Source organism: Brevundimonas sp. AVps5 (assembly GCF_058681515.1).
Map to the genome: position 1 here is coordinate 1292467 of NZ_CM178740.1, position 53791 is coordinate 1346257.

Annotated in this window: 58 protein-coding genes, 2 tRNA genes and 1 other RNA gene (2 of these 61 running past the window's edge); 23 read left to right on the top strand and 38 right to left on the bottom strand. The window is 67.1% G+C overall.

The genetic code is table 11. The features are described 5' to 3' along the window. On the bottom strand, nt 1-256 hold the beginning of the coding sequence (locus ACW18A_RS06590) for a GGDEF domain-containing protein (protein WP_492023991.1). It extends 800 nt beyond the left edge of the window; only the first 256 of its 1056 coding nucleotides appear in the window; it begins with the start codon at nt 254-256; the stop codon falls past the left edge of the window. Nucleotides 257-370: 114 nt separating this feature from the next. Next, nucleotides 371-1963: a DEAD/DEAH box helicase gene (locus tag ACW18A_RS06595; protein ID WP_492023992.1), complete on the bottom strand. Its 1593-nt coding sequence runs from the start codon at nt 1961-1963 to the stop codon at nt 371-373. A 297-nt stretch (nt 1964-2260) separates the two neighbouring features. Here ACW18A_RS06595 and ACW18A_RS06600 point away from each other — a divergent pair, with 297 nt between their 5' ends. Both ACW18A_RS06600 and ACW18A_RS06605 read left to right on the top strand, forming a co-directional pair. Next, nucleotides 2261-2620, top strand: a complete 360-nt coding sequence (locus ACW18A_RS06600; protein WP_492023993.1) for a hypothetical protein — start codon at nt 2261-2263, stop codon at nt 2618-2620. Between the two features lie 89 nt (nt 2621-2709). Beyond that, the gene (locus ACW18A_RS06605; RefSeq protein ID WP_492023994.1) at nt 2710-4077 is read left to right on the top strand and encodes an MATE family efflux transporter; all 1368 of its coding nucleotides are present in this window, start codon (nt 2710-2712) and stop codon (nt 4075-4077) included. On the opposite strand, the gene parE is transcribed toward ACW18A_RS06605, so the two are convergent. The 6 genes from parE to ACW18A_RS06635 form a co-directional block, all read right to left on the bottom strand. Next, the gene (gene parE / locus ACW18A_RS06610; protein ID WP_492023995.1) at nt 4074-6152 is read right to left on the bottom strand and encodes a DNA topoisomerase IV subunit B; all 2079 of its coding nucleotides are present in this window, start codon (nt 6150-6152) and stop codon (nt 4074-4076) included. The two genes, ACW18A_RS06605 and parE, sit on opposite strands and share 4 nt — an antisense overlap. Beyond that, complete coding sequence (locus ACW18A_RS06615) at nt 6118-7464, bottom strand: O-antigen ligase family protein (RefSeq protein ID WP_492023996.1); 1347 nt, start codon at nt 7462-7464, stop codon at nt 6118-6120. The genes parE and ACW18A_RS06615 overlap by 35 nt, the downstream gene beginning before the upstream one ends. A 40-nt stretch (nt 7465-7504) precedes the next feature. Further along, nucleotides 7505-7792: a type II toxin-antitoxin system RelE/ParE family toxin gene (locus tag ACW18A_RS06620; RefSeq protein ID WP_492023997.1), complete on the bottom strand. Its 288-nt coding sequence runs from the start codon at nt 7790-7792 to the stop codon at nt 7505-7507. Continuing rightward, nucleotides 7789-8040, bottom strand: a complete 252-nt coding sequence (locus tag ACW18A_RS06625; protein WP_492023998.1) for a hypothetical protein — start codon at nt 8038-8040, stop codon at nt 7789-7791. The genes ACW18A_RS06620 and ACW18A_RS06625 overlap by 4 nt, the downstream gene beginning before the upstream one ends. A 265-nt stretch (nt 8041-8305) precedes the next feature. Continuing rightward, nucleotides 8306-8479, bottom strand: coding sequence for a hypothetical protein (locus ACW18A_RS06630; RefSeq protein WP_492023999.1), 174 nt, complete (start codon nt 8477-8479; stop codon nt 8306-8308). A gap of 62 nt (nt 8480-8541) precedes the next feature. Further along, on the bottom strand, nt 8542-10875 hold the full coding sequence (locus ACW18A_RS06635) for a UvrD-helicase domain-containing protein (RefSeq protein ID WP_492024000.1): 2334 nt from the start codon (nt 10873-10875) through the stop codon (nt 8542-8544). A gap of 145 nt (nt 10876-11020) precedes the next feature. Between ACW18A_RS06635 and ACW18A_RS06640 the strand changes: the two genes are divergently transcribed. Continuing rightward, nucleotides 11021-11260: a hypothetical protein gene (locus tag ACW18A_RS06640; RefSeq protein WP_492024001.1), complete on the top strand. Its 240-nt coding sequence runs from the start codon at nt 11021-11023 to the stop codon at nt 11258-11260. Between the two features lie 55 nt (nt 11261-11315). Here ACW18A_RS06640 and ACW18A_RS06645 read toward each other — a convergent pair whose 3' ends face one another. Both ACW18A_RS06645 and ACW18A_RS06650 read right to left on the bottom strand, forming a co-directional pair. After that, nucleotides 11316-12032, bottom strand: a complete 717-nt coding sequence (locus ACW18A_RS06645) for an SIMPL domain-containing protein (protein ID WP_492024002.1) — start codon at nt 12030-12032, stop codon at nt 11316-11318. A gap of 42 nt (nt 12033-12074) precedes the next feature. Then, the gene (locus ACW18A_RS06650) at nt 12075-12299 is read right to left on the bottom strand and encodes a ribbon-helix-helix domain-containing protein (protein WP_492024003.1); all 225 of its coding nucleotides are present in this window, start codon (nt 12297-12299) and stop codon (nt 12075-12077) included. A gap of 75 nt (nt 12300-12374) precedes the next feature. On the opposite strand from ACW18A_RS06650, the gene ACW18A_RS06655 reads away from it, so the two are divergent. Continuing rightward, nucleotides 12375-13136, top strand: a complete 762-nt coding sequence (locus ACW18A_RS06655; RefSeq protein WP_492024004.1) for a Coq4 family protein — start codon at nt 12375-12377, stop codon at nt 13134-13136. Between the two features lie 101 nt (nt 13137-13237). Continuing rightward, nucleotides 13238-14152, top strand: a complete 915-nt coding sequence (locus tag ACW18A_RS06660; RefSeq protein WP_492024005.1) for a DMT family transporter — start codon at nt 13238-13240, stop codon at nt 14150-14152. Here the strand turns inward: ACW18A_RS06660 and ACW18A_RS06665 are convergent. Both ACW18A_RS06665 and ACW18A_RS06670 read right to left on the bottom strand, forming a co-directional pair. Next, entirely contained in the window at nt 14149-14328 is a 180-nt protein-coding gene (locus ACW18A_RS06665) for a hypothetical protein (RefSeq protein WP_492024006.1), read from the bottom strand. The two genes, ACW18A_RS06660 and ACW18A_RS06665, sit on opposite strands and share 4 nt — an antisense overlap. 3 nt (nt 14329-14331) lie before the next feature. Then, nucleotides 14332-14508, bottom strand: a complete 177-nt coding sequence (locus ACW18A_RS06670; protein ID WP_492024007.1) for a DUF4169 family protein — start codon at nt 14506-14508, stop codon at nt 14332-14334. Nucleotides 14509-14574: 66 nt separating this feature from the next. On the opposite strand from ACW18A_RS06670, the gene ACW18A_RS06675 reads away from it, so the two are divergent. Both ACW18A_RS06675 and ACW18A_RS06680 read left to right on the top strand, forming a co-directional pair. Then, nucleotides 14575-14814, top strand: a complete 240-nt coding sequence (locus ACW18A_RS06675; protein ID WP_492024008.1) for a DUF2171 domain-containing protein — start codon at nt 14575-14577, stop codon at nt 14812-14814. 108 nt (nt 14815-14922) lie between these two features. Further along, entirely contained in the window at nt 14923-15315 is a 393-nt protein-coding gene (locus ACW18A_RS06680) for a YccF domain-containing protein (RefSeq protein ID WP_492024009.1), read from the top strand. 57 nt (nt 15316-15372) lie between these two features. On the opposite strand, the gene fumC is transcribed toward ACW18A_RS06680, so the two are convergent. Continuing rightward, entirely contained in the window at nt 15373-16767 is a 1395-nt protein-coding gene (fumC, locus tag ACW18A_RS06685) for a class II fumarate hydratase (protein WP_492024352.1), read from the bottom strand. Between the two features lie 94 nt (nt 16768-16861). On the opposite strand from fumC, the gene ACW18A_RS06690 reads away from it, so the two are divergent. Continuing rightward, nucleotides 16862-17479 (top strand): peptidylprolyl isomerase, encoded by a 618-nt coding sequence (locus tag ACW18A_RS06690; protein ID WP_492024010.1) that lies wholly within the window; start codon nt 16862-16864, stop codon nt 17477-17479. Between the two features lie 62 nt (nt 17480-17541). Continuing rightward, on the top strand, nt 17542-17853 hold the full coding sequence (locus ACW18A_RS06695; RefSeq protein ID WP_492024353.1) for a RusA family crossover junction endodeoxyribonuclease: 312 nt from the start codon (nt 17542-17544) through the stop codon (nt 17851-17853). On the opposite strand, the gene ACW18A_RS06700 is transcribed toward ACW18A_RS06695, so the two are convergent. The 4 genes from ACW18A_RS06700 to ssrA all read right to left on the bottom strand — a co-directional run bounded on the left by ACW18A_RS06700 (nt 17826) and on the right by ssrA (nt 20094). After that, nucleotides 17826-18233 carry a GFA family protein gene (locus ACW18A_RS06700; protein WP_492024011.1) on the bottom strand — a complete coding sequence of 136 codons (408 nt, stop codon included), beginning with the start codon at nt 18231-18233 and terminating at the stop codon, nt 17826-17828. The genes ACW18A_RS06695 and ACW18A_RS06700 overlap by 28 nt on opposite strands. Nucleotides 18234-18293: 60 nt before the next feature. Beyond that, complete coding sequence (locus ACW18A_RS06705; RefSeq protein WP_492024012.1) at nt 18294-19046, bottom strand: C13 family peptidase; 753 nt, start codon at nt 19044-19046, stop codon at nt 18294-18296. A gap of 54 nt (nt 19047-19100) precedes the next feature. After that, nucleotides 19101-19586, bottom strand: coding sequence for an SspB family protein (locus ACW18A_RS06710; protein ID WP_492024013.1), 486 nt, complete (start codon nt 19584-19586; stop codon nt 19101-19103). 143 nt (nt 19587-19729) lie between these two features. Continuing rightward, nucleotides 19730-20094, bottom strand: a transfer-messenger RNA (tmRNA) gene (gene ssrA, locus ACW18A_RS06715). A gap of 36 nt (nt 20095-20130) precedes the next feature. On the opposite strand from ssrA, the gene ACW18A_RS06720 reads away from it, so the two are divergent. After that, nucleotides 20131-21825, top strand: a complete 1695-nt coding sequence (locus tag ACW18A_RS06720) for a bifunctional protein-serine/threonine kinase/phosphatase (protein WP_492024354.1) — start codon at nt 20131-20133, stop codon at nt 21823-21825. Nucleotides 21826-21946: 121 nt separating this feature from the next. On the opposite strand, the gene ACW18A_RS06725 is transcribed toward ACW18A_RS06720, so the two are convergent. From ACW18A_RS06725 to ACW18A_RS06740, 4 genes are all read right to left on the bottom strand, one after another. Continuing rightward, nucleotides 21947-22690: a CPBP family glutamic-type intramembrane protease gene (locus tag ACW18A_RS06725; protein WP_492024014.1), complete on the bottom strand. Its 744-nt coding sequence runs from the start codon at nt 22688-22690 to the stop codon at nt 21947-21949. Nucleotides 22691-23150: 460 nt separating this feature from the next. Next, complete coding sequence (locus tag ACW18A_RS06730) at nt 23151-23786, bottom strand: hypothetical protein (RefSeq protein ID WP_492024015.1); 636 nt, start codon at nt 23784-23786, stop codon at nt 23151-23153. A gap of 228 nt (nt 23787-24014) precedes the next feature. After that, complete coding sequence (locus ACW18A_RS06735) at nt 24015-25112, bottom strand: NADH:flavin oxidoreductase (protein ID WP_492024016.1); 1098 nt, start codon at nt 25110-25112, stop codon at nt 24015-24017. A 65-nt stretch (nt 25113-25177) separates the two neighbouring features. Next, nucleotides 25178-26227, bottom strand: a complete 1050-nt coding sequence (locus tag ACW18A_RS06740; protein WP_492024017.1) for an Mrp/NBP35 family ATP-binding protein — start codon at nt 26225-26227, stop codon at nt 25178-25180. A gap of 69 nt (nt 26228-26296) precedes the next feature. On the opposite strand from ACW18A_RS06740, the gene miaA reads away from it, so the two are divergent. Then, the gene (miaA, locus tag ACW18A_RS06745) at nt 26297-27166 is read left to right on the top strand and encodes a tRNA (adenosine(37)-N6)-dimethylallyltransferase MiaA (RefSeq protein ID WP_492024018.1); all 870 of its coding nucleotides are present in this window, start codon (nt 26297-26299) and stop codon (nt 27164-27166) included. Nucleotides 27167-27186: 20 nt separating this feature from the next. On the opposite strand, the gene ACW18A_RS06750 is transcribed toward miaA, so the two are convergent. From ACW18A_RS06750 to ACW18A_RS06760, 3 genes are all read right to left on the bottom strand, one after another. After that, the gene (locus ACW18A_RS06750) at nt 27187-30072 is read right to left on the bottom strand and encodes a M16 family metallopeptidase (RefSeq protein ID WP_492024019.1); all 2886 of its coding nucleotides are present in this window, start codon (nt 30070-30072) and stop codon (nt 27187-27189) included. 201 nt (nt 30073-30273) lie between these two features. Next, a complete protein-coding gene (locus tag ACW18A_RS06755) occupies nt 30274-31701 on the bottom strand; it encodes a M56 family metallopeptidase (protein ID WP_492024020.1) in 1428 nt (475 codons plus the stop codon). Continuing rightward, nucleotides 31688-32086 carry a BlaI/MecI/CopY family transcriptional regulator gene (locus ACW18A_RS06760; RefSeq protein WP_492024021.1) on the bottom strand — a complete coding sequence of 133 codons (399 nt, stop codon included), beginning with the start codon at nt 32084-32086 and terminating at the stop codon, nt 31688-31690. Before ACW18A_RS06760 ends, ACW18A_RS06755 begins: the two co-directional genes overlap by 14 nt. Before the next feature lie 308 nt (nt 32087-32394). Here ACW18A_RS06760 and ACW18A_RS06765 point away from each other — a divergent pair, with 308 nt between their 5' ends. Together ACW18A_RS06765 and ACW18A_RS06770 are read left to right on the top strand one after the other, a co-directional pair. Beyond that, complete coding sequence (locus tag ACW18A_RS06765) at nt 32395-32868, top strand: hypothetical protein (protein WP_492024022.1); 474 nt, start codon at nt 32395-32397, stop codon at nt 32866-32868. 20 nt (nt 32869-32888) lie between these two features. Then, nucleotides 32889-33623: a sterol desaturase family protein gene (locus ACW18A_RS06770; RefSeq protein ID WP_492024023.1), complete on the top strand. Its 735-nt coding sequence runs from the start codon at nt 32889-32891 to the stop codon at nt 33621-33623. Between the two features lie 91 nt (nt 33624-33714). Here the strand turns inward: ACW18A_RS06770 and ACW18A_RS06775 are convergent, their stop codons facing one another. From ACW18A_RS06775 to ACW18A_RS06805, 7 genes are all read right to left on the bottom strand, one after another. Further along, nucleotides 33715-34038 (bottom strand): YbjQ family protein, encoded by a 324-nt coding sequence (locus tag ACW18A_RS06775; RefSeq protein ID WP_492024024.1) that lies wholly within the window; start codon nt 34036-34038, stop codon nt 33715-33717. Nucleotides 34039-34055: 17 nt separating this feature from the next. After that, on the bottom strand, nt 34056-34583 hold the full coding sequence (locus ACW18A_RS06780) for a dihydrofolate reductase (RefSeq protein ID WP_492024025.1): 528 nt from the start codon (nt 34581-34583) through the stop codon (nt 34056-34058). A gap of 39 nt (nt 34584-34622) precedes the next feature. After that, nucleotides 34623-35291 carry an aquaporin gene (locus tag ACW18A_RS06785; protein ID WP_492024026.1) on the bottom strand — a complete coding sequence of 223 codons (669 nt, stop codon included), beginning with the start codon at nt 35289-35291 and terminating at the stop codon, nt 34623-34625. 75 nt (nt 35292-35366) lie between these two features. Further along, nucleotides 35367-35681, bottom strand: a complete 315-nt coding sequence (locus ACW18A_RS06790) for a phosphoribosyl-ATP pyrophosphohydrolase (protein WP_492024027.1) — start codon at nt 35679-35681, stop codon at nt 35367-35369. Continuing rightward, complete coding sequence (locus ACW18A_RS06795) at nt 35681-36469, bottom strand: TIR domain-containing protein (RefSeq protein WP_492024028.1); 789 nt, start codon at nt 36467-36469, stop codon at nt 35681-35683. The genes ACW18A_RS06790 and ACW18A_RS06795 overlap by 1 nt, the downstream gene beginning before the upstream one ends. Nucleotides 36470-36528: 59 nt before the next feature. Then, nucleotides 36529-37386 carry a thymidylate synthase gene (locus ACW18A_RS06800; RefSeq protein ID WP_492024355.1) on the bottom strand — a complete coding sequence of 286 codons (858 nt, stop codon included), beginning with the start codon at nt 37384-37386 and terminating at the stop codon, nt 36529-36531. A gap of 317 nt (nt 37387-37703) precedes the next feature. Further along, nucleotides 37704-38246, bottom strand: coding sequence for a DUF924 family protein (locus tag ACW18A_RS06805; protein ID WP_492024029.1), 543 nt, complete (start codon nt 38244-38246; stop codon nt 37704-37706). On the opposite strand from ACW18A_RS06805, the gene ilvC reads away from it, so the two are divergent. Further along, nucleotides 38245-39261 carry a ketol-acid reductoisomerase gene (gene ilvC, locus ACW18A_RS06810; protein WP_492024030.1) on the top strand — a complete coding sequence of 339 codons (1017 nt, stop codon included), beginning with the start codon at nt 38245-38247 and terminating at the stop codon, nt 39259-39261. The two genes, ACW18A_RS06805 and ilvC, sit on opposite strands and share 2 nt — an antisense overlap. A gap of 68 nt (nt 39262-39329) precedes the next feature. On the opposite strand, the gene ACW18A_RS06815 is transcribed toward ilvC, so the two are convergent. Next, nucleotides 39330-39406 (bottom strand) — tRNA-Pro (locus tag ACW18A_RS06815). A 155-nt stretch (nt 39407-39561) separates the two neighbouring features. Here ACW18A_RS06815 and ACW18A_RS06820 point away from each other — a divergent pair. Then, nucleotides 39562-39635, top strand: a tRNA-Gln gene (locus tag ACW18A_RS06820). A gap of 116 nt (nt 39636-39751) precedes the next feature. On the opposite strand, the gene ACW18A_RS06825 is transcribed toward ACW18A_RS06820, so the two are convergent. Both ACW18A_RS06825 and ACW18A_RS06830 read right to left on the bottom strand, forming a co-directional pair. Next, on the bottom strand, nt 39752-40300 hold the full coding sequence (locus ACW18A_RS06825) for a GNAT family N-acetyltransferase (RefSeq protein WP_492024031.1): 549 nt from the start codon (nt 40298-40300) through the stop codon (nt 39752-39754). Beyond that, on the bottom strand, nt 40297-42516 hold the full coding sequence (locus tag ACW18A_RS06830) for a S9 family peptidase (protein ID WP_492024032.1): 2220 nt from the start codon (nt 42514-42516) through the stop codon (nt 40297-40299). Before ACW18A_RS06830 ends, ACW18A_RS06825 begins: the two co-directional genes overlap by 4 nt. An 88-nt stretch (nt 42517-42604) precedes the next feature. Here ACW18A_RS06830 and ACW18A_RS06835 point away from each other — a divergent pair, with 88 nt between their 5' ends. After that, complete coding sequence (locus ACW18A_RS06835; protein WP_492024033.1) at nt 42605-43450, top strand: trypsin-like serine peptidase; 846 nt, start codon at nt 42605-42607, stop codon at nt 43448-43450. On the opposite strand, the gene ACW18A_RS06840 is transcribed toward ACW18A_RS06835, so the two are convergent. After that, on the bottom strand, nt 43418-45202 hold the full coding sequence (locus ACW18A_RS06840) for an acyl-CoA dehydrogenase (protein WP_492024356.1): 1785 nt from the start codon (nt 45200-45202) through the stop codon (nt 43418-43420). The genes ACW18A_RS06835 and ACW18A_RS06840 overlap by 33 nt on opposite strands. A 143-nt stretch (nt 45203-45345) precedes the next feature. Between ACW18A_RS06840 and ACW18A_RS06845 the strand changes: the two genes are divergently transcribed. From ACW18A_RS06845 to ACW18A_RS06855, 3 genes are read left to right on the top strand one after another with little or no spacing between them, the layout of a single operon-like run. Further along, nucleotides 45346-45897, top strand: a complete 552-nt coding sequence (locus tag ACW18A_RS06845; protein WP_492024034.1) for a cytochrome b — start codon at nt 45346-45348, stop codon at nt 45895-45897. 1 nt (nt 45898) lies between these two features. Next, nucleotides 45899-46465 (top strand): YceI family protein, encoded by a 567-nt coding sequence (locus ACW18A_RS06850; RefSeq protein WP_492024035.1) that lies wholly within the window; start codon nt 45899-45901, stop codon nt 46463-46465. Nucleotides 46466-46470: 5 nt separating this feature from the next. Then, nucleotides 46471-47376 carry an L-threonylcarbamoyladenylate synthase gene (locus tag ACW18A_RS06855; RefSeq protein ID WP_492024036.1) on the top strand — a complete coding sequence of 302 codons (906 nt, stop codon included), beginning with the start codon at nt 46471-46473 and terminating at the stop codon, nt 47374-47376. Between the two features lie 175 nt (nt 47377-47551). On the opposite strand, the gene ACW18A_RS06860 is transcribed toward ACW18A_RS06855, so the two are convergent. Beyond that, nucleotides 47552-48400 (bottom strand): 3-hydroxybutyrate dehydrogenase, encoded by an 849-nt coding sequence (locus ACW18A_RS06860; RefSeq protein WP_492024357.1) that lies wholly within the window; start codon nt 48398-48400, stop codon nt 47552-47554. Between the two features lie 109 nt (nt 48401-48509). Beyond that, nucleotides 48510-49283, bottom strand: a complete 774-nt coding sequence (gene yaaA, locus ACW18A_RS06865; protein WP_492024037.1) for a peroxide stress protein YaaA — start codon at nt 49281-49283, stop codon at nt 48510-48512. Nucleotides 49284-49387: 104 nt separating this feature from the next. Between yaaA and ACW18A_RS06870 the strand changes: the two genes are divergently transcribed. After that, nucleotides 49388-50191: a helix-turn-helix transcriptional regulator gene (locus tag ACW18A_RS06870; protein WP_492024038.1), complete on the top strand. Its 804-nt coding sequence runs from the start codon at nt 49388-49390 to the stop codon at nt 50189-50191. A gap of 70 nt (nt 50192-50261) precedes the next feature. After that, the gene (locus ACW18A_RS06875; RefSeq protein WP_492024039.1) at nt 50262-51368 is read left to right on the top strand and encodes a serine hydrolase domain-containing protein; all 1107 of its coding nucleotides are present in this window, start codon (nt 50262-50264) and stop codon (nt 51366-51368) included. Here the strand turns inward: ACW18A_RS06875 and ACW18A_RS06880 are convergent. Next, nucleotides 51365-52771 (bottom strand): FAD-binding oxidoreductase, encoded by a 1407-nt coding sequence (locus tag ACW18A_RS06880; protein ID WP_492024040.1) that lies wholly within the window; start codon nt 52769-52771, stop codon nt 51365-51367. The genes ACW18A_RS06875 and ACW18A_RS06880 overlap by 4 nt on opposite strands. Nucleotides 52772-52851: 80 nt before the next feature. On the opposite strand from ACW18A_RS06880, the gene ACW18A_RS06885 reads away from it, so the two are divergent. Next, nucleotides 52852-53268 (top strand): NUDIX hydrolase, encoded by a 417-nt coding sequence (locus ACW18A_RS06885; protein ID WP_492024041.1) that lies wholly within the window; start codon nt 52852-52854, stop codon nt 53266-53268. Between the two features lie 138 nt (nt 53269-53406). Beyond that, nucleotides 53407-53791, top strand: the 5' portion of a protein-coding gene (locus tag ACW18A_RS06890) for a hypothetical protein (protein WP_492024042.1). The gene runs 155 nt beyond the window's last position; the window shows 385 of its 540 coding nt (coding positions 1-385); its start codon is at nt 53407-53409; its stop codon lies off the right edge, out of view.

A 53791-nucleotide genomic window follows, 5' to 3' on the forward strand; every position in this document is an offset into this window, starting at 1 on the left:
CCTCGGAGAGACGGCCGCGGGGCAGGTATTCGGCGGCCAGCATCTCGGCCGTGCCCTCGGTGAAGGCATCGCCGACCGCCAGGAGCCGCATCATTTCCTGACCGAGCGCGCCTTCGGGGTCGCCCAGACAATGGATCCAGAGCTCGAAGTTGAGTGGGGTCGGCCACACGCCGGCACGCTCCATTTCCTCGACCGCCTTGCGGGCGAGGCCGAAGGCTTCAGGCCCCCGGAGCGTGGTCTGGATCTGTGTGGACATTCTGTTTTCCCGACCGGCGTTTTCTAGGTGGCGCTCTACAGGGGGCGATCCTAGTCGAGCGTTCCGTAACACCGGGTTAAGCGGCACCGTGAAACCGGCAAACAGACTTCCAAATCAGCCTTTGCGAGTGGTTGGCCGACGCAGAAACGCGGGAATGTCTCCCCCAAAGCCGGCACCTTCGCGCGCAGGCGGCGCATCGCGTTCGGTGCGGCCGCCGGGACGGCGATCCGCCTGGCGCAGGCGGGGTTCGGCAGCGGCGACGGGCTTGGGGGCCTCTTCCGTCACGACGGGCGTGGCGATTCCGGCGGGCGTGACTTCGGCCTGAACGGCGTCGGCAGGCTTGCTGGAGCGGCGGCTGCGCGTGCGACGGGCGGGCGGCGCGGAGTCGGCTTCGGGCGCAACAGCAGCGACGGGCGCGGGAGCGGCGGCCGCTTCCGCAATCTCGGCCACGGGCTCAGGCGTCGGACGCTCGCCACGCGTGCGGCCCTGGGCGGGACGGCCTTCGGTGCGCTCCGCCGGACGGGCCGCCGACGGGCGACCTTCCGCACGGCGGGCGCCGCCGCCCAGGTTCGACCAGTCGATGTCCAGCACCAGTTCTTCGGGCTGCATCTTGATCAGCTTCATGACCTTATCGAGCGATTTGTCGTCGGCCGGGGTCACGATCATGAAGGCCTGACCCGTCTTGCCCGCGCGCCCGGTGCGGCCGATGCGGTGGACGTAGTCGTCGGCATGGTGAGAGACGTCGTAGTTGAAGACGTGGCTGACGTCAGGGATGTCCAGACCGCGTGCGGCGACGTCGGAGGCCACGAGGATCTTCAGAGCGCCCGAGCGGAAGTCGGCCAGGGTCCTGGTGCGCAGCGACTGATCGAGGTCTCCGTGGATCGGCGCGGCGTCGAAGCCGTGCTGTTTCAGCGACTTGGCGACCACATCGACTTCGGACTTGCGATTGCAGAAGACGATGCCGTTCTTGACGTCGGCCCGCTCCATCAAGGCGCGCAGGGCGGCTCGCTTGGCCTTGGGATCCGACGACGGGATGCGGACCAGATACTGGGTGATGGTCTCGGCCGTCATGGCGGGGCGCGAGGCCTCGATCCGGGTCGGGTCCTTGAGGAAGGCCTGGGTCAGACGGGTGATCTCGGGCGGCATGGTGGCCGAGAAGAACAGGGTCTGGCGCTTGGGTGGCGTCAGTTTGAAGATGCGTTCAATGTCGGGGATGAAGCCCATGTCGAGCATGCGGTCGGCTTCGTCGACGACCATCAACTCTACGCCGTTCAGCATCATCTTGCCGCGTTCGAACAGGTCGAGCAGGCGGCCGGGCGTGGCGATCAGAACGTCGACGCCCTTGTTCAGGGCCGCGACCTGGTCGCCCATGGAGACGCCACCGATCAGCAGCACCCAGCTGAGCTTGGTGCCCTTGGCGTATTTCTCGAAGCTCATCGCGACCTGATCGGCCAGTTCGCGGGTCGGGGCCAGGACCAGGGCGCGGGGCATCCGGGCCCGGGCGCGCCCCTTGGACAGGCGCTCGATGAGGGGGAGGGTGAAGGCGGCGGTCTTGCCGGTGCCGGTCTGGGCGATGCCGAGCACGTCACGGCCGGCGAGGGCCACGGGAATGGCCTGGGCCTGGATCGGGGTGGCGGTCGTGTAGCCGGTGTCGATGACGGCTTGCAGGGTCGTGGGCGAGAGGCCCAGCTGGGAGAATTCGGTCATGCGTCCTTGGGACAATGGCCCGGTCGCCAGGGGCGCCGGGTTGGGACTGTTCGACCGATGCGAGACGGATCGATCGAGGAGGGCCGCGCCATCGGTGGCGAGGCGGAGAATACGCGGAACCACCCTGTCTCTTGGGCGAGCGGGTGGCGCGGTAAGCCAGTCCTGTCCCGAACGTGGGCCGGATATAGAAGCCCCCTCGCCAGAGTCAAGTATTCGCCAGCCACGGCAGCGCTTGGCAATTCGTGAACGAACGTTAATATTAGGCTTGGGGATTGGGATGCCGCGTGAGGTTAGGGCATGAGGAAATGGATCGGCGCGCTGGCGCTGGCGGCGGCCGTGGCGGCCCCGATGGCGGCCTCGGCCGAAATTGACGAGACCTTCGGAAACACCGTGCTGTCCCGTTATCCGGACGGCGGCTGGGTCAAGCACTGGTTCGATCAGGACGGCTCCTATTCGGCTGAATTCTCCGACGGGCGCCGGCTGGCGGCGCGCTGGCGCGTCGAGGGCGAACGGGTCTGCCTGAACGGCATCCGCCCGGCCTTCATGATGATCTCGCGCTTCTGCTCGCCGATGATCCAGGCCGGTGTCGGCGAGAGCTGGGTGTCGCGCGATCCGCTGGGGCGCCGCGTGACCAACGTCCTTCAGCGCGGACGCTAGATATATTGCCCGGGCAATATTGACGCAGAAATAACGCCCGGGTAAATCCCCCTCGAAGCCGTGCCAGAGGCGGTCGGGGAAGACTGACGATGCAACAGGATCTGACGCAGGGCTCAATCACCGGGAAACTGGTGGGGATGGCGGGGTTCATCGGCATCGGCCTGGTCTTCCAGACCCTGTATTTCATCATCGACCTGTATTTCGTCGCGGGCCTCGGGGCGGCGGCGATCGCTGGGGTGGGACTGGCGGGGAACGCCTTCTTCCTCAGCCTCGCCCTGGCGCAGATGGTAGGGGTCGGTGCCCTGTCGTTGATTGCCCGGTCGATCGGGGCGAAAGCGTTCGGGGCGGCCGAAGGTGTCTATCGCCAGGCGATGATCCTGTCGCTCGGGCTTGGCGCGATGACCCTGATCGTCGGTTATCTGGCGGCCGAGCCGGCGCTGTCGTCGATTGCGGCGGACGCAGAGACGACGGCCATGGGCAAGGCCTATCTGTTCGGTTTCCTGCCGGCCCTGGCTCTGGGCTTCCCGACCAATGCCATGGGTTCGGCCTTGCGGGCGGCGGGCGTGGCGCGACCGACCATGTTGCTGCAGTCGGGGACGGTCGTGCTGAACGCCGTCCTGGCCCCGGTGCTGATCGCGGGCTGGGGAACCGGGATGCCGCTGGGCGTGTTCGGCGCCGGGTTGGCCAGTTCGATCGCGGCGGGCGTCGGTTTCCTCGGCATGCTGTTCGTGTTCGGCCGGTCCCAGACCCTGATCGCCCATCCGCTGAAACTCCCGAAGCCGGACTGGAGCGTGTGCCGCCGGATCGTGGGCATCGGCCTGCCGACCGCCGGCGAGTTCCTTCTGATGTTCGTCATCACGGCCGTCGTCTATGGCGTCATCCGCCAGTTCGGCAGCGAGGCCCAGGCGGGCTACGGCGTCGGCGCGCGAGTGATGCAGTCGATCTTCCTGCCGGCCATGGCGGTATCCTTCGCTGTCGCCCCGGTGGCGGGCCAGAACTTCGGTGCCGGCCGGGCGGATCGGGTCAGGCGCACGGTGCGGGATGCGGCGGTGCTGTCGTCGGGGCTGATGCTGGTGCTGACCCTGCTGTGTCAGGTCTGGCCGCACGCGATGATTGCCGCGTTCGCCCATGATCCGGCGGTGATCGATGTCGGGGCGATGTTCCTGAGGATCGCCTCGATCAACTTCCTGGCGACGGGCCTGATCTTCGTGGCATCCGGGACCTTCCAGGCCCTGGGCGACACACGGCCGGCCCTGTGGGGCAGTGTCTCGCGGCTGTTGACGTTCGCGGTCCCGGCGATCTGGCTGTCCAGCCAGCCGTGGACGCGGCTCGAGCATATCTGGTGGTTGTCGGCGACCTCGGTGGCGATCCACTGTCTGGTGGCGCTGTGGTTCCTGCGTCAGCAGCTCAAGCTCAAGCTCGCAGGAATGACGGTGCCGGCTCCCGTCGCCACCTAGACATCCAGATCCGCCTGCGCGAACTGCGCATTGTCCTGGATGAAACGGAAGCGGGCGTCTGCCTTCTTGCCCATCAGCCGTTCGACCAGGTCCTCGATGTCGTCTTCGGACTCGGGGACGGTGACGCGGGCCAGGGTCCGTTTCTTCGGGTCCATGGTGGTCTCCTTGAGCTGTGAGGCCATCATCTCGCCGAGACCCTTGAACCGGCCGATCTCGGTCTTCTTGCCCTTGAACACGGTGGCGATCAGTTCGTCGCGGTGGGCGTCGTCGCGGGCGTATTCGGACAGGGGGCCGGCGCTGATCCGGTAGAGCGGGGGCAGGGCCATGAAGAGCCGACCCTGACGGATCACCTCGGGCATCGAGCGATAGAAGAAGGTGATCAGCAGGGCCGCGATATGGGCCCCGTCGACGTCGGCGTCGGTCATGATGACCACCCGCTCGTAGCGCAGCGCATCGATGTCGAAGCGCGGACCGGGGGTGACGCCGAGCGCGAGGGTCAGGTCCGAGAGCTCGATGTTCTGGCGCAGCTTGTCGGCGGTGGCCGAGGCGACATTCAGGATCTTGCCGCGCAGGGGCAGGATGGCCTGGGTCTGGCGGTCGCGCGCCTGTTTGGCCGAGCCGCCGGCCGAGTCGCCCTCGACGATGAACAGTTCGGTGCCGTTGGCGGACTGGCGCGAGCAGTCCGAGAGCTTGCCGGGCAGGCGCAGCTTGCGGGTGGCCTGGGCGCGCTGGACCTCCTTGTCCTTGCGACGGCGCAGTCGGTCTTCGGCGCGCTCGATGATGAAGCCGAGCAGGGTGTTGGCCTGCCGCGGATTTTCCGTCAGCCAGTGATCCAGCGGGTCGCGCAGCAGGGCCTCGACCAGGCGCTGGCCATCGGCGGACGACAGCCGGTCCTTGGTCTGGCCCTGGAATTCGGGATTGCGGATGAAGACACTGATCATGGCACCGGCGTTGGCGGTGACGTCTTCAGCCGTGATCTGGACCGCGCGCTTCTCGCTGGTCAGTTCGCCATAGGATTTCAGGCCGCGCACCAGGGCGGCGCGGAAGCCGGCCTCATGGGTGCCGCCGTCAGGCGTTGAGACCGTGTTGCAGTAGGACTGGACGAAGCCGTCGGCCTCTCCGAAGCCGATGGGCGACCAGGTTACGGCCCATTCGACGGCACCGGTCTCGCCCTTGCGTTCGACCCGGCCCGAGAAGGCCGGGGTGACGGTCTCCAGCTCGCCGATCCGTTCGGACAGGGCGTCAGCCAGGCCGTTGGGGAAGTGGAAGGTGGCCGTCTCCGGCGTGGCGTCGGTGATCCGCTCGGGCGAGCAGGTCCATTTGATCTCCACGCCGCGGAACAGATAGGCCTTGGATCGGGCCATGCGGAACAGGCGGGCGGGCTTGAAGGTTGCGCCGACGCCGAAGATTTCCGGGTCCGGATGGAAGCGGATCAGGGTGCCCTTCTTCTTCGACGGCTGGAGCTGCTGGATGGGGCCGAGCGGGATGCCGCGCGAGAAGGACTGTTTCCACTCGAAGCCGTCGCGCCAGACGGTGACGTCCAGGACGTCCGACAGGGCGTTGACGACCGAGACGCCGACGCCGTGCAAACCGCCTGAGGTTTCATAGGCTTTGCCGGAGAACTTGCCGCCCGAGTGGAGGACGGTCATGACCACCTCCAGCGCCGACTTGCCCGGATGTTTGGGGTGCGGATCGACCGGGATGCCCCGGCCGTCGTCGCGAACCGACAGGACGCCGTCGGCGTCGAGGTCGACCGTGATCAGCTTCGCATGCTTGGCGACCGCCTCGTCCATCGCATTGTCGAGGACTTCGGCGAACAGATGGTGCAGGGCGCGCTCGTCGGTGCCGCCGATATACATGCCCGGGCGTTTGCGAACGGGCTCAAGCCCCTCCAGCACCTCGATCGAGGAGGCGGAATAGCTGCCGGGAACGTGAGGCTGGACAGGCTGCACCGGGGCTGCGGCTTGCGGCTTCAGGGCCGGTTCAGGCGCTGGCGCAGGTGCGGGTCCCTTGGCCGCCGGCTTCGGCGCCTCGGGCATGTCATCGAACAGGGACGGGACGGTGGACGCGGGCATGGGCGGAGTGTGCGGCGATTCGGGGAGCCGTCTGGTAGGCCCGTGACCGGTCTGTAGCAAGCGGCGCGCGGACCGGATCGGGCTCGAACGCCAGGGCGCGCGCCAGGATGGCCAGCAGCAGGGTCCAGGGCAGGTTGGCGTGGCTGAGCAGCACGCTTTCCGACAGGCTCAGCAGCAGGAAGACCAGCAGGTAGCCGACGGCCCAGTAGCCCTCCCGCGCGCCGGAGCCCGGGATGCGGAAGACGGTGACGACGGTGGCCACGGCGACCGTCAGGCCCACGGTGATGGCACCGGGCCAGCCGAGCTGGATCAGCAGGTCGATCCAGCCATTGTGTGCCGACGGCACCGGCCACTGGGTCTCGGCACGGATGAAGGCGGCGGGGACGGAATCCTTGCCCCAGAAGGCCTGGTAGCCGAAGCCGGTCCACGGCCGTTCAGCGACCTCGCGCATCAGGGCCTCCCAGATGTCGGTCCGTCCGGTCAGGGACGGGTCCTTGCCGAGGGCCTTCAGCACTGTGGCCGGGTCCGTGATGAAGACATAGGCCGCGCCCGCCGTCAGGACGACGCCGAACCACAGGGCGACGATGGAGAAGGCCGCGCCGCCGCGCTTCATGGCCCACAGCCCCCCGACGGCACCGACGCCGAGCATCAGGCAGAGGAGGGAGGTCTTGGACTGGGTGGCGAGTACCAGCACGGTGCAGACCCCGAGTGTGATGGCGGGCAGCAGTCGACGCCGGTCATCCGAGGCCAGACAGGCGGCGGCGGCCACGGCACCGGCCGACATGACCAGTCCCATCTGGTTCTTCTCGTACCAGAGCCCCCGCCACAGGCCGGCGTTCTCCATCTGGTGTACGCCGATGGTCGGGTTGACGAAGACCATGACGAGACTGCCCAGTCCCATGATCAATGAGGCCAGCATCAACATCCGCGGCAGGTGGCGGCCGGTGAAGGCGACGCCGAGGTAGATGGCGAAGGCGCTGGAGATGGCCATGGCGATGACCCGCCTCTGGGTCACGCCCGGATCGATCGACCACCATTTGGAGGCGAAGGCCTGGAGCACCAGCAGGGCCAGGATCAGCCACGCCGGCCAGGCGCGAACCAGAACCGCCGGACGCAGGGCGATCAGGCCGGCGATGATGGCATAGACCGGTAGCCAGACCAGACGCAGGATCGGCGTCTCTTCCTGGCTAGGAGCGAACACCGGACCGATGAAGGCCTGGGTCAGCATCATGATGACGACGATGGCCGCCGCCTGCTCCCACAGGGGCGGACCGGGGTCTGCGAATGAAGAGCTGTCAGGGGCGTTGGCCACGGCGCAACCGTGGCTGTCGTCGCTTAAGGAAGCGTTAGGTTCATGGCTCGGATCGCCGATCCTGACGGCTGTCGAAGATGCGGCCGATGACGGCACGATCCGGCTCGATCCGATAGACGACGATCAGGGCATTCCGGCCGATCCTGATGGGCCATTCCCGCTCGCCGGTGTCCGTCGCTCGACCGGCGAACGGAAACTGCGCCAGATTTCGAAGACTGGCCTTGATCGTCTGCTCCGCCTTCCTCGCTGCGCGTGGAGAACGTTCCAGAAGCCAGTCAATCTGGTCGGCCAGATCGAGGTTCGCCCTGCGGCTGAGGATGACCCTCATGCCACCTTGGCAGCGAGACGGCGATCAAGTTCGGTGCTGAACGCGGCCAGCGCGTCCTCCAGTTCGACGTAGGGGCCTTCATAGTCCTCGGGATGGGTGGCGGGTCGGTCCACGGGCGCATCATCGACGAGATGGTCGAGCATCTGGACCGCGAGATCCTCAGGCGATACGCCCAATGCCTTCGCCTTCTCCGCCAGTCTGGCCGAGGTGTGGTCGCCGAGGGTGAGGTTCAGAGCGCCGTCTGGCATGGTGTAAGGTTACTCTATTCGGGCCAACTGATCCAACCGCGCGCATTTAGCTGGGGCTTGATGGCCAGCTCGGACAATTTGGACATCAAGCGCAGCTGGCTGCTTGGCACCAAACCGTCCCAGTTTGCGTGGTAGCACTGATTGCAAACAACGATTTTCCACACGCCGATACCCCGACCCTCATATTTGTGAGGGCCGAACCGGAAGTCGCGCTGGCAGATAAAGCACTCATAAAGCAGAGCGCTTAGCTGGTCAGTCGAGCATCTCACTTCTCGCGGCGAACGCCCTTGAATGGCGTTCCGTCCTTCTTGCCATCCATGAAACGGCCGGTATCCGTGTCCCGTTTGGTCCACGTCTCCGTAACCGGATTGTAAACTTGAGACCGATCACGAACTGCGCCATTGCGATGGCCGTCGCCGGAAGGAGGGTTGGTCGCCATAGCTCTTCTCCAAAAGAACGCATTGGCAACATAGTTGATTCGCACTGTCGGCGAAACAACAGTCAAGCCTTCTCCACGAAGGTGTCGATGACCTTCTTCTCGCCGGCCTTTTCGAACTCGACGGTCAGCTTGTTGCCTTCGATGACGCGGACGGAGCCGTAGCCGAATTTCTGGTGGAAGACGCGCTGCCCCTTGGCGAAGCCGGAGCCGGATTTCGGGTCGGCGGTCGCCACCAGCCGGCCTTCGCCCTCGATGATCGTGTTGCGGGCGGGCCGGGCACCGGGGGCTCTGGATGCCGTCACTGCCTGGGCGCGCTGCCAGCCCGGGGAGGTGTAGCCGGCCCCGAACGTAGGGGCGTCGTCCCAGCGGGACTTGGCCTCCTTCATACCGGCGGAAGCGCCGTAGTAGCCGGTGTCGCTCTCGGCCTCGACGTGGGCGATGGGCAGTTCATCGACGAAGCGGCTGGGCAGTTGCGAGGTCCAGCGGCCGTAGACCAGCCGGTTGGCGGCGAACGAAATCCGCGCGTCCTGTTTGGCGCGGGTGACGCCGACGTAGGCGAGGCGGCGTTCCTCCTCGAGACCCTTCTCGCCCTTCTCGTCGATGCTGCGCTGACTGGGGAAGACGCCTTCCTCCCAGCCCGGCAGGAAGACCAGCGGGAACTCCAGCCCCTTGGCCCCGTGCAGGGTCATGATCTGGACGGCATCGGACGAGGGGCCGCGATCCAGGTCCATCACGAGCGAGACGTGCTCGAGATAGGCCCCCAGGGTCTCGAACGACTGCATCGCCTGGGTCAGTTCCTTGAGGTTGTCGAGCCGGGTCGGGCCGGTGACGCGGTCGGCCTTCTGCATGTCCGTGTAGCCGCTCTCCTCCAGCACGGTTTCGGTCAGCAGCCAGTGGCGGGTGTCCGACCCCAGCGCACGCCAGCGGTCCAGGTCGCGGACGAAGGTGGACAGGGCCGTCCGGGTGCGGGCCTGAAGCTCGTCCGAGGTGATCAGGTCACGCACGGCGGCCATGGCCGAGACATTGCGATGTCGTGCGATCTGCAGGATCTTCTGCACGCTGGTCTCGCCGATGCCGCGCTTGGGCACATTGACGATCCGCTCGAAAGCCAGGTCGTCGTCCTCGGACTGGATCAGACGCAGATAGGCGTGGGCGTCGCGGATCTCCGCCCGTTCGAAGAAGCGCGGCCCGCCGACGACCGTGTAGGGGATGGCGAGGAGAACAAACCGTTCCTCGAAGGCGCGCATCTGAAACGACGCGCGAACAAGGACGGCCATGTCCTTGTATCTCATGCCGTCACGTTTCGCCGTCTCGATCTCGTCGGCGATCAGCCGGCTCTCGGCCTCGCCGTCCCAGACGCCGCGGACCCGGACCTTGTCGCCGGTCTGGTCCTCGGTCCACAGGGTCTTGCCGAGCCGGTCGCGGTTGGCGGCGATCAGGCCGGACGCGGCCCCGAGGATGTGGCTGGTCGAACGGTAATTGCGTTCCAGCTTGACGATCTTTGCGCCCGGAAAATCCTTTTCAAACCGCAGGATATTGTCGACTTCTGCACCGCGCCAGCCGTAGATCGACTGGTCGTCGTCGCCGACACAGCAGACGTTGCCTGTCGAGGACGTCAGCAGCCGCAGCCACAGATACTGGGCGACGTTGGTGTCCTGATACTCATCGACCAGGATATAGCGGAAACGTTTGCGATATTCCTCAGCGATGTCTGCGTGTTTCGACAGAATTGTTAGGTTGTGCAGCAGCAGGTCGCCGAAGTCGCAGGCGTTCAGCGTGGCGAGGCGCGACTGGTAGGCGGCGTACAGGGCCTGGCCCTTGCCGTTGGCGAAGTCCTCGCCGGGCGGCAGCTGATCGGGCCTCCAACCGCGGTTCTTCCAGTGGTCGACCAGGCCGGCCAGCGACTTGGGCGTCCAGCGCCTGGTGTCGATGTTGGCGGCCTCGAGCAACTGTTTCAGCAGCCGCTCCTGATCGTCGGTGTCGAGGATGGTGAAGGTCGACTTGAGCCCGACCAGTTCGGCGTGGCGCCGCAGGATCTGGGCCGCGACAGAGTGGAAGGTGCCGAGCCAGCGCAACCCCTCGGCCGAGGGACCGATCAGATGGGTGATCCGCTCTCGCATCTCGCGCGCGGCCTTGTTGGTGAAGGTGACGACCAGCAGTTCCCACGGCCGGGCGCGGCCGGTAGCGAGGATATGGGCGAGGCGGGTGGTCAGGACGCGGGTCTTGCCCGTGCCGGCACCGGCGAGGACGAGGACCGGTCCCTCCGTAGTTTCGACGGCCTCGCGCTGTTCGGGGTTCAGGCCGGCCAGATAGTCGGGCACCTCATGCGCCACGCCACCGGGACCGCGCGAACGGGCCAGGTCGGAGATGCGGGGGGCGGGCACAGAGTCGGTCAAGCGAAAGCACTCGGAAGCGAAGCGGAATTCGAGAACATAACGAGCACATGAGGCAAAGTCAGGCCCCTGTCAGCCCCTCCGCCGGAACCGGCAAGCGTGGCCGGAGTTTTGTCGGTTCAGGGAAAGCTTCCCGGAGGGAACAACAATGGGTGAGACTACAAACAGCGGCGGCGGCAACATGGGCCTCGCCTTCATCGTCGGTGCCGTCGTGGTCGTTCTGGCGATCGTGGCCTGGTTCGTCTTCGCCGGAGGCGGCGTCGGGACGGATGCGAAGGACGTGAATGTCGACGTCAACTTGCCGTCGGTCGAGGCTCCCAGGATGCCCGATCTGCCGAACGTCGAGCCGCCGATCCTTCCGCCGCCGGGTCCGGCCCCTTCGAACTGAACATGAAAACGCCCGCCGGATCGCTCCGGCGGGCGTTCTTTTCTTCCGGAACGGTCTACCTCAGTTGGTAGGTCACCGTGGCGACGACACGGACGCGCTTGTCCAGCGAGGTCGATTCCGAGTCGACGTCCTCGCGGGCGAGGATTTCGAACGAGCCCTGGGTCGCCTGTTTGATCGGGCCCAGCGGCGCGCCGGAGTCCTTGGCGAACTGTTCGGCGCCTGAACGGGCCGAGGCCGTGGCCTCCGCGATCATTTCCGGCCGCACGTCGTTGAGCTTGGTGAAGACATAGGTCGGGGCCGTGAAGTCCAGCAGCACCCCCTGGCGGACCAGGTCGTTCAGTGCGCGTTCGGTCTGGGCGACGCGGGCGACGTCCGTGGTGCGGACCGTCACGCTCTGGGCCACGATATAGTGGGGCGTGCCGTCGGACGGGGCATAGCTCTGCGACTGGGTGTCGGTGACCTCCAGGCGGCCGATGGTGATGATGTCGTCGCCATAGCCCTGGGCCCGCAGGAAGGTGCGGACCTTGGTCAGGTCGCCGTCGATCTGGGCCTGGACCGCGGGCAGTTCCTCGCCGGCCACGGTGAAGCGCAGCGACAGGATGGCCAGATCGGCGGTGACGTTGCGTTCGGCGACGCCACGCACCGTGACCTGGCGATTGCCGGTGTTGGCATTGACCACGCCCCCGCCGACGGCGATCCCGGCTCCGATCAGGCCTATGGCGATGAGGCCGCCGATGATGGCGGGTGGAATGAGACTGCGATCGATCTGCACGGCGGTTACCCCTTGATGAGGAGGCAATCCTGCACCTCAATATCAGGGTTCGACAATGATCGTTTCTGACGCCGCGTAAGCCAGGGCCAGAAGGCGGCAGGCGGAGGCGAGCGGGCGGCGACCGCGCGTCTCGTCGACCCAGGTCAGAAAGCCGGCGTGGCTGAGCCCGCGCGCTTCGGCCATCCGGTCCAGCACGGCCCAGAATTCAGGCTCCAGCGCCACGGAGGTGGCGTGGCCGGCGAGGACGACGGAGCGTTTCCTGAGCACTTCATCTCCTGCGGAACGGCTTTGAGAGGACGGTCGGTTGCGATAGGATACCCAGGTTAGAGCAGGATGTTTTCGATGACGATGGACGCCGCCGTCTACCCTGACGAATTCGTGGTGCTGAAGCCGCAGCGGATTCGGCCGGTCACTGCGTTTCGCGCCTTCCGCAAGCTGATCCGGAACAAGGAGGACACCGCCCAGGTGTTCGAGATTATGCGGGCCCTCGCCGGCCGGTCGGGTGCCCGGGGCTACAGCCGCCTTCTGAAGACGGTCGAGGGCGGGCGTCAGGCCTTCCTGCGAGACGAACTGGCGCTGAAGCTGGACGATCCGGTCTGGCTGGCGCGGTTCGGGCCGGGCACGGTCGGGGCGGAATACAGGGCGTTCCGTGAAGCGCGAGGCTTCACCGCCGACGGCCTGGCCGAGACCGCGCGCGAAGTGGCGCCCGAGATCGACACGCCGCATCCGGTCGTCTGGTACTCGCGCCGGCTGCGGGATGTGCACGATATCTGGCATGTGCTGACGGGCTACGGCACCGACGCCCTGGGCGAGGCCTGCGTGGTCAGCTTCTCCTATGCCCAGACGCACAATCTCGGCTTCGGTTTCATCGGCTATGGCGCGGCGCGCGAAATCCAGCGCGAGAGGCGGTCAATCCCGGCGCGGCGGGCCGTCTTGCAGGCCTGGTCGAACGGACGCCGGGCGCAATGGCTGCCGGGGCTGGACTACGAAGCCCTGTTCGCCGAGCCGCTGGCGACGGCGAGAGCACGGCTGGGCATTCGACCGGCGACTGTCTACGCCGCCGTGCCCGAGGCGAATCGGGCGGCGCTGAAGCTTCGCGGCTGACATAAGGGGCGCTTGTCAGCCGTCTTCGGGATCGGTGTTGCACCGTCCCTGCCCGGAGCGCATCCAGCGCCATCCTGTCCCCCGCCTTCCGTGAGTCCGCCTTGACCTATTCCGAGCTGCGCCGGCCCTCCGCCGGCGTTCTGGCCATCGCAGGCGTGGCGCTCTGCGCGATCATCTGGGGCACGACCTGGTACGCCATCACCTGGCAGCTGGGCACGGTCGATCCGGTCGCGTCCCTGACCTGGCGGTTCGGACTGGCGGCGCTGGTCCTGTTCGTCGGCTGTGCTGCGACCCGGCGGTCGCTGAAGCTCAATCGCGGCCAGCATCTGGCGGCCCTGGGGCAGGGCGCGTTCGTTTTCGCGATCAGCTACACCTTCACCTATGCCGCCGAGGGCCATGTGACCTCCGCGATCGTCGCCGTGGTGTTCGCCGGCCTGGCCTTCCTGAACCTTGTGCTGTTCCGCGTCGTGGTGGGGCAAAAGGCGTCGCGTGAGGCGTGGATCGGCGCGACGCTCGGCATCGTCGGGGTCGCCGTGCTCTCGGGTGGCGAGGCGATGCGGGCAGGGTTCGATGCGCGCGCCCTGACCGGCATCGGCCTTGCGGTTTTGGCGGTCACCAGTTCGGCCGTCGGCAACTATTTCTCGTGGAAGGGTCAGGAACTCGGAACGGCCATCCTGCCACAGACGGCCTGGGCCATGGGCTACGGTACGGCGATGCTGGTCCTGCACGGCCTGGTCACCGGCGCCGAGTTCACCATCGATCCGTCGCCAGGGTACCTGATCTCATTGGTCTATCTGGCGGTTCTGGGGTCGGTCGTGGCCTTCGTCGTCTATTTCGCCGTGGCGCGAGCGCGGGGCTATGCCCTGGCCAGCTATATCTCCGCCCTGACGCCGCCGATCGCCATGCTGGTCTCGGTCCTGTTCGAGGATGCGCGCTTCGGCTGGACGGCGCTGGCGGGCCTGCTGCTCGTGCTGGCGGGGCAGGCGTTGCTGATCCGGGCCCCGAAGGTCAGCTAACGAAACCAGCCTCGCCTGTTCGGCTTCGCTTCAGCCTTTGCCGCCGTTTTCCTCTCGCTTTCGGCCTGTTCCTTCTCGCGGCGTTCGCGCATAGCCTTGGCCTGCCGGATCGCGACCAGGGCGATGAGGCCGTAGCGGGTCCGGGACGATGTCGTCGGCGTGTCGGTCGCGCCCATGGGTCAGTCCTCAAGCTTGCTCTGGTCCAGAAGCCGCGAGGCGCGGTCACGTTCCGCTTTGGCCGTATCGCGCTGCGCCCTGGTCAGGCCGTGGGTCACCCGATTGGCCGCGGCGTCGGCCTTCGCTGCGGCCTTGTCGCGAGCCTTTCGCGCGCGGTTCAGATTGACGATCTCGGCCATCGGTCCTCGCAACCGGCTACGACAAGCGGCGTTTCCAGTGTCTCACCATTCGACAGGAGACACCCGATGGTAGACCTCACGCTCATCAAGGAACACCTCGAAGTCGTCGGCTCCGACGGCAGCCACGTGGGCCGCGTCGACCACGTCCTCGGCGACCGGATCGAACTGGCCAAACTCGACCTCGCCGGGGGCTTCAAACACCATCTGATCCCCGTCAGCTGGGTCGACGACGTCGATGACGACAAGGTCCGTCTGACCCTCACCCAGGACCAGGCCAGGGCACAGTGGACCGAGAAGCCCCACTAGATTCCGCCCGGGAACTTACGACGAATTCACGAGGCCCCGCTGATATCGGCGGGGCCTTTCGTTTAACTGGAAGCCGTCGGCGAATCCGTCGGCGGGGAGAGAGACGCCATGATCCGACTGATCCTGAACATCCTGTGGTTCATCCTCGGCGGCTGGATCTCCGGCCTGCTGTGGCTGATCGGGGGCGCGGTGCTGGCCCTGACGGTCGTCGGTCTGCCGTGGAGCTTCGCAGCCTGGCGGATCGCCAGCTATTCGTTCTGGCCGTTCGGGCGGGAGGTCGTCTGGGGTGGAGAGGCGGACGGCAAGGACATCGGTTGTTTCGGCGTCGGCCTGAACATCATCTGGTTTGTGTTCGCGGGCTGGTACATCGCCCTGTCGCACCTGCTGATCGCGGTGGTCGAGTTCATCTCCATCATCGGCATTCCCTTCGCCCTGAAGGATCTGGAACTGGCCAAACTGGCCCTGGCCCCGGTCGGAGCGACAATCCGCGACAAGCCCTGAGTTGAAAGCGGCGGCAGGCTCCACCTGCCGCCGCATCACCCTCGAACGTCGAGCGCCTCACCCCGGCGAGATCATCTTCTCGGGCCGCACGGCCTCGTCAAACTCGGCGTCGGTCAGATAGCCGCCCCCGACCGCCTCTTCCCGCAGCGTCGTCCCGTTCTTGTGGGCCGTCTTCGCGATCTTGGCGCACAGATCGTAGCCCAGCTTCCCGTTCAGGGCCGTGACCAGCATCAGCGAATTGTTCAGGCCGCGCGCGATGTTGTCCTCACGCGCCTCGATGCCGACGACGCAGTTGTCGGTGAAGCTGATGGCCGCGTCGGCCACCAGGCGGACCGACTGCAGGAAGTTGTAGGCCATGACCGGGTTGTAGACGTTCAGCTCGAAATGGCCCTGCGAGCCCGCGAAGGTGATGGCCGCGTTGTTGCCGAACACCTGGACGCAGACCTGGGTCAGGGCCTCGCACTGGGTCGGATTGACCTTGCCCGGCATGATCGAGGAGCCGGGCTCGTTTTCCGGCAGGGCCAGTTCGCCCAGGCCCGACCGCGGGCCGGAGCCCAGGAAGCGGATGTCGTTGGCGATCTTGAACAGCGACGCGGCGACCGTGTTGATCGCCCCGTGCGAGAAGACCATGGCGTCGTGGGCGGCCAGTGCCTCGAACTTGTTCGGGGCGGTCGTGAAGGGCAGGCCGGTGATGCCGGCGATCTGTTCGGCGACCTTCTCGGCGAAACCGATGGGGGCGTTCAGACCGGTGCCGACGGCGGTGCCGCCCTGGGCCAGTTCCATCAGGGCCGGCAGGGTCTGTTCGATGCGGGCGATGCCGTTGGCGACCTGCTGCGTGTAGCCGCCGAACTCCTGACCGAGGGTCAGGGGGGTGGCGTCCTGGGTGTGAGTGCGGCCGATCTTGATGATGTGGGCCCAGGCGTCCGACTTGGCCTTCAGCGCGGCGTGCAGATGCTTCAGCGCCGGCAACAGGTCGTTGACCACCTGCTCGGCGCAGGCGACGTGCATGGCTGTGGGATAGGTGTCGTTGGACGACTGGCTCATGTTGACGTGGTCGTTGGGGTGGACCGGCTTTTTGGAGCCCATCTCGCCGCCCAGCATCTCGATGGCGCGGTTCGAGATCACCTCATTGGCGTTCATGTTCGACTGGGTGCCCGATCCCGTCTGCCAGACCACCAGGGGGAAGTGGTCGTTGAGCTTGCCTTCGATGACTTCGTTCGCGGCGGCGATGATGGCGTTCGCGATGGTCGGGTCCAGCCTGCCCAGCGCCATATTGGTCTCGGCGGCGGCGCGCTTGACGATGCCCAGGGCACGGACGACCGGCAGGGGCTGTTTCTCCCAGCCGATCCTGAAGTTGCCGAGCGAACGCTGGGCCTGGGCACCCCAGTATTTCGCGTTGTCGACCTCGATCGGGCCAAAGGTGTCGGTCTCGGTGCGGTAGGTTTCGGTCATGGTCGTGCTGTCTTCGGCTTGGCGGGAGATTGCGGCGGGGTGTAGCACGGGGCGGTGGCCGAACAAGGCGGCGAACCAGGCGCGAAGAGTTGGCATGCGGAAGATCCTGACAATGGCGGTGACCGCCCTCGGTGTCGCATCGGCCGGTTGCGCCACGATGACGGACCGCGGCCCCGTTCTGGTCCGGATCGAGACCGACGCCGGTGCCATGGTGGTCGAGCTCGATGTCGAGCACGCGCCGGTCTCGGCCTGCAATTTTATCGGCTATGTACGGACTGGTGACTACGACGGGGGAAGCTTCTTCCGCACCGTGGTGGCGGCGACCAACGACAACCCCAACCCGATCGATGTCATCCAGGCGGCGACGCCGCGAGGATCGGACGACGCCTCCCGGCCGCCGATCGTGCTGGAGCGGACGCGGGACACGGGCCTCAGACATGTGGCGGGGGCGATCTCCCTGGCGCGGGGCGGGCCGGACACGGCGACGTCGAGCTTCTTCATGGTGACCCAGGACACGCCGAGCCTGGATTTCGGCGGGATGCGCAATCCGGACGGTCAGGGGTTCGCAGCCTTCGGGCGGCTGGTGCAGGGGCTGGAGGTCGCGCGTGCGATCCAGGCCATGCCGGCGGACGCCGGGGAACAGATCACGCCGCCGGTCATGATCCGGTCGGCCCGGATGCTCGGCGAAACCCCCACGGCCTGCCAGTCGTGACCAACGACTGGATCGTCTCCGGCAAGGTCCGCGCGCGCGAGGAGGGCGATGCCGTCGTCATCATGATCGACGGCCTGACCACCCAGGCGAAATACTACAAGCCTCTGGTCTACGAGTTCTTTCGCAAGGAGTGGCGCGGGTCGCGGCCGGCCTATGGCGACTTCGTCGTCGAGATCGTCATGGAACATATCGGCGATCCGCCGTGGATGGACCTGGACAACCTGGCCAAGGCCTTGCTCGACGCCATCAAGGGCTACCTGTTCCACGACGACACCCAGGTGGCTCGGCTCCTGGTCGAACGGCGCGAAGGCGAGCGTGAGCGGATCACGATCCGGGCGTTTCCGCGTCAGGGTGCCGGCGGCGTTTCCGGGTAGCGATCGAACGCCGGAAGTCCGTCCAGATGCCCCATCCAGCCGATCCGTTCGGCGATCTGGATCTGGCCCTGCAGCGGGATGGCGTCGGGATTGTCCAACGTCGCGCTCTGGATATCGATCTGTCCGGCGAAGATCTGCTCGTTCGTATAGAACAGTCCCGTCCCGCAGCGGCCGCAGAAGCCGCGCCGACCGTGTTCGGACGACGCATACCAGACCGGCTCGCCGGTGATCGTCACCTGATCTGCCGCGAACAGCGTCCAGGCCACAGCCGGTGCGCCGGCGGCCTTGCGGCAATCGGTGCAGTGGCAAAGGGCGTGATGGATCGCCTCGTCGGCCGTCTCGTAACGAATGTCGCCGCAGTGGCAGCCTCCGGTCAGCATCAGGCTTCTCCATGAATGTTCCTGATATGTTCTAGCTCGGCCAAGCGCCGCTGACAAGTCTCAGCCTGGCCGGGCAAACCGCAAGGTCGGCAGAAGCAGCTGCAGGTTGGCCCCGATCGAGACCTGGGGCTCCGAAGCGGGTGAAAGACCCTCGGCCTCCTCGCGGCCCTTCACACAGGCGCGGGTCGCGTTGGCCAGGGCGATGAAATCGCTGGCCGTCGACAGGGTCTGGATCACGCAGGCGTCGAAATACGGGTAGGTCGCATCCTCGCTGCATCCGAATGAGGAGCGGTCTCGCCGGGCTGCGGTCATGATCATCCGGTTGGGCGCTGCGAGCGAGTCGACGAAGATGCCGGAGTAGCAGGCCGAGATGACCACCACCGTGGGCCGGTCCTGGCACCATTCGCGGACCATGGTCACGACGCTGGTCGGGCTGAGGATGCGGTCGGGCCCGAAGACCAACCCCTGAGGCCCGCCGTGCGAGGTGAAATACAGCAGGCAGCCGCGCGGGGCCTGGGCGGCTTTCGCCGCGATCGCCCGGACGGCCTCGGCGGCGCTGACGACCGGCGCCACGTCTGGCCGCAGGGTGGCGTCATACATGTCGGGGCGCGAGAAGCCCGCGGCGAGGAAGCCTGAGGTCAGGTCGCGGCGCGCGTTGTCGAACGCCTGGATCGGATCGCCCTGGCTGGTGCGCCAGTCGGCGGCCACGATGGCGGAGGCCCAGCCCTCGAAGCGGCTCGGGGGCTGTTGCCGGGCGCAGGCCACGCCCGCGCCCAGCCAGAGCAGAATGACGATGACGGCGCATCTCAGCACGCGGGACCTCCCAGGCTGAGACATAGCTTAACGTGGCGCGGCGGCCTGAAAAGCCTACTTCTTCCGGAACTGGTCCAGGGACACGACCTTGGGACCCTCGTCGCCCGACGGCGGCGGGTCGGTGCGGGTCGTGGCGGGCAGTTCGGCGACGGGTTCCGGCACGGGCTCCGGGGCCTCGAACTGCAGCAGGAACTGGACGCTGGGGTCGTAAAACCGGGTCACGGCCGCATAGGGGACGTTCAGGACCTTGGGCATGCCGCCGAACTTCAGCATGACCGAGAACAGGTCGTGCTCGACGGACAGGTCCCAATACTGGTGCTGGAGAACCACCGTCATCTCGTCGGGATATTTGGCGATCACGTCCGGCGGGACGGAGACGCCGGGGCCGCGCGTCTTGAAGGTGATGTAGAAATGGTGGGCACCCGGGATGCCCGAGGGACTGGCCGCGCGTTCGAGGGCGGAACGGATCACCCCCCGCAGGGCGTCCTGTGCGAGCTTCTCGTACTGCATCTCGTCGATCGGCGGGGTCTCTTCGGCCATGGGTATCCTCGCTGCGGGGCGACAGATAGCGGCACAGCACCGGATGAGGAAGATGGTTTGAAGGTAAAGCGCCGGGGATTCTGTTGGCAGGCTCCCCGCCCACCTTTTTTTCCAGAAAGAGGAGGGCACCTCGAAGGAGGCGAAGTGGAGGGCTTCTGTTGGCAGGCGCCCTCCGGGCCCCGCCTAGGGATCTGAACCCCTAGGACTTAAGATTCGAAATCAACCGAACCGCATTACGCGGCGAGGCGGACTTCTCCAGCGAAGTTATCGTTCGCAGTTAGAAAATGGCCCGATACGGTGGGCCAGGACGGGCAAAAGCAGTCTTCTTTACACGTCCGTCGATGCTAGTCGGCCCCATAAGCCTCCGCCGATAACGCGGGGAGAAATGGTGGAGCCGCCGGGAATCGCACCCGGGTCCGGTCCGCTTATTACAAGCGCGTTTATCGCCATATCCGGAGCAAGCCCCGGCAAGTCCAATATAGGGGCAGACGCCCTTGCATCCAAGTTACGAAGTGAAGTCTCTTTGCGGACAGGGGGATTGGCCATGGACGCGGACGGCAGGCTGGAGATCGCGGCGGGGTTCGCCACGGCGCTCGGGCCGCGCAAGGACAATCAGGATTTCGGCGCCGTCCACCTCGGCACACCGTCGGAACAGGCCCTGCACGGCATGCTGGCCATCGTCGCCGACGGGGTCAGTGGTTCCAAAGCCGGGCGGGTGGCGTCGGAGCTGGCGGGCCGGACCTTCATCGACGGCTATCTGGACCAGAGCCCGCTCAAGGGCGTGGCCGCCGCCGGCGTCGCGGCCCTGTCGGGCTATAACCGCTGGCTCCATGGCAAGGGTCGGTCGGACCCGGAGATGACGGGGGCGGCGACGACCTTTACCGCCCTGGTAATGCGGGGGCGGGAGGCGACGGCCCTGCACGTGGGCGACAGTCGCGCCTGGCATTTCCGCGACGGCGTCCTGACGCGGCTGACCGAGGACCATGTGCTGGCCCAGCCCGGTTTGAGCCACGTCCTCTACCGCGCCATTGGGATCGAGCCGAATCTGAGGCTCGACGTGCGGGCGGTGACGCTGAAGGCGCATGACCGGCTGCTGCTGACCACCGACGGCGTTCATGGCGCGGTGTCGGAGGAGGATCTGACGCGGCTACTGGCCCGCCGCGCCTCGCCCGAGGCCGACGCCCAGGCCATCGTCGACAGGGCCGGCGAGGAAGAGACCCGCGACAACGCCACCGCCATCGTCATCGACGTCATTCGGATCGGAGCGGTGGATCAGGACGCCATCGGTGCCGAGGCCGCCGGTCTGGCCATCCCGCCGCCGCCCGACGTCGGCGACAACGTCGACCGCTTCCGGCTGGAGCGGCTGCTGTCCGACGGCAAATACACCCGGGTCTTTGTGGCGAAGGACGAAGAGGGCGGGGGCGCAGTGGTGCTGAAATTCCCCAAGCCTGCGCTGCTGTCGGAGAGCGGCGCGCGCGGGGCCTTCCTGCGCGAGAGCTTTATCGGCCGCCGGATCGACAGCCCCTGTGTCGGCAAGACCCTGACCCTCGACGCCGGGCGCCAGAGCCGTCTCTATATCGCCCAGCCCCTCTATATCGGGCGAACCCTGCATGCGAGAATCGCCGACGAACCGTTTGATATTCCAGAAGGTGTTGACCTCGCCATCCGTCTGTCGCGGGGCGTCGTGGCCCTGCATCGCCAGGGGATCACCCATCGCGACATCAAGCCGGACAATGTCATTCTTGAAAGCAACGGCGGGCTGAAACTGATCGATCTGGGCGTCGCCCGCCTACCCCGGATCGAGGAGTTCGCCGAGGCGGAGGCCCCCGGTACCACCGGCTACAAGGCGCCGGAGATGTTCGCCGGCAACAAGGGCGACGCCCTGACCGACCAGTACGCCCTGGGCGTGACCCTCTATCGCCTCTTCACCGGCGACTATCCCAGCGGCCAGGAAGAGGACTTCAACCGGATGAAGTTCGAGAAGCCGACCCGCCCCTCGAAACACCGCCCCGACATGCCCGCCTGGCTGGAGGCCGCCATCCTGCGCACCCTCGCGGTCGAGCCCGGCGACCGCTTCGCCGACGTCGAGGAACTGATCCACGTCCTCGAAAGCGGCAGCGCCGCCGCCGTGCCGCCCAGCCGCGAACTGTCGCTGATGGAGCGGGAGCCGGTGCGGTTCTGGCAGGCGGTCAGCGCGGTATTGCTGGTGCTGCTGCTGGCGTCTCTGATGGCGGGCTGAGGTGAGGTCAGTCTCCGACCGATACAGTTTGACCCGCTTCAGCCGGCTGCGGACTTTTTCGACGGCCTCGACCTCTTGCGGACATTCGGAGAGGCCGCCTGGCGGGATGCCGCCGGCGCTGCTAGTTGTTTCTGCCGGCTTGGTCTGGTGGGGCCGGGGTGTCGCCGGACAGTCGGTCCCGCGTCCGGATCGCCACAAGCACCGCGAGGGCCAGCACCGGAAACACCAGCCCGCCGGGAGCCGGAAACAGCATCCATCCCGCACCGATCCCAAAGCCGCCCAGACCCGTCGCCAACAGCCCGGCCAGCAGAATGTTCGGCGCTGCATGGCCAGCGGCGGCGGCTAGCCAGGTCCCGGCCCGTTCTTGCAGGGTGGTCAGGAGTTCGCGGTAGATCAGACAAGAGACGATGAAGGCTGCGATCATCGCCGGCGGCCCGGCTTCCAGGTCCGGGAACAGACCGATCCGGAACCACACCGGAACAAGGTGCCACGCCGCCCAGACGAGACCCAACAGCAAGACACCCCACCGCCGGCCATGCGCGCGGGTCGCCAGGGCGACGCCGGCGGCCGCCCATCCCAGTTCTTCCAGCAGGCTGGTCAGCGTCACGATCATCACGGCCATCGCCACCGCCCCGGGGGTCGCTGCAGCCGCCTGGAACTGGGCGACTCCGGAAACCAGGGCGACGGCCAATGCCCCGGTCGCCACTAGCAAAGTCACTGCGGCTGCGACTCCGACGCGGCTCCAGTTCGCGGGTCCCCGACCCCGCTTGCCGAAGCCCATATTGAGCGCGAGGCCGAATGTCCCCGGTCCAAGTATCAAGGCCAGTTTTCCAAGGTCGGTCGCGCGCGGGTCCGGGGCGGCCATCAGCACCGCCGGTACGCCGAGCACCAAGACCACGAAAACCCAGAATCTGAACCGCGCCCACCCCATAGGGCTAAGCTCCACCTTCCGCGCCAGCGGTCAAGCGGACGGCTTGAGACAGTGCGGCGGCGGCCGGATCTCGGTCCAAAAATTCAATCACCTGGTTTTTCGCAGCGGTGCGAGATTGGACCAAAAGGGCTGGTCTCGGCCGGCTCGCGGAGTTTTCAACCGTATCCACCCGTAGCGGACGTTTGGTTCGTCTGGTGTCAGCCTGGACCCCCGCCGGGTGCGGGAACTGGATCCTGAACCCGGTCATCTGGCGTTTGGCGTAGTTTCGGGTGGCCTGCTGCAGGGCGGCCACCGTATCGGCGCGGGACGTCGTACCCCTGTCAGCCCGACAGCGACCGGCCGGCTGACCCGCGCCATGGCGAAGGCGCGGGTCAGCCGCTTCGAAGCCGGAAAACTAACCCGCAGGGGTGATCGAAACCAGTTCGACGTTCACGTCGTCGACATACTGCAGGGTGACGGTCCGGCCGTTGGCACCGGCCATCCCCGGCTCGATGAAGGCGTCGAAGGTCACTGCAGTTCCGTCGCGCGCCGTGACGGTCAGGGCCGAGGGCAGGTCGCCGCTCTCGCCTTCGGCACCGCTCAGCACGCCCTCGATCGTGCGGCCACCGGCCACCGGGCCCGGTCCGCCCTCGACGGGCAGGAGCACCGAGGCCCCGTTGAGCAGGATGTCGGTCATCTGCATCTGGGCCGTAACCGAATAGCGGACCGTAACGGCCTGTCCGACCAGGGGCTGGATCGTGGCCGGGGCCACCGGTCCACCGGCGTCCGGGTCGAGCGTCAGCACCTGCAGATTGGCCTCGTCGCCGGCCGCCCCTCCGGCCGCACCGACCTCCATGGCGAACATCGGATAGCCGGCGTCCCTGAACTCATGCAGCACGCCCGTGACCGTATGGGTTCCCACCGTCCGGGGTGCAGAGAAGCCGGCCGTGGCCGGTGCCGCGGCGGGCGCGGTCTGGGCTTCTCCGGCCGGCGCCTGACAGGCCGTCAGAACAAGGGCCGTCAGCCCGATGATGAAAAGTCTGTCCTGCATGCCCGATCCGTCCCTGCTAAGCCGTTTGCGGTGACGCTAGTCGAGCATCGTGGCGGCCGCAATCGTCAGCCGCGCCATCGGGTGGCCATTCAGACCGATCAGCCGGGACGGCTTCAGCCCGTCGGCTCCAGGCGCAGCCAGGGGACGGAGGGGGCAACCGCGGACTCCGTGGCTGAATCAGCCCCGTCCACCATTTCGTGGTCCACCTCCCCCGCCGGGGGAGGATGTCTAGTGCAGCACCGCCATATGGCCGCGCTCGAAATTGGTCAGTTCGTCCTGACGGCCGTCCCGGATCTTGAGCACCCAGTTGGGGTCGGACAGCAGGGCGCGGCCGACGGCGATCAAGTCGAACTCCTCGCGCTCCATCCGGGCGATCAGGCCGTCCAGGGAGGCGGGCTGAGACCCCGCTCCGCCGAAGGCCGCGATAAACTCCCCGTCCAGCCCGACCGAGCCGACGCTGATGGTGGGCTTGCCGGTGATCTTCTTGGCCCAGCCGGCGAAGTTGAGGTCAGACCCCTCGAACTCCGGCTCCCAGAAGCGGCGCTGGGAGCAGTGGAAGACGTCGACCCCGGCGTCGGACAAAGGCAACAGCCACTCGGCCATCTCGTCGGGGTTCAGGGCGATCTTCGCCTCGTAGTCCTGCTGCTTCCACTGCGACAGGCGAATGATCAGGGGGATGTCGGGGCCCAGGCCCTCGCGCACGGCCTTGACGACCTCGACCCCGAAGCGGGCGCGTTCGGCGATCGACGGACCGCCCCAGCGGTCGCCGCGCGCGTTCAGCCCGGCCCAGTAGAACTGGTCGATCAGATAGCCGTGGGCCGAGTGGATCTCGGCGGCATCAAAGCCCAGTTCGCGCGACGCGGCGGCCGACTTGCCGAAGGCGGCGATGGTGTCGGCGATGTCCTCCTCGGTCATCGGCTCGTATTTCTGCTTGCCGGCGGCGACGAGGCCGGAGGGGCTGTCGACCTGGCCGAGCGGCTGCCACTCTGCGCCCTGCCCGCGGGCGGCGCCGACGTGCCAGATCTGCGGCGCGATCAGGCCGCCGGCGGCGTGAACCTCGTCCACGACCTTCTTCCATTCCGGCAGGGCCTCGCCATGGAAGACCGGGACATTGGCGTCATTGCGCGCGGCCGGCCGCTCGACCACCGTGCCTTCCGTGATGATCAGGCCGACCTGCCCCTCGGCCCGGCGGCGATAATAGGCGGCGACGTCGGAAGTGGGGATCCCGCCCGGGGAGAAGGACCGCGTCATGGGCGCCATGACGATTCGGTTCGGCAGGGTCAGGCCCTTGATCGTGAAGGGCCGGAACAGGGTATCGACGCTCATCGGATGTCTCGCAGGGGAAGGACCGGAACCGACAGGGTGGCCGTTTCCGTTGCCTTTGAAAACCCTCAAAGACCGAGTTTTTCCGCGACCTTCACCGCGATCGCGTCGAACCGGCCCGCGATATCGCCCGTCGACAGCGGAGCCCCCGCATCGCCGGCCTGACGCAGGCTCGCATCCAGCGGCAAGTCGCCGAGGAAGTCGACGCCCAGCCTTCCGGCCTCGGCCTCGGCCCCGCCGCGGCCGAAGACGTCGCCCGACATATTCTCGATCAGGCCCAGGGTCGGGGCCTTCACGCGCTGGAACAGGGTATGCGCCCGGCGCGCGTCGGCCAGGGCCACTTCCTGCGGCGTCGAGACGATCACAGCCCCGTCCAGCGGTGTCTTCTGAATCAGGGTCAGCTGCACGTCGCCGGTGCCTGGTGGCAGGTCGACGACCAGCACATCCAGCGGCTCGGCTTCCGTGCCCCAGCGCGTCTGGGTCAGCATCTGGGTCAGAGCCTGGGAGGCCATGGGGCCGCGCCAGATCATGGCGTCGTCGGATTTGGTCAGCAGGCCCACCGACATGGCCTTGAGCCCGTGTGCCCTGTGCGGCACCATCGCGCCGTCGACATAGTCCGGCTTGCCCGACAGGCCCAGCATGGTGGGCAGGGACGGACCGTGGACGTCGGCGTCCAGGATCCCGACCGCCAGCCCCCGCCGCGCCAGCGCCGCCGCCAGATTCACCGCGACAGTGGACTTGCCTACCCCGCCCTTGCCGCTGGCCACCGCCAGCACGCGGCGGACGTGGGCGGGTCTATCGGTCGGGACCGGGGCCTTGGCCCGCGTCTGCTCGACGGCGGCGGGCGACAGGGAGGCCTTGCGCCCCGCCGGAGCCATCTCGGCCGTCAGGACCACGGAAACCCGGCTCATCCCCGGCATGGATTTCAGCGCCGCCTCGGCCGCGTCGCGCACGGGGGCCCAGGCGGCGGTCCGGTTCGCTGGAACCTCGATCACGAACCCGGCGCGATCCCCGGAGACCGTCAGGCCCTTGGGCACGCCCGCGTCGATCAGGCCCCGCCCCGTCTCCGGATCGAGGATGGTGTTCAGCACGGCTTCGACAGAGGCGCGGTCGATCAAGGTCTGGTGTCCGGTTGCAGCGGGCGGAGGCGCGTTCTATCGCCAACCCTTGCCGCAAGCGAGCGTTCCGTGCCCAAGCCCTCCATCACCCTGATCGCCGGACCGACCGCCTCGGGCAAGTCGCGGCTGGCGCTGGAACTGGCCGCGCGTAACGGGGCGGCCATCGTCAATGCCGACAGTCAGCAGCTCTACGCCGATCTCCGCGTCCTGACCGCCCGCCCTTCGCCCGACGAGGAACGGCTGGCGGCGCATCATCTCTACGGGACCGTCGATGCGGCGGAGGCCTGGTCCGTCGGGCGCTGGACCCGCGCAGTCCTGCCCCTGCTCGACGAACTGGCCAGTCTGGGTCACCCGGTCCTGATCGTCGGCGGAACGGGCCTCTATTTCACGGCGCTGACCAGGGGCCTGGCCGACATTCCCGACGTGCCGCCCGCCGCCCGCGACGAGGCCATGGCCCTGTATGACACCGAGGGCGAGGCCGCCTTTCGCCTGCGCCTTGCGACCCTCGATCCGCCCGCCGAGGCGGCCATCGAGAGCGGCGACCGCCAGCGGCTGACCCGCGCCTTCGCCGTGGCCCGGTCAACCGGCCGGTCGCTGTCGGACTGGCAGGCCGCGACCCGGCCCCTGCTGGTGGCGGGTACATATGACCGTCTGGTGATCGAGCCGGACCGCCCGGCCCTCTACGCCAACTGCGACGCCCGGGTGGAGACGATGCTGGCGACGGGGGCGCTTGAGGAGGTCGCGGCCCTGATGGCGCGGGGTCTGGACCCCGCCCTGCCTGCGATGAAGGCGGTGGGCGTGCGCGAACTGACGGCCCATCTGGCGGGGGAAACGACGCTGCCCGAGGCGACGGCGGCCATGCAGCAGGCGACGCGCAACTATGCCAAACGCCAGCTGACCTGGTTCCGGAACCAGTGCGGGGACTGGGACAGGGAGTAGATCGGCCCCCGGGCCAGAGATCAGGGAGCCGGGGCACCCGGTGAAACGATGGCGACGACCGGAGGCCGGCTCAGCCACCGACCCGCTGCGTCGTTCAATTGTTCCACAGTAATTGCACGATAGGCGTCAGGCCACTCGATTCTGTCCCGAAGGATCCGGGGATCGCGCGCGGACCCGGCCAAGGCGTCGTACCACCAGCTGTTGGTCTGCCGGTCTGATTCGACACGCGCCAGAATCGGGGTGAGGACCTGATCGAGCTCATCTTCCGTAATCGGGTTGACGATGATCTGCTGGCGCAGGGCATCGAGCGCCTGGCGCACCTGGTCTGCGTCTGATGCGCCGGCCAGAATGCCGACCGTCAGCGTGCCCTGATCGCCAAAGTCTCTGAGGTTGAACGTCGCGGACGGCGCGTAACTCAGGCCCAGCTCCTCACGAATGCGAACCCGGATGCGTTCGCCGATGATCCGCGTCAGCAGATCCAGCTGGCGTTGTTCCGCGCGACGCTCGGGCAGACCCATCCAGAGCGGCCAGATCATGGCCACGACGGCCTGCTGCGGATCCCCGGTGTGGGTCGCGCGAAGGTCTGCGACGGGCTCGTCCGGATAGCGCACCAGATAGGGGTCCGGATGAAAGGCCTCGCGGGCCGTTCGCGCTGGCAAAGCCCCGAAGGTTCGGGACAGAACCTCGATCGCCCGCTCCTCCGTCACGTCCCCGACGACCGTGACCTCCAGCGGGCTGGACTCGAGGATGGGACGCAGGGGCCGCGCATAGTCTTCGGCCGACCAGGCCAGAACTTCAGAAAGCGGGGGCCGCGATCGCGGACTGGCCGGCGCAATCGCCTCTGTCATCACATCGCTGAGGACGAGCCAGGGATTGGTTTCGAATGTCCGGTAAAGCGTCTGAAAGACAGACCGCATGAAAGGAACAAAGTCCGATCTGAAACCCGGATCACTCAGTTCAGCCGTCAGATATTCCAGCTGGCGTTCAAAGTCTGCGGCGCGGGTGGTGGCTGACAGCACAAACGCCTCGGGGCCCATCGTCAGGTTCGCGCTGACCCGTGCCCCGTTGAGGATGTCGACCAGCTCCAGATAGCTGTGTCGGCCGAGCCCCATTCCCTGCAACATTGAGACGCCGAGAGTCGCACGAGTGTAGTCTTCATCGGCCACGTCCCTCAGGCCAAAGCCGAAACGGACGCCGACGTCGATCCTGTCGCTTGTAAAGTCGACCGATTTGAAATTGACCACGATCCCGTTTTCGAACACGAGCCGCACAAAGGCCGGATCCGCCATTTCGGTCCGGGTCGCTACGGCACCCGGGGGACCGAAGTCGCGGTAGCTCCATTCGGCCCGGGTCACCGCTGCGGCCGGCGCCGGAAGGGCTGCGGTCATCGCGCCTTCCAACGCCGCCTTCATCACCGTTTCGGCCGGCAGGTCTTCCGGAAGCGTGATGGCGATGAAGGGGCCCGAGCCCGACCAGGAGTCCCTGAAGGACGACAGGACGGCATCGGGATCGATTTGCGCGATGACAAGCTCGAAGAGCCGCAGATCCTCGGCTGCAGTCGTCATCGACGAAGGGTCGGCCCGTTCGTCCGACTGCTCCGACAGAAGCGTGTCGGCGATCGAGGCGCTGTAGCGGTCCGCCTCGCTGGCCACCGAGGCGGTGAGGGACGCGCGCTGCGCCGCCACCACCTGTTCCAGTTCGCCGGGAGTGACACCGTCACGATCAAACAGCCGAACTTCCCGGATCACGGCAGCCATTGCGGTTTGCCATTCGCCGTCGCGCACCTGAATGTTGAGACACTCCTCCTGTGCCTCCAGATAGCGGGAGCGATTGGCAAAGGTGGCGACGAGGACGCCTGAGTCCTCCTGAACGGTCAGATGCCGAAGCCGGCGGTTGAGGATTTCGCGCCAGACCGCCCGCTCCCTGAAGAACCGCCGCCTGGCGACAGAATCCGCCCCCCGGGGTGTCCAGGCCTTGACGTAGCAGAGGCCCAGACCGGGGCTCAGGCCCGGCGCGTCGCTTGCGAGGACGGACAGACCCCGGGTGGTATCAGGCATGACCAGCGCGGCCCGCACAGGGTCCGGGCCGGGCTGCGGTTGCCAGTCCGAGAAGGTGGAGACGACGAGTCGCTCGAGGTCCTCGACCGGCTGATCGCCGGCGATGGCCACGATCGCCAACCCGGGTCGATACCAGTCACGATAGAAGGCCCTCAGATCCTCTGCGCTGATCGACGCCAGGGTCTCCGGGACACCGATCGGTGGACGCGCGGTCGACCGGAGATCAGGCTGGATGAAGTCCAGATAGCGTGTGCTCCAGTCGAACCCGGGCCCGAGACGGCCCCTGTACTCCGACAGGATCACGCCGCGCTCGCGCTCGACAGCCTCGGGCGAAAGGACCAGCCCGTCCGTGATGTCGCGAAGCCAGCGGAGACCGAGGCGCGCGCGATCCTCCGACGACTCGGTAAAGTCCACGTTGTAGACGGTCCGGAATCCGCTGGTGTAGGCATTCTGATCGCGTCCGAACGCCACGCCGGCCTCGGCGAAACGCGCCTGCAGTTCCGCCTCGCCGAAATTCTCCGAGCCGTTGAAGGCCATGTGCTCGAGGAAATGCGCCGCACCCCGGATGCCCTCGCCTTCCTCCATGCTGCCCGCCCGGATCTCGAGCCGGATCGACAGGCCGGAGACGGGGCGCGGATTGGACTGGACCGCGTACCGCAGACCGTTCGCCAGAACGCCCTGTCTCACGGCGGGGTTGATCTGAATGTCCGCCGACGGGTCTGCGGGTGCCGGCACAGGCGGCGGACTCTGGACGACACCTGCGCTGACCGGCCATGACAGGGCCAGCATCGCGAGGGCCGCGAAAACGACCCGAACAGCAGGCGATTCCAGATATCTGATTTTCGCCATTATCCCGCTTAGCGTGAACGCTTCGAGGTTGGCAAGCGAGTGAAAGGTGCCGGCCAGCGCCCTCCGTCAAGCAGCATGCCCGCGTTCTGGCCAGTCTGTGGCAAGGCGAACCTGCGCCAAATGCCAGCTGACCTGGTTCAGGAACCAGTGCCGGGACTGGGCGCGGGCCTCACGACGGAAGCCGCCAGGCTCACGTCACACCTATTCGGCGGCCATGCTGAAGCGAACGCTGAAATGGACAGTGCCGCCGACCGCGACGCCTTCGACGTTTCGGGGTGACAGTCGTGCCTCGGCGGCGGCCTCCAGCGCAGCCGCGCCGAAGCCCGCGCCGACAGGATCTTCGCTCACGATTGTGCAGGCGGAGACCCGACCGTCGGACTCGACGGTGCAGGACAGATTGGCGCGGCCGCTCGTCAGGTTCCGTTCGATCGCCGCGGCAGGATAGGACAAGGGCCTGGGGGGCTGAACCCAGCTGGGATTGGTGATCGTCTGGACCTGTGGGGCAGCGGCCGGCTCCGGCGCAGCCTCCGGAGCTTCGGAAGGCTCGCCGACCGGCGTTGGTGCGACCGCCAGGACGGGTCGAACGACAGCCTCTGCTTTCACGGCGGAGACCGGGACGGCGACGGCCGGGCGCGGCGTGACGATCGGCTCCCGCCTGGCCGCCAGGGCGACCGAGCCGGTCGCGGCGACGGCGGCGAGGGCAACGCCGAGACCGAGAACGGCAAGATGCGAACGGCGGCTTGCGGCCGGAGCGGGAGACAGGATGGCTTTCAGGCGATGCATGACAAAGATCCTTCTGTTGCTGGTGAAAGTCAGGGCCGGCACGTCTCTCCTCGCCGGGGCGCGGAGCGCGTCCAGCAAGGAGCGGGCGTAGAGACGACGCGCATCGCCGTCGGCCTGGGCGAGGACCTGTGCATCACAGGCCTCCTCCCGCGCGGCGGCGCGACGGTCGCGGATCACACGCAGAACCGGATTGATCGCGAGGACGGTGAGCAGCGCCTCCTCGATCCACAGGGCGCGGTGGTCGCCGCGCTTCAGGTGCGTCAGTTCATGAGCGCACACATTCCGCAGGGATGCCGGGTCCGCGGCCAGACTCTCCGGCAGGATCAGGATCGGGCCGACGAACCCGGAGACCAGGGCCTCGCCGCTCGAGGGGCACAGACGGATCCGTGGCATGGCGACCCCGGTTCGCGTCGCAAGCGTCCGCACGATGGCGAGGACCTCGGCGTCGGCGGGGCCGGCGGAGTCAATCAGGCGATGCAGCCGCAACGTCCGGCGCGCCAGACCCGCCCCCCGCGCCAGGCCGAACAGCAGCGACAGGGCGAGCACGGCGAGCGCGACCCGTTCCGTGTCGACGGCAGGCGGAGAGACCCGGTCGATCGTGGCGATCTGGACGGTCACGATGGCCTCTGCCAGCGGCGGTGCCTCGACCACTGGACGCGGGCCCGTCAACAGGACGGCGACCAGCAGGACCGGCACCAGGGGCAAATAGAGGGCGGCGGTCCAGGCCCGCTCGCGCAGGAACGGATCGGCGGTCGTGCTCTCGAACAGCCGGACCGCGCCCCAGGCGAGGGCGGCCAGACCGATGCTGAGCCCGAGAGACAGGGCCAGAAGCTCAGGCGTCGTCATCGCCGCCCCCCGTTTCGCTCGCGTTCAGCAGGGTCTCCAGCTCGGCGATGTCGGCCGCGTCGAGAAGCTGGCTCCCCGAGAAGGCCGCCGCCGGCAGGGCACCGTCCATGTCCAGCAGAGCAGAGAACCGACGCATCATCAGGTTCAGCACCTCGACCTTCGGACGGGCCTGGGAATAGACGGCGACACCATGAATGTCTCGCCGCGACAGCAGGGCCTTGGCCCGCATCCGCTCCAGCACCGTGCGGGTGGTGGACGGCGTCCAGTCCATCCGGGCCGAGATCCGGTCATGGACCTCGCGCGACGACAGATCGCCATCGCGCCAGAAGCATTTCAGGACTTCCAGTTCAGCGTCCGTGGGGGTCGGTGTTTCGGTCGGCGACATGTCGGCTCCGCATTAGTAACGCAGACGCTACAATTGTCGCGTTAGCGCGTCAACCGTCGCTGACTCACCTCCCGCCGGGGCGCCGTGAACTCTCGGCCTGGCGGTCACGCGAGCAGACGGGTGAAGAGGTGTTGGCCGCCCGTCCTCCCGGCATTCCGGACGCGGGGCAGTGAAGGCGTGAACCCGCCGCCCTGCCTGGTCGGCGCGCGGACCGGCAGTGGGGATAACCACGTTTTCGCATTGCCTGGCCCCGGCTCTCGGCTAGGCTGACGCCGAACCCGCTGTGGGTCTCTAACGGGATGTGACGGATGCGGACCCTGATCTTCGGCACGGCCTTGCTGGTCGCGGCCTGCTCGCAAGAAACACCTCCGCCGCCCGCCGACGCCGCCGCTCCCGCAGCGGCGACAGCGGCCACAGCCCCGGCGACGGGCGCACCGGCCCTGGCGGGCGCCTATATCTTCTTTGGCGACAATCTGACGGCGGCCGCCTGCAGCCTCGTGCTCGACGGCCGGGCCGTCGAGGGGGCTCCGGGCTTCTTCGGCGTGACCCTCGGCACGGCCCTGGTGACCGCCGGTGTGGCCGGCGAGGTTCCCTGCGAGGAGGCCTATCCCTTCCTCTCTGTCCTGACGGGCTGGGAAGAACTGGACGGCGGCGGCATCCGGCTGATCGGGGCCGAGGGGTCCGTGTTCGGCGATTTCCGCCTGACCGACGGCACCTACAGCGGCGTGATCGCCTATGACGGCAAGACCTATGGTCTCTCACCGGAGACGCCCCAGGGGTGAGGATTGGCTAGGCTGACCTCATGACCGTCACCGCCGTCCTGATCACGACCGGCTGGCTGAGCCTGATCATCGGCGCGCGCTATCTGGTGATCGCGGGCGCGGTCTGGGGACTGACCTGGGGACTCGACCCCGGTCTCGGCCGACGCCTGAACCGCGAGCGGCCCTCACGCCGGCTGATGCTGCACGAGATCAGGTATTCGCTGCTGTCGACGCCGATCTACGCCCTCCCGGCGGCGGTGGCTCTGGAGGCGTGGAAGGCGGGCGGGACGATGATCTATGTCGATCCGGCGGCCTGGCCCCTGTGGTGGCTGCCGGTCAGTTTCCTGCTTCTGCTGGTCGTGCAGGACACCCACTACTACTGGACCCACCGGCTGCTGCATGACCGCCGGGTGTTCGGCTGGGCCCATGCCGCCCATCACCGGGCCCGCGATCCGAGCCCCTTCGCCAGTTTCGCCTTCGATCCGGCGGAGGCCGCCTTGACGGCCTGGCTGCTGCCGGCCCTGGCCTTCCTGGTCCCGCTGAACATCTGGATGCTGGCGGTTATGCTGACGCTGATGACGGCGACGGCGGTGATGAACCACTGCGGCCGGGAGATGTGGCCCGATCGCTGGGTGCGCGGACGCATCGGGTCACAGTTGATCACCGCGACCCACCACAGCCGGCATCACACCCATATGAAGACGAATTTCGGGCTCTATTTCCGGGTCTGGGACCGGTGGTGCGGGACCGATGCGATGCCGCAGAACAGGCAGTAGGCAATAGGAATTAGGCAGTAGAAGAAAAATCAGACGGGCAACCTACTGCCTACTGCCTACTGCCTACTGCCTACTGCCTACTGCCTACTGCCTAAGCCACAGGTTCAACCACCACCGCCGTTCCATAGGCCAGCACCTCGGCCACCCCCGGCATGATCTCGTTGGACTCGTAACGCATGGCCAGGATCGCATTGGCTCCAGCCGCCCGCGCGTGTTCGACCAGTTGTTCGAACGCCTCCTGACGGCCTGCTTCTGCCAGTTTCACATAGGCACCGACGCGGCCGCCCAGCATCGACTGGACCCCGCCGATGGCGTCGGAGACGAGGTTGCGCGAGCGCACGGTGATACCGCGCACGACGCCGATGTGGCGCACGACCTTGTGGCCGAATATCTCGTTGGTGGTGGAGGTCATCATGGCGGGCGGCTCCTGTGTCAGATGCGCTCGAGTATGCGGAAGGCGAAGGCGTGGTCATCCTTCTCGCCCGCATCATGCCGTTCGATCGACACCTGGCGGAAGAGGGATTCGTCGAAGGCGGGGAAGAAGACATCCCCCTCGGGCTCGGCGTCGATCTCGGTGATGTAGAGGCGTTTTGCGCGGGGCAGGGCGGCCTCGAACAGGGCGGCGCCGCCGATGACGCAGACCTCGTCGATGTCATCATCCTCGGCCGTCTCCCGGGCGATATCCAGTGCGTCGGCGAAACTGGAAACGACCACGGCACCCCTGGCCTTGCCGGATTCCTCGTAGGACAGGTCTCGCGACAGGATCAGGTTCAGCCGGCCGGGCAGGGGGCGTAACGGCAGGCTCTCCCAGGTCGCGCGGCCCATGATGCAGGGCTTGCCCGTGGTGATGGCCTTGAACCGCTGCAGGTCGCTGCGCAGCGTCCACGGCATATCGCCGTCCCTGCCGATGACGCCGTTCCGGGCGCGTGCAACCACCAGAGCGATATGAGGGATGGGCATGGGCGGCTCCGTCGATGCAGAGCCGCCCACTGACCTGTATCAGTCGGCCGGGTCCAGCACTTTCAGGCGGAACAGCAGGGCGCCCAGCACCGCGCCCACGGCCGGGGCGGCGATGAACAGCCACAGCTGGCTCAGAGCCGGTCCGCCCGCGAGCACGGCGGGACCGAAGCTGCGGGCCGGATTGACCGAGACGCCGGTCACCTGGATGCCGACGATGTGGATGACGGCCAGGGTGATGCCGATGGCCACGCCCGCGAACGGTCCATGCCCCTTGTCTCCGGTGACCCCCAGGATCACGACCACGAAGACGGCCGTCATCACGACCTCGAAGATCAAGGCCGCCTGCATCCCGTACTCACCGAGATAGCCGGGACCCCAGCCGTTCTGGCCCAGGTTTGCCGCGCCGGTCTTCGCGATCAGCGACAGCAGGAAGGCCCCGATCAGGGCACCGATGAACTGGGCGACCCAGTAGACCAGCATGTCCTTCGCCGACATCCGGCCGGCGACGAAGGCGGCCAGACTCACGGCCGGATTGACGTGACAGCCCGAGACCGGACCGATGCCATAGGCCATCGCCACGATGGCGAACCCGAAGGCCAGCGACACCGCCAGCTGGTCGAACGGCGCCGGCCCCAGAACCGCCGCCCCGCACCCGAACAGTACCAGAACCATCGTGCCGAACAGCTCGGCCGAAAAACGCTTCACCATGGCGAACCCTCCCGTTTGCCTCGTCCGCCTGAGCGCGGATCGAGTCGGAAGGCTGCGCCCATTCCTGTGGTGAAGCTAGGCTGGTTGAACGCCGGTTTTCGGGTCGAGCCAGTGCAGCCATTTCCGCTGCATCGCCTGCTCCAGATCGATGCCGGCGCGGTCGCAGTAGATCAGCAGCATCCCCAGGACATCGGCGGCCTCGTCGCCGAGCGCCTGTTCACTCGGCTCGCCCCGTGCGCGGCCCGACAGGCGCAGATGCTCGGCGGTCAGTTCGCCGAGTTCCTCCTGCAGCTTCAGGATCGCCCAGTCGCCGGAGCGGTCGATGCCGTGCTCGGCGGCGTAGAGGTCGGAGATGCGAAGGACGGAGCTGGAGAGGTCGGAGAGGTTCATCAGTCCGGCTTCGACCATTTTGCGGCGAGGATCCCGATAGGCGGTACAGGACGCCACGCTTCTATCGGATCGGCGCCGGGAGGGACGAAGTATAGAAATCCGCGCTGCCACATTGAAATCATGGGCTCGAAGAATGCGTCTTCGGCCAGATTTTCATCAATTTGCCCAGAAAGCACGCCATCCGCGACGCTGTTCAGATAGCTGAATGCGGCAACCATCGCCTCGTTGACCTCAGCAGTTTGCTGATCAGCCACGTTGAAGGGGACGCCCGCTCGCAAGGTCTCTCTGACGCTCAACCAAGGTTCTGAGTTCCAGGTTACGATCAAACGTGTCGCGAGTTCTTTGGGTGTTTCTGCGACCCGGGGCGCATCACTCGCAGCGGGTGGCGTTGTCCCAGGCGCAGAACGCATTGAATGGCGGATTCGGTTACAAGCCGGGCCCAACGCCGCTCGCAGATTGCCATCATGCCGATGGGCCACGTAGCGAAGCGGTTCGACGCCGACGAGGTCGGACGGTAGTCGCATCTCAACTCCGTGAGGAATGAGGAAGAAGCATCGTTGCGGACCGATCGCGCCGACGAACAGGCCAAGCTCGAAGATGACGTTGTCGCGTGCAACTGGGTGCGTCTGATCCCTGCTGGTGATTAGATCGTCCGGAGTGAGGACGAAAACAGCGAACTCAGCCCGCCGGCTGGTGGCAAAGAGATCGGCGAGCGCCGCGCTCGATGGTTGAAAGACGCCTTGAGGCCAGACCGTCGGCTCGCAATCGAACTCCAGATTTGCCTGCATCGCGTATGCTACCGAGAGTCCTTCGACCGACGACGCAATGAAGAGCGACGGGAGTAGGTTCACTTCGATACGGCGGCCTTGATATGTGGATGCGCCTCGTAGCCTGAAAGCACGAAATCTTCTCGTTCGAAGGCGAACAGGTCGCGCTTCGGCGCGATGGTCATGGTCGGCAGGGCGAGCGGCTGGCGGGTCAGCTGGAGCTCCGCCTGTTCAAGGTGGTTCGAATACAGGTGGGCGTCGCCGAAGGTGTGGACGAAGTCGCCGGGCTCCAACCCGACGACCTGGGCCACCATCATGGTCAGCAGCGCATAGGAGGCGATGTTGAACGGCACGCCGAGGAAGACGTCGGCGCTGCGCTGGTACAGCTGGCAGCTCAGCTTCCCGTCGGCGACGAAGAACTGGAACAGGCAGTGGCAGGGCGGCAGGGCCATGTCCTCGATATCGGCCGGGTTCCAGGCCGAGACGATGTGACGGCGGCTGTTCGGATTGGTCTTCAACCCCTCGATCAGGCGGGCGATCTGGTCGATGCTCTCGCCGTTCGGCGCGGCCCAGGACCGCCACTGCTTGCCGTAGACCGGACCCAGTTCTCCGTCCTCGTCGGCCCACTCGTCCCAGATCGAACAGCCGTTCTCCTTCAGCCAGCGGGTGTTGGTCTCGCCGCGCAGGAACCACAGCAACTCCACAATGATGGATCGCAGATGCAGCTTCTTGGTGGTCAGAAGGGGGAAGCCCTTCGACAGGTCGAAACGCATCTGGCGGCCGAAGACGCCCAGGGTGCCCGTGCCGGTGCGGTCGTCGCGACGCACGCCGTTGTCGAGGATGTCGCGCAGCAGGTTGAGGTACTGGAACTCCGGGTGGTCCGCCGGCGCGCCGCTGATGCGGTCCTGGAGGTCACTGATCTGGGCCACGGCGTTCATCCGGCCACTGTGCCGGTGATTCGCTTTCGCCACATCCGGGCGATTCGGTTGCTCACAGGAAATTGGTCGCGCCTACGACCGATTCTGGCGGACCGGTATGCCAGGGTCGCGGCATGAGCCGCAGCAGCCAGATCGATCCCGCCGACCTCGACGGCTCTCCGGGGGGGGGGCGGCGGAGTCCAATCCCCGGCCCGTGGTGCTTTTCAAATGAACCGGGGAGGAGCCTCATCGTTTCAATAGTATGGACCGGATATCGCAGATTATGAATCAGAAAATGGACTCTTTGGACTCCGCTTTTTTGAGTCCAGTCCGGCGGTTCAGCCGCCGAACCCGCCCTGATCCAGAAACGCCTGTTCCTCGGCCGTCGTCTCGCGGCCCAGCGCCCGGTTCCGGTGCGGGAAGCGGCCGAAGCGGACGATGATGTCGCGGTGGACGTGGGCGTACTTCAGCACCTCGGGCATGTCGGCGCACAGGGACAGGGCGGCGTCCTGTTCGACCAGGTACTCGGAATGCTCGAACGGGGTGACGAAGAACTGGCGCAGATCCGGCTCGAAGGTCTGTGGATAGCCCAGATCCCAGGCCTGTTTCGCGTGCATCAGGCCCAGGCTGTCGGTCGCGAACTGATGCGCGGTGCCACGGAAGCTGTTCCGGGGGTACTGATCGAGCAGGATCATCAGGGCCAGGGCACCCTCCGGCGTGGCCATCCAGTCGTCCAGTTCGCGGCGGGCGGCGGCCCAGTGCAACTCGCGCCCGGCGTCGCGGAACTGGCGGTCGAACGCCTCGTCCTTGGCGTACCACATCTTCGGACCCGCCTCTTTCCAGAAGGCGACGACGGAGGAAGGCGTTATGAGGTCGATCATGACCCAGTCTCTACCAAATCCGCTGCCCGTCTTCCACGACCGCGACTGCGATCTGTCGATCATCCGCGGCAAGCGGGTGGCGATCATCGGCTACGGCAGCCAGGGGCGGACCCACGCCCTGAACCTGCGCGACTCGGGCGTCGCGGACATTGTCGTCGGGCTGAAGACCGGATCGCCGACGCGCGCGAAGGCCGAGGCGGACGGGTTCCGGGTCATGACGGCCGGCGAGGCGACGGCGGGTGCGGATGTGGTCGCCCTCATGGTCTCGGACGAGGCCCATCGCGACCTCTGGCGCGACGAGATCGAGCCCAACATCCGGCCGGGCGCGGCCCTGATCTTCGCCCACGGCCTGTCGGTTCGGTTCGGGCTGGTGACGCCGCGGGCGGACCTCGACGTCATCCTCGATTCGCCCAAGGGTATCGGCCCGCGCATCCGCGACCTGTACGAGGCCGGGGAGGGGGTCTTCTGCCTCTTCGGGGTGCACCAGGACGCCACCGGCGGAGCCCACGCCCTGGGCCTGTCCTATGCGGCGGCGCTGGGCTGTGGGCGGAAGGGTATCCTGGAAACAACCTTCGCGGCCGAGTGCGAGAGCGACCTGTTCGGCGAGCAGGTTGTGCTTTGCGGGGGCGTGGGCGAGTTGATCGACGCGGCCTTCATGAAGCTGGTCGACGCCGGCTATCCGCCCGAGGTCGCCTGGTTCGAATGCTTCTATGAGGTCAAGCTGGTCACTGACCTTATGTACGAGCGCGGCATCGCCGGGGCGTTCGCCAAGATCTCGAACACGGCCGAGTACGGCGCCTATCTGACCGGTCCGCGCGTGATCGGCGAGGCGTCGCGGACGGCCATGGACGGGGTCCTGTCGGAAGTGCGCGACGGATCGTTCGTCAGGCGGCTGATGGCCGACCACGACGCCGGCTCGCCCGAGCTGCTGGCGCACAGGAAGGCTTTGGGCGAACGCACCATCGAGGCCGTCGGCGCCCATCTGACGCAGGCGGCGTCCAAAGCGGAGGGCTGAAACGAAAAGAGCGCTCCTGATTGAGCGCTCTTTCGACCGTGTCCGGGGTTCGGAAGCCCCTGGATAAATGGTCGGAGTGAGAGGATTCGAACCTCCGACCCCTGCCTCCCGAAGGCAGTGCTCTACCAGACTGAGCCACACTCCGACTTGGAGGCGGGCTTATAGCGAGGGGTTCGGGGGGCTGCAAGCGCCCTGCCGAGCCTTTGTAAAATAGTCCGGAAACCGGGTGTTGCATCCCCCGCGGCCTTGGCGTATTCGACCGCCTCCCTTGGGTCCAGGCCCTTGGAGCACCGGTCCTGCTGGGGAATGGTGTAATGGTAACACTCCGGTTTTTGGTACCGTCATTCAAGGTTCGAGTCCTTGTTCCCCAGCCACCGCCTTCCCGACTGCCCGCCGATGACCGCGCACCCAGGGGGGCGGGCTTCAGGGTGTCGGGGTGGGATATCCGCCATGGCTGGCAACGCCGCCAGCGGAGATCGCACCGCACTGATCAAGCCAGCCCGCCGGTCAGGTCCATACCCGGAGCGGTCGGTGGTTTGCCGGTAGGGTCGAGATCGAGCTGCATCAGCTGGACATCGATCCAGCGATCGAATTTCCAGCCGACCTGACGGTAGGTCCCGGCGCGGATGAAACCGAGGCGTTCGTGCAGGGCGATGGAGGCCTGGCTCGTGGCGCTGTCGCTGATCGCGCCGATGATGTGCCGCAGGCCCAGGTCACCGACGCGGCCGATCAGGGCCGACAACAGGGTTCGGCCGACGCCGTTGCCCCGTGCTGCCTCCTCGACATAGATCGACCCTTCCACACCGTAGCGGTAGGCCGGACGCGGGCGGAAGGGCGCGGCGTAGGCATAGCCGGCGAAGGTGCCGTCGATCTCCGCGACGAACCACGGCAGGCCTCTGGCGCGGACGGCGTCGAAGCGGCTGGTCATTTCAGCCAGCGACGGCGGGTCCAGTTCGAACGTCGCCGTGCCGGTCAGGACCTCCCGGCCGTACAGGGCTGTGATGGCGGGGAGGTCTGAGGGCGTCGCCTCCCGGATCACGCGGTCTCCCAACCTCGCTGGATGGCCCAGACCGCGAAGGCGTAGTCGTGGGCGACTTCCTTCAGATAGTCGAACCGGCCAGAAGCGCCGCCGTGGCCGGCCTCCATGTTGATCTTGAGCAGGACCGGCTTGCCCGAGGTGGTCGCGGGACGGAGCTTTGCCACCCACTTCTCCGGCTCCCAGTAGGTGACGCGCGGGTCGGAAAGGCCCCCGGTCGCGAGGATGGCCGGATAGGCCATCGGCCCGACCTGATCGTAGGGGCTGTAGCTGGCGATGTAGTCGTAGGCCTCGAGGTCCTCGATCGGATTGCCCCACTCGGGCCATTCGGGCGGGGTCAGGGGCAGGGTGACGTCGGACATGGTGTTGATCACGTCCACGAACGGCACCTGGCCGATGACGCCGGCCCAGAGTTCGGGCCGCATGTTGGTCACGGCACCCATCAACAGCCCGCCGGCGGAGCCGCCCTGGGCCACGATATTGCCGGCGCGGGTGTAGTCGCGGGCGATCAAGTGATCTGCGGCGGCGGTGAAGTCGGTGAAGGTGTTCTTCTTCTTGAACTTCCGACCATCGAGGAACCAGCCCCAGCCCTTGTCCGAGCCGCCCCGGACGTGGGCGATGGCATAGATCCAGCCGCGATCGACCAGCGACAGACGGCCGGTCGAGAAGCTGGCCGACATCGGGATGCCGTAGGAGCCGTAGCCGTAGAGCAGCAAGGGTGCCGATCCGTCGATCGGCGTGGTGCGACGACGCAGGACCGTGACCGGCACCAGCTTGCCGTCCGCCGCCGGGGCATTCAGCCGCTCGACGACATAGTCGGCCGGGTCGTGACCCGACGGGACCTCCTGCACCTTGCGCAGGATACGCTCGCGCGTGAGGAGGTCGTAGTCATAGGTCGAGGTTGGGGTGGACGGCGAGTTGTAACCGTAGCGCATCGTCGCCGTTTCGAACTCGGACGCCCCGGCCAGGGACAGGGCATAGGCGGGTTCGTCGACGGCGATCTCATGCTCGTCGCCCGCGCGGGTGCGGATCACGATCTTCGTATTGGCGTCGGCACGTTCCTGACGGGCGAGGAAGCTCTTCACCAGGGCGACGCCCTCAATGAAGCGGCCGGGCGTGTGGGGGACCAGATCCTCCCAGCTGGCGCGGCCGGTCCGTTCCGTCGGTGTCTGCACGATCTTGAAGTCGATGGCGTCGTCGGCGTTGGTGCGGATGACCCAGCGATCCAGCCAGTGGTCGACGTCGTAGCGGATGCCGACTTCGCGCGCGGCCATGACCTGGGGAAGGTTCATCGGACGCATGCCGGGGATGTAACGGGCCTCGGAGGTTTCCTGGTTCTGGATCGAGATGATGATGAAGGCGTCGTCGGAGGTGCGTTCGACGCCCAGGAACATGCCGTCGTCGGCTTCCTCGTAGACCAGGGTGGTCTCGCCGCCGCGCGCGGGGCGGCGGAAGATCTTGTCCGGGCGACCGTTGTCGTCGCGGTTGGTCCAGAAAATCCAGCACGAGCAGGGCGAGAAGGTGAAGTTGCCGGTCGCCGACTGGATCGGATCGGGCAGCACTTCACCGGTCACCAGATCCCGGGTGTAGATCTGATGCACCTCGGACCCTTGGGCGTCTTCAGCCCAGGCGAACAGGGTGTGGTCGGGGCTGTGCTCGACCGCCGAGACTTCCGAATAGGCCTTGCCCTCGGCCAGCAGGTTGCAGTCCAGCAGCAACTCAGGCGTCGGGGCGACGACGAAGGTCTTCGTCACCTGCCGGCCGTCGAGGATGTAGGTCCCCTGGCGCTCGACGCGCATGTAGCGGGGATGCTGCTCGCCGGTGCGGAACTCTGTGAAATACTCCCAGGCACCGTCGGGCGAGGGGACGGACGAATCGTCCTCCTTGATGCGGCCCTTCATCTCCTCGAACAGCTGCGCCTGCAGCGGGAGGGTCGAGGCCAGCATGGCCTCGCGGTAGGCGTTCTCGGCCTCCAGATGTTCCCTGACGTCGGCCTTGATCAGGCTCGGGTCGCGCAGGACGGCCTGCCAGTTGTCGTCCTTCATCCACTGATAGTCGTCGGTGCGGGTGCGCCCCAGTTGTTCAATGACGACAGGGATCTTCTTGGCGACAGGGGGGGTGGGCGACATCGGGGCTCCGGACGGGCGGGCGAGGGCGGGTGAGGCCGCGGCGGCGAGGGCCGAGGCGGCGGTCGTGGCGACGAATTCGCGGCGGTTCATCGTATCGCTTCCCTGTAAGTCACCGACGCAGCTTGTGCGACCGGCATAGGCCCCGTCAAATGACGTCATCGTCCAGGAAAGTCCGCCCATGATCGAGGTCCCTCCCGTCCAGGACACCGCGCCGCCGCCGGTCGTCGCCCCTGTCTGGGATCTGACGGTCGGGCTGATCGCGGCGACGGTGCAACTGGACCAGCCGTCCGGGCCGAATACGCGCACCGTGGGGACCGGGTTTCTGATCCAGGCGCCGAGGCCGGACGGCACGCCACGGGTGGTTCTGGTGACCGCAGCCCACGTGCTGGAGCGGATGGATGACGCCGAGGCGCGGATCGGCTGGCGCACGGCGTTGGGCGACGGGACGTGGCGATTCGACCCCGAGCCCCTGACCATCCGCGACGGCGAGGGCGAGCCCCTTTGGACCCGGCATCCGGATCGTGATGTGGCGGTGATGGAGGTGCAGGCGCCCGAGGCCTTCGCCCGTGCGGCGATCCCGCTGGGCTGGCTGGCGGACGAGAACGCGTTCGACGCCTGGCAGGTGGGCCCGGGGGACGAACTCTTGTCGCTGGGCTTTCCGCGCGGCCTGTCGGCGAACCGGGCCGGGTTTCCGATCCTGAGGGTCGGGCGGATCGCGTCCTATCCGCTGTCGCCGGTGACGGCCTTTCCGACCTTCCTGCTGGATTTCACGGTCTTCCCGGGAAATTCGGGCGGGCCGGTGTTCTGGACGCCGAGTGCGCGCAAGCGGCCGGGCACGACCGAACCGGAGAACGCCTTCATCGCCGGCCTGTTAAGCCAGGAGGTGAGGGTCAATGACGAACAGCTGGAGATCGGGGTGGTGACCCACGCCGTCTATGTCCGGGAGGCGATCCGGCTCCTCGACAACCCTCTTCCACAGGGAGAGGGAGCCTTAAGCCCCCAGCGCTTCCCGACTGATCCGTGACAGAAGGTCTCCGCCCTGACCAACGGCCGCGAGGCGGCTGGAGGCGTGGCCGAGGATGTTGGCGGCGTAGACCTCATACAGATCGAGCTTGCCCTGCAGCCAGGCCGGATCCCCGTCGTTGACGTCGAGGCGGGCTTTGGCGGCCAGAGCCCCCTTCGCCAGCATCCAGCCGCCGATGACGTCGCCCATGAGTTTGAGATAGGCGTCGGCCGCCGCCAGCACGTCGGCCCCGCGGGCGGCGTCGGCCTTGGCGTCAAGCAGCCAGAGGGTGGCGTCCTCTACGGCTCCGACGGCTGCCTCGAATCGTTCGATCGGCTTGCCGGAATAGAGGCCGCGCAGGGCCTTCAGCGTCGCCTTCATCTCGGCGATGACGGCCTTTGCCGAGGCGCCGCCGTCCTGGGACAGTTTGCGACCGACCAGATCCATGGCCTGGATGCCGTTGGTGCCCTCGTATATCGGGGTGATGCGGGCGTCGCGATAGTACTGGGCCGCGCCTGTCTCCTCGATGAAGCCCATGCCGCCGTGGATCTGGATCCCGTCGGACGCCACGTCGCAGCCCACATCGGTGCTCCAGGCCTTGGCGATCGGAACGAACAGGTCCTCGCGGCCCTTCCACCTGCGGCGCTCGTCCTCGGTCGCGGCGTGGCGGGCGAGGTCGGCGGCGACGCCTGTGGCGAAACAGATGGCGCGGGCGGCCTCGATCTTCGCCTTCATCACAGCGAGTGTCCGCCGGATATCGGGATGGTCGATGATCGGGGCGTTGGCCTCTCCGGTCCAGATCGAGCGGCCCTGACGGCGGTCCAGCGCATAGGCGAGAGCGTGCTGATAGGCCCCCTCGGCCACGCCGACGCCCTGGACGCCGACAGCGAGGCGGGCGTTGTTCATCATGACGAACATGTGGGCCAGGCCCTGGTTCGGCTGACCGACCAGCTCCGCCCGGGCGCCCTCGTAGCTCATCACACAGGTCGGGGAGGCGTGGATGCCCAGCTTGTGCTCGATCCCGACAGGACGGAAGTCGTTGCGTCCGCCCAGTGAGCCGTCATCCTTCACCTCGAACTTCGACGCCAGGAACAGGCTGATGCCCTTGGGGCCGGGAGGGGCGTCAGGCAGGCGGGCGAGAACAAGGTGGACGATGTTGTCCGTCGCGTCGTGATCGCCCCAGGTGATGTAAATCTTCTGACCGTTGAGAGCATAGGTGCCGTCACCGTTCGGGGTGGCGGTCGAGGTCAGGGCTCCGAGGTCGGAGCCGGCACCCGGCTCTGTCAGGACCATGGCCCCCGTCCACTCGCCGCTGACGAGTTTGGGCAGATAGGTCGCCTTCTGGTGTTCGGTGCCGACCTGTTCCAGCGCCTCGATCGCAGCCAGCGACAGCATGGGGCACAGGGCGAAGGCCATATTGGCGGACTGGATCGTTTCGTAGGCCGCCAGTTCCAGCGCCTTGGGCAGGGCCTGGCCGCCGGCCTCGGCCGGAGCCGTCAGACCGGTCCAGCCGCCCTCGGCGAACTGGCGATAGGCGTCGGCGAAGCCGGGCGCGGCGGTGACGGAGCCGTTGGCATATTTCGCCCCGGCCAGATCGCCCGGCCGGTTCAGCGGCGCGAGGACGCCTTCGGAGAACTGGCCCGCCGCTTCCAGGACGGCACCCAGGACGTCGGCGTCGTAGTCGGGAAAGGCGCCGGTGGCGGCGACCTGGTCGATGCCGGCGATGGCGGTGAGGCTGAAGGCGATGTCCCGAACGGGCGCGCGATAGGTCATGGCGAAGGTCTCTACGATCGTCTCGCGCAAAACAGAGCGCGTCTCTCCTTCTTGCGACCATGCCGTGACGTCAGGCAAGGGACGGCTTGGCCTGCGACGTTCGCGGCGCCAAACTGCCGCCCATCCGCGACGTGGGGACCATCATGGCTGAACCGAGAAACCGCTACTCGATCGTATCGCTGGCCTTCCACTGGGGGCTGGCGCTGCTGGTCCTGGCCCAGGTGCTGTTGATCACGGCGCATGAGGCGACCGATGGGCCGATCTCGCGCGAGTTCGTTCAGATCCACAAGGCGCTCGGCCTGGCTGTTCTGATCCTGACCCTGGCGCGAATCGGCTGGCGGATGGCGAACCCCGCCCTGCCGATCCCGCCCGAAACACCGGTCTGGCAGAAGTACGCCGCCAGGGCGACGCATGTGCTGTTCTATGTGTTGCTGATCGGCATTCCGATGTTCGGCTGGGCGGCATCGAGCGCGGGCGGACGCGAGATCCTCTGGTTCGGCCTGTTCAACTGGCCGCTGCTGCCGATCGAGCAGAGCCGCGATCTGGCGAAAACCCTGATGGGTCTGCATGAGGCGGGGGTGAAACTGCTCTACGTGCTTCTGGCCGTGCACGTTCTGGCGGCGCTGAAGCATCATTTCGTCGACCGGGACAATGTCCTGCACCGGATGATCCCGCTGATTCCCCGGCGGCCCTGAGATGCGTCGGGCCCTGCTCGCACTCCTGATCGGGGCGGTCTGCCTGGTGACGGGCGCGAGTCGGGCCGAGGTCGAGCGCTGGGCCGTCGTCCCGGGCGATTCGGCCATCACCATGCGGGTCGGGACCCCGGTCGGCGCGCGCACCGGGCGATTCCTGCGCTGGACGGGCGATATCCGCTTCGATCCGGCAGCGCCCGAGACCGCCCATGTGGCGATCGACGTCGAGGCGGCGTCCCTGAGAATGGACGACGCCGGCCTGACCTCCACAGCGGCCGGCTCAGGTTTTCTCGATACCGGCCGTTACCCCCGCATCGCCTTCCGCCTGACCCGGCTGGAACCGGTGGGGGGTGAGCGGTTCACCGCCCATGCCGACATCACGATGAAGGGCGTCACCCGGCCCGTGACCTTCCCCGCGACCTTGCGCAGCGAAGGGCGGACGGCGCAGATGACGGGCGGCTTCTCGCTGGATCGGGCGGCCTTCGGCATCGGAACGCGTGGACCGTGGAACGGACTGATCGGACGGCAGGTGAGGGTGGACGTGTCCCTGGCGACGCGCACGGTCGGCTGAGCGGCGTGGAGGCCGCCGTCGCGGCGCTGCGCGCCGGAGAGCTGCTGATCCTGCCGACCGAGACGGTCTATGGGCTGGCGGCGGCCGCCGGGAATGCCGAAGCGGTCGCGAAGATCTTCGAGGCCAAGGGAAGGCCTCGCTTCAATCCCCTGATTTCGCATGTCGCAGATGCCGTGGCGGCCGAGCGGATCGCCGTCTTCGACGATGCGGCGCGGCGGCTGGCGGAGGCCTTCTGGCCGGGGCCGCTGACCATCGTGGCACCGTGTCGGGATATGACTGCGGTCAGCGATCTGGCGCGGGCGGGGCTGGACAGTATCGCGGTGCGGGTGCCCGGCCATGCGAAGGCGCGGGCGGTGCTGGACGCGTTCGGCGAGCCCGTGGTGGCCCCCTCGGCCAACCGATCCGGGCGGCCCAGCCCCACGACCTTCGCCGACGCGATGGAGGAGACCGGCGCTTTCGCGAGCGCGGCCCTGGACGGTGGGCCTTGCGCCGTCGGGGTCGAGAGCACCGTCGTCTCGGTGCTGGACGGGCGGATCTCCCTCCTGCGCCCGGGATCAGTGACACGCGAGGAGATCGAGGCCCTGGTCGGGCCGCTGGACGGGGCGGGCGAGGGCCATCGATCGCCGGGGCGGCTGACACGCCACTATGCGCCGGTGTCACCGGTGCGGCTGGAGGCGATGCGCGCCGTAGACGGGGAGATTTTGCTCGGCTTCGGGCCGGGGGCCGGCGTCGAGCGCTGGAGCCTGAGTCCGTCCGGCGACCTGCGCGAGGCCGCGGCGAACCTGTTCCGGCTGCTGCGCGAGGCGGACCGGGAGCGGCCCGCGGGCATCGCCGTCGCGCCCGTGCCGACGGCGGGCCTCGGCGAGGCGATCAACGACCGGCTGAGGCGGGCGGCGGGGTTTGTGGGGTAGCCGAACCGGGCCTGCAGATCGACGCTCAATCGCACCCCCACATCCCCGAAACAGCTCCCCAGCCATTCCTCCGCCGCCGCCCGGCCGCGCGTTTTCAAGTCGTTCAGGAAGGTCCGTTCGGTGTTGAACCTGGAGCCCGGCGACAGGTCGCCCAGATCGTCCCCCGGCGTTCGTCCTATTGGGCGGTCCAGCCGCCGTCGATCGAGAAGCTGGCGCCGTTGGCCGAGGCCCCGAGGTCCGACACCAGATAGAGGAAGATACCGGCCAGTTCGTCGGTCGTGACGAACCGCTTGGTCGGCTGGGCCGCCAGAATCACGTCCTTCAGGACCTGATCCTTCGAGAGGCCACGCGTGCGGGCCTGATCGGCGATCTGCTTCTCGACGATCGGCGTCTCGACGAAGCCAGGGCAGATGGCGTTGCAGGTGATGTTGTCCTGCGCGACTTCCAGCGCCACGGTCTTGGTGAAGCCGAGGACGCCGTGTTTCGCGGCGACATAGGCGGACTTGAACGGGCTGGCGACCAGACCGTGGGCCGAGGCGATGTTGACGATCCGGCCGCGGCCCTGCGCCTTCATGATCGGGATGGCGGCGCGGGTGGCGTAGAAGGTCGAGGAGAGGTTGATCGCAATGATCTTCTCCCACTGGTCCGACGGGAATTTCTCGACCGCCTCGACGTGCTGGATGCCGGCGTTGTTGACCAGGATGTCCAGCCGCCCGAGCTGGTGCCTGGCGTAGGCGACCATGTCGGCGACCTCGTCGCCCTTCAACATATCGGCGGCGTGATAGCGCACGCGGACGCCGCAACTGGCCTCCATCTCCGAACGGGTCCGCTCGATCTCGGAGGGATCGCCCAGACCGTTCAGAACAACGTCGCCGCCGCGCGAGGCGACCGCCCGGGCCAGGGCCAGGCCGATGCCGGACGTCGAGCCGGAGATGACGGCCACCTGGCCCTTGAGATCGTTGGGGTCGCGATAGACGGGGCGCTCGGTCTCCGAGCCGTCCTTCTTGCCGGGCCACTGAAACATGGGGTCGTTCACTCTCGTCTCTTGCCCTTGTCCGCCCCCTGTGGGCGCGTCGTCGGGTCTCAGGTTTGCCGTAAGCCTAGCCTTTCGCGACTGCGAAGGCGACCCGGTCTCAGGAATTTCCTTGTCTGGTGAATATCCAGTCGGTCTCCGTCGAGGCGGCCTTCTGGAAGCGGTAGCCGTCGCGGTCGAACGCCTTCAGATCGCTGGCAGTTTCGATTCGTTCGTCGATGGCGAACCGCGCCATGGTCCCGCGCGCCTTCTTGGCGAAGAAGGAGATGATACGGCTCTCGCCGTCCTTTTCCTCGCGGAAATGCGGCGTGACGACCGGCAGCTTCAGCGCCTTGGCGTCCACCGCGCCGAAATATTCCTGGCTGGCGAGGTTTACGAGCACGGGGTCGGTGTGGCCCTCCGCGTCGGCGTTCAGCTGTTTCGAGATCCGGTCGCCCCAGAAGTCGTAGAGGCTGGACCCGCGCCGGGTCTTCAGTCGGGTTCCCATTTCCAGTCGATAGGGCTGGATCCGGTCCAGCGGGCGTAGCAGGCCGTAGAGGCCCGACAGGATACGCAGGGTATCCTGGGCGAAGGCGAGGTCGGCAGTGCCGAGGGTGCGGGCGTCCAGCCCCTGATAGACGTCGCCGTCGAAGGCGAAGGCGGCCTGGATGCCTGCGTCCAGTGACTCGGGCTCGAAGGCCTTGAAGCGCGCCTGGTTCAGTTTGGCGAGGTCGGCCGAAATGCCCATCAGCCGGCGCAGGTCGGCCTGGGTCTGGTTGCGGGCCGTCTTCGACAGAGACGCGGTGTCGTCGACGAAGCGCCGATGCGTAGCGACGACGTCGTGGGACGGTTCGGTGAAGTCCAGCCGCTTGGCCGGCGAAAGCACGATCAACAAGGGCGAGGCTCCGTTCGTCAGTCGCGGGCTTTAGGCGCGTTCGGCGACGGTTTGAAGCGGTTGCGTGTTCCCTGCTATCAGCCGCTCGTGCAGAAGGCGCGGCGATGACTGAAAAGCGATTGGGGCGCGGCGAATTTCTGGGCGCGTTGCGCAAGTCCGCACGGGGCGGAGGTTTCCAGGTCGAGCTCAGGATCGCGACCCTGCCGCCCGACGCGGTCGTCGAGCATTCTCACGAAGAGGCCCACTTCATCCTGGCGCTGGACGAGGGGTATCGCAGCCTCGCCGCCGCCAGGGGACGCGCCAGGGATGGCGGAGTCCGGGCCGGAACCCTGATCTACAATCCGCCCGGGGTCGTGCACCGGGATCTGTTTGATGAAGCCGGAGGGCGATTCCTGTCGGTTTCGACGCCGGCCTCGGCCGAGATCGCCGGCGGCAGGCCGATCCTGATGAGCGACGCCGCCTCGGCTGCCGTGACGCGCCGGTTGGTCGGGGAATGCATCCGCTTCCAACCCGGAGACGAGCTGGCGCTGGAGGACACGGCACTCGCCCTGGTCGGACTGACGACGCGCAACGCAGGTGACCGAGCCGTGCCGGACTGGTTGACGACGGCAAGGGAAATGATCGGCGACCTGGCCGGGGTTCAGGGTCTGGAGGTCCGGAGCATCGCAGCGGCGATCGGCGTGCACCCTGTGCATCTGGCGCGAACCTATCGCCAATGGTTCGGGCAGGGTCCTGGCGACGCCATTCGCGTCCGGCGGGCAGATATCGCCATGGCCGCCCTGATTCGGGGCGCGAGGCCGGTCGAGGCTGCCCACATCGCCGGCTACGCGGACCAGAGTCATATGACGCGGGAACATCGTCGCCTCTATGGCGTCAGTCCGCTGGCCAGCGCGGGTGTGCTCGCCTGAGAATGTTTCACCGGTTCAAGACGGCGTCCATGCGTCAGGCGATGGAGCCCTCGTAAACAGGAGTCCGTCCATGCGTCGCCGTACCGCTTTCCTCGCCTGCCTCTCGATCCTGACGGCCTCGACGGCCCAGGCGCAACAACGCTTCGAGGGACCGGTCGAGCCGCCTGCCGCCGATTCGACCGCGGCTGGAGCCTTCGGGCGAATGGAGACGGCGATTCGGGCCGGTGAGTATCAGAAGATCACCAGCGTCCTCGTCGCCCAGAACGGCCGACTGATCCATGAAACCTACTATGACGACGCCGGGGCGGAGGGGCGGCGCAACACGCGCTCGGTGACCAAGACGGTGACGGCCATGCTGGTTGGAGCGGCCATCGCCCAGGGCGCGATCCCGGATGCGCAGGCGCCGGTCATGCCCTTCATCGCCGACCACGGCCCGTTCGAGAATCCGGATCCCCGCAAGGACCGGATCACGGTCGAGGACCTGCTGACGATGAGCTCCCTGCTGGAATGCGATGATGACAACTCGTTCTCGCGCGGCAACGAAGAGCGGATGTATCTGATCGAGGACTGGGTGAAGTTCGCCTTCGACCTGCCGATCCGGGGCTTTCCCGCCTGGATGACCCGGCCGGAGGCGGCACCCTATGGCCGCTCGTTCAGTTATTGCACGACGGGCACGACGACCCTGGGCGCCGTGGTGCAGTCGGCGACCGGAACCCCCCTTCCGGCGTTTGCCCATGAGGTTCTGTTCGAGCCTTTGGGAATCGACGGGGAGGCCTGGCAACTGTCGCCGACCGGCCTGGCCCAGGGCGGCGGCGGACTGGGCCTCCGCAGCCGGGACCTGCTGAAACTGGGCCAGTTGCTGCTGGACGAAGGCCGATGGGACGGCCGTCAGGTGCTGCCCGCGGACTGGGTCGCGGCCATGACCACGCCCCATGCCGCCGTCGGCGACGGTCGCGGCGACTACGGCTACCTGACCTGGCTGCCGTCCTACACGGTCGCGGGGAGAGCCTATGCGGCCTGGGCGATGGCGGGCTCGGGCGGCAACAAGGTGGTCATCGTGCCGGAGCTCAAAGCCGTAGTGGTGGTCACGACCGAGAATTTCGGTGTCCGCAATCCCCACGGCGTGACCGATTCACTGATTTCGGACCGCGCCCTGGCCGCCCTGGTCGCGCCCTAGAACAACACCGCCGGGTTCATGATCCGCTGGGGATCGATCGCCTTGCGGATCGCCTGCATGGTCGAGATTTCCAGCGGAGACTTGTAGCGGCGGGCCTCGTCGGTCTTGAGGCGGCCCAGACCGTGCTCGGCCGAGATCGAGCCCTCGTAGCGGGCGACGACGTCATGGACGACCTGGGCCCCCGCCTCCCAGCGGTCAAGGAAGGCGGGCAGGTCGCCGCCGGGCGGGCACAGCACGTCGTAATGCATGTTGCCGTCGCCGACGTGGCCGAAGGCGGAGACGCGGGCCCCCGGCTCGAAGGCTTCGACGGCGGCTGTGGCCTCGTCGAGGAAGTCGGCGATGCGGCTGACGGGGACAGAGACGTCGTGCTTCCACCCGCCGCCCTCGGGCCGCTGGGCCGCCGACTGCTCCTCGCGCAGTTTCCAGAAGTCGCGGACCTGGGTCTCGTTCTGGGCAATGGCCGCGTCGGTGATCAGGTCTTCCTCGAAGGCCGCGGTCAGGATCCGCTCCATCCCGGACTCGGCAGCGCCGGGTTCGCCCGAGGTCAGTTCGATCAGGACGTACCAGGGCTGGACGCTGTCCAGCGGCTCGCGGACCCCGGGGATATGTTTGATCGCGAACTCGACCCCGATCCGTTTCATCAGTTCGAAGGCCTCGACCCCGCCACCGGTCTCGGCCTTGGCGCGGGCCAGGAGCTGGATGGCGGAATGGGCGCTGGCCAGGCCGACGACGGCGGTGGCACGGCTGCGCATGATCGGGAACAGCTTGAGGGTAGCGGCGGTGACGACGCCGAGCGTGCCCTCGGCGCCGATCAGCAGCTGCTTCAAATCGTAGCCGGTGTTGTCCTTGCGCAGCCGCTTCAGGCCGTTGAAGACCTGGCCGTCGGGCATGACGGCCTCAATGCCCAGCACCAGATCGCGCATCATGCCGTAGCGCAGGACGGCCGTGCCCCCGGCATTGGTCGAGATGACCCCCCCGATCGTCGCCGTGCCCTCGGCCGCGAGGCTGAGCGGGAAGAAGCGGTCGGCCCCGGCGGCCAGCAGCTGGGCCTCCAGCAGGGTGATCCCGGCCTCGACCGTCATGGCGTCGTCCAGCGGGGTCACGTCGCGCACCGCACGCAGGCGGCGCGTCGTCAGAAGAACCTCGCCGAAGGGCACCTGACCGCCGACCAGGCCCGTGCCGCCGCCCTGGGGTGTGATGGCGACGCCGTGGCGGGCGCAGATCACCATCGCGCGCGCGACCTCGGCGGTCGTGCCCGGCTTGAGCATCAGGGGCGTGTGCCCTTTCCACTTGTTGCGCCATTCCGTGACCCAGGGGGCGATCTCGGTCGGGTCTTCGGTCCAGCCGGAAGGGCCGAGCGCGGCTTTCAGTTCGTCGAGGGCGGCGGGGGAGGGAGAGGCCATGACGTCTTGTCTCAAAGCGTCGCCCTCCATGCCAGTCATAAAGAAGCAGGCTCCACCAAAGAGGGGCTAGAGTCGGCACCATGAGCGATTCCTCCATGAAGCCCGTGCCCGCCGTCGGCGTTGTCTGCCTGCGCGGGGACGAGGTCCTCCTGATCCGGCGGGGGACCCCGCCGCGCATGGGCGAATGGAGCCTGCCGGGCGGCCGGATCGAGCCCGGCGAGCGGGCGATCGATGCGGCGCTCCGCGAACTGCGCGAGGAGACGGGCGTCGAGGCGCGCATTCTCGGCCTGATCGATGTCGTCGACGGCATATTTCCCGAGGCGGGACGACACTATGTGCTGATCGACTACGCCGCCGAATGGACGGGCGGCGAGCCTGTCGCGGGTGACGATGCGGCCGAGGCTGTATTCCTGCCTATTGAGGCTGCTCTGGCCGCCGTGGCCTGGGATGAGACGCGGCGAGTGATCGCTCGGGCAGGCACGTTGCGGCGCGCTTGACGGCGCTGTCAGGTCCCGTCACTTAACTAGGATGGCTGCAAAGCCGACACATTTGGGTGACGGCCCGGACGATTCCGTCCTCGGTCGCTCTCTTGATAACTTCGGCCGGCATCCCGCCGGCGTTGGGGGACTGCAAAGATGAAGACCAAACTGTTCATGGCGGCTTCGGCCGTCGCCATCCTGTTCGCGAGCGGCGCTGTCGCCCAGGACGTGGCGTTCTCGCTGACCAACAACAGCGACGCGACCATGGTCTCGCTGAAGGTCGGTGAATCGTCGAACGATGAGTGGGACGAAGACATCCTGGACGGCGAAGAGATCGGCCCGGGCGAGACCGCCAACATCTCGGTCGAAGACGAGCTGGAAGACTGCGAATACGACCTGCAGGCCGAGTACGATGACGGCGACACCGAAGAAGTGTTCAACGTCGACCTCTGCGAACTGAACGACCTCGACATCGAAGACGACGATGAGGACGAAGAGGAAGACGAGGACGAAGACGAAGACGAAGACGAAGACGAGGACG

Bases quoted from the DNA above. Each gene is read 5' to 3' on its own strand.
- ACW18A_RS06595 (WP_492023992.1), bottom strand. From the start codon at position 1,963: ATGACCGAATTCTCCCAGCTGGGCCTCTCGCCCACGACCCTGCAAGCC.
- ACW18A_RS06600 (WP_492023993.1), top strand. From the start codon at position 2,261: ATGAGGAAATGGATCGGCGCGCTGGCGCTGGCGGCGGCCGTGGCGGCC.
- ACW18A_RS06605 (WP_492023994.1), top strand. From the start codon at position 2,710: ATGCAACAGGATCTGACGCAGGGCTCAATCACCGGGAAACTGGTGGGG.
- parE (WP_492023995.1), bottom strand. From the start codon at position 6,152: ATGCCCGCGTCCACCGTCCCGTCCCTGTTCGATGACATGCCCGAGGCG.
- ACW18A_RS06620 (WP_492023997.1), bottom strand. From the start codon at position 7,792: ATGAGGGTCATCCTCAGCCGCAGGGCGAACCTCGATCTGGCCGACCAG.
- ACW18A_RS06625 (WP_492023998.1), bottom strand. From the start codon at position 8,040: ATGCCAGACGGCGCTCTGAACCTCACCCTCGGCGACCACACCTCGGCC.
- ACW18A_RS06630 (WP_492023999.1), bottom strand. From the start codon at position 8,479: ATGGCGACCAACCCTCCTTCCGGCGACGGCCATCGCAATGGCGCAGTT.
- ACW18A_RS06640 (WP_492024001.1), top strand. From the start codon at position 11,021: ATGGGTGAGACTACAAACAGCGGCGGCGGCAACATGGGCCTCGCCTTC.
- ACW18A_RS06655 (WP_492024004.1), top strand. From the start codon at position 12,375: ATGACGATGGACGCCGCCGTCTACCCTGACGAATTCGTGGTGCTGAAG.
- ACW18A_RS06665 (WP_492024006.1), bottom strand. From the start codon at position 14,328: ATGGGCGCGACCGACACGCCGACGACATCGTCCCGGACCCGCTACGGC.
- ACW18A_RS06670 (WP_492024007.1), bottom strand. From the start codon at position 14,508: ATGGCCGAGATCGTCAATCTGAACCGCGCGCGAAAGGCTCGCGACAAG.
- ACW18A_RS06675 (WP_492024008.1), top strand. From the start codon at position 14,575: ATGGTAGACCTCACGCTCATCAAGGAACACCTCGAAGTCGTCGGCTCC.
- ACW18A_RS06680 (WP_492024009.1), top strand. From the start codon at position 14,923: ATGATCCGACTGATCCTGAACATCCTGTGGTTCATCCTCGGCGGCTGG.
- fumC (WP_492024352.1), bottom strand. From the start codon at position 16,767: ATGACCGAAACCTACCGCACCGAGACCGACACCTTTGGCCCGATCGAG.
- ACW18A_RS06690 (WP_492024010.1), top strand. From the start codon at position 16,862: ATGCGGAAGATCCTGACAATGGCGGTGACCGCCCTCGGTGTCGCATCG.
- ACW18A_RS06695 (WP_492024353.1), top strand. From the start codon at position 17,542: ATGATCGACGGCCTGACCACCCAGGCGAAATACTACAAGCCTCTGGTC.
- ACW18A_RS06700 (WP_492024011.1), bottom strand. From the start codon at position 18,233: ATGCTGACCGGAGGCTGCCACTGCGGCGACATTCGTTACGAGACGGCC.
- ACW18A_RS06710 (WP_492024013.1), bottom strand. From the start codon at position 19,586: ATGGCCGAAGAGACCCCGCCGATCGACGAGATGCAGTACGAGAAGCTC.
- ACW18A_RS06720 (WP_492024354.1), top strand. From the start codon at position 20,131: ATGGACGCGGACGGCAGGCTGGAGATCGCGGCGGGGTTCGCCACGGCG.
- ACW18A_RS06725 (WP_492024014.1), bottom strand. From the start codon at position 22,690: ATGGCCGCCCCGGACCCGCGCGCGACCGACCTTGGAAAACTGGCCTTG.
- ACW18A_RS06730 (WP_492024015.1), bottom strand. From the start codon at position 23,786: ATGCAGGACAGACTTTTCATCATCGGGCTGACGGCCCTTGTTCTGACG.
- ACW18A_RS06735 (WP_492024016.1), bottom strand. From the start codon at position 25,112: ATGAGCGTCGATACCCTGTTCCGGCCCTTCACGATCAAGGGCCTGACC.
- ACW18A_RS06750 (WP_492024019.1), bottom strand. From the start codon at position 30,072: ATGGCGAAAATCAGATATCTGGAATCGCCTGCTGTTCGGGTCGTTTTC.
- ACW18A_RS06755 (WP_492024020.1), bottom strand. From the start codon at position 31,701: ATGACGACGCCTGAGCTTCTGGCCCTGTCTCTCGGGCTCAGCATCGGT.
- ACW18A_RS06760 (WP_492024021.1), bottom strand. From the start codon at position 32,086: ATGTCGCCGACCGAAACACCGACCCCCACGGACGCTGAACTGGAAGTC.
- ACW18A_RS06765 (WP_492024022.1), top strand. From the start codon at position 32,395: ATGCGGACCCTGATCTTCGGCACGGCCTTGCTGGTCGCGGCCTGCTCG.
- ACW18A_RS06770 (WP_492024023.1), top strand. From the start codon at position 32,889: ATGACCGTCACCGCCGTCCTGATCACGACCGGCTGGCTGAGCCTGATC.
- ACW18A_RS06775 (WP_492024024.1), bottom strand. From the start codon at position 34,038: ATGATGACCTCCACCACCAACGAGATATTCGGCCACAAGGTCGTGCGC.
- ACW18A_RS06780 (WP_492024025.1), bottom strand. From the start codon at position 34,583: ATGCCCATCCCTCATATCGCTCTGGTGGTTGCACGCGCCCGGAACGGC.
- ACW18A_RS06785 (WP_492024026.1), bottom strand. From the start codon at position 35,291: ATGGTGAAGCGTTTTTCGGCCGAGCTGTTCGGCACGATGGTTCTGGTA.
- ACW18A_RS06790 (WP_492024027.1), bottom strand. From the start codon at position 35,681: ATGAACCTCTCCGACCTCTCCAGCTCCGTCCTTCGCATCTCCGACCTC.
- ACW18A_RS06795 (WP_492024028.1), bottom strand. From the start codon at position 36,469: ATGCAGGCAAATCTGGAGTTCGATTGCGAGCCGACGGTCTGGCCTCAA.
- ACW18A_RS06800 (WP_492024355.1), bottom strand. From the start codon at position 37,386: ATGAACGCCGTGGCCCAGATCAGTGACCTCCAGGACCGCATCAGCGGC.
- ilvC (WP_492024030.1), top strand. From the start codon at position 38,245: ATGACCCAGTCTCTACCAAATCCGCTGCCCGTCTTCCACGACCGCGAC.
- ACW18A_RS06805 (WP_492024029.1), bottom strand. From the start codon at position 38,246: ATGATCGACCTCATAACGCCTTCCTCCGTCGTCGCCTTCTGGAAAGAG.
- ACW18A_RS06830 (WP_492024032.1), bottom strand. From the start codon at position 42,516: ATGAACCGCCGCGAATTCGTCGCCACGACCGCCGCCTCGGCCCTCGCC.
- ACW18A_RS06835 (WP_492024033.1), top strand. From the start codon at position 42,605: ATGATCGAGGTCCCTCCCGTCCAGGACACCGCGCCGCCGCCGGTCGTC.
- ACW18A_RS06840 (WP_492024356.1), bottom strand. From the start codon at position 45,202: ATGACCTATCGCGCGCCCGTTCGGGACATCGCCTTCAGCCTCACCGCC.
- ACW18A_RS06845 (WP_492024034.1), top strand. From the start codon at position 45,346: ATGGCTGAACCGAGAAACCGCTACTCGATCGTATCGCTGGCCTTCCAC.
- ACW18A_RS06850 (WP_492024035.1), top strand. From the start codon at position 45,899: ATGCGTCGGGCCCTGCTCGCACTCCTGATCGGGGCGGTCTGCCTGGTG.
- ACW18A_RS06860 (WP_492024357.1), bottom strand. From the start codon at position 48,400: ATGTTTCAGTGGCCCGGCAAGAAGGACGGCTCGGAGACCGAGCGCCCC.
- ACW18A_RS06870 (WP_492024038.1), top strand. From the start codon at position 49,388: ATGACTGAAAAGCGATTGGGGCGCGGCGAATTTCTGGGCGCGTTGCGC.
- ACW18A_RS06875 (WP_492024039.1), top strand. From the start codon at position 50,262: ATGCGTCGCCGTACCGCTTTCCTCGCCTGCCTCTCGATCCTGACGGCC.
- ACW18A_RS06880 (WP_492024040.1), bottom strand. From the start codon at position 52,771: ATGGCCTCTCCCTCCCCCGCCGCCCTCGACGAACTGAAAGCCGCGCTC.
- ACW18A_RS06885 (WP_492024041.1), top strand. From the start codon at position 52,852: ATGAGCGATTCCTCCATGAAGCCCGTGCCCGCCGTCGGCGTTGTCTGC.